The following is a 50,550-nucleotide window of genomic DNA, read 5'->3' as shown; positions in this document are numbered from 1 at the left end:
TCAGAATGTGAAAAGAATCCTGATCTTGCAGCCGGACAGAATCCTGGATGGTAATTGCATATAAAATAGAATATAAAGTTTACGATAAAATCGAATTCAATATCATCCATGATGAATTACGTAATCTTGTATTATCCAGACGTAATTAGAATAGAAGAAAAATAGGTATTAATATTTGTAGATATATATTAAGGGAGGTTTAATCCTCCCTTTTTTATTTTGTCAGGATTGGAAAGCTGCAATCATACAATAAAATATAGAATAATAAAACTCAGCATTTTTACCGTGAAAATAAAATAATTATATTTGTGGGACAGACCGAGGTTGATAAGACTTAGAAGTAGCTTAAACACTATTTATGTTTACAATCTTATAGCGTTGATATAAGGTTATATAAAAAGGCTATATTCCAATCCTTAACCATAGGATATGAATATAGCCTTTATTATTTATTTCTCTATTTATTATTTTGCGAAGCTAACTGCTCGTGTTTCTCTTATCACAGTAATTTTTACCTGACCCGGATAAGTCATTTCGTCCTGTATCTTCTTGGCGATTTCTGTTGACAGGCTTTCTGTCTGCTTGTCGTCAATCTTGTCTGCACCAACAATTACACGCAACTCGCGTCCTGCCTGGATAGCGTATGTCTTGGTTACACCAGGGTAAGACATTGCAAGCTGTTCGAGGTCGTTCAGACGTTTGATATATGCTTCAACAATTTCACGGCGGGCACCAGGACGTGCACCTGAAATAGCGTCGCACACCTGTACGATAGGAGCCAGCAAGCTGTTCATTTCCACTTCGTCGTGGTGAGCACCGATAGCATTGCAGATATCAGGTTTTTCCTTATATTTCTCTGCCAGTTTCATACCGAGCAGTGCGTGTGGCAATTCAGGCTCTTCATCAGGTACCTTACCTATATCGTGAAGCAATCCGGCACGTTTAGCTTTCTTAGGATTAAGACCAAGTTCAGATGCCATTACAGCACATAGATTTGCAGTTTCGCGTGCATGTTGCAGCAGGTTCTGTCCGTATGATGAACGGTATTTCATCTTACCGATGATACGGATAAGTTCAGGATGCAGACCGTGGATACCAAGGTCGATAGTAGTACGTTTACCTGTTTCGATGATTTCTTCTTCCACCTGCTTGCGTACCTTGGCAACAACTTCTTCGATACGTGCCGGGTGGATACGTCCGTCAGTAACAAGCTGATGAAGCGCAAGACGGGCGATTTCGCGGCGAACAGGGTCGAAAGCAGAAAGTACGATAGCCTCAGGAGTATCGTCAACTACTATTTCCACTCCTGTGGCAGCTTCAAGGGCACGTATGTTACGTCCTTCACGTCCGATAATACGTCCTTTGATTTCGTCTGATTCGATATGGAATACAGTTACAGAGTTTTCAATTGCGGTTTCAGTAGCCACTCTCTGGATAGATTGTATCACGATACGCTTAGCTTCGCGGTTGGCAGTAAGTTTAGCGTCGTCCATAATATCGTTGATGTACGACTGAGCTTGAGTCTTGGCTTCGTCCTTGAGCGATTCAATCAGTCTTTCTTTTGCGTCTTCTGCAGACAGGCCTGAGATAGCTTCAAGTTTTTCACGTTCTTGTGACTGCAGGTGGTCGAGTTCTTCTTTCTTTTTCTCGATGATTACCAGCTGTGCGTCGAGATTTTCCTTGATAGCTTCAGTTTCGTTACGTTTGCGCTGAAGTTCTTCATTCTTCTGGTTCAATACCATTTCGCGCTGTTTCAGTTTGTTTTCAGCCTGCTGGATTTTCTGGTTGCGGGCTGCCACTTCCTTTTCAAGGTCGGCTTTTTTGTTCAGAAACTTCTCCTTGACTTCCAGGAGTTTGTTTTTCTTGATTACTTCGGCCTCTGTTTCAGCCTCTTTAATGATATTATCATATTTCGATTTCAGACCATATCTGAAAAAGCTATATGAAAGAGCTCCTCCTACCAGGAAGGCTACAACTGTTAATATTACTGTTGTCAACATCTAAAATTTAAGTTTAAAATATAAATAAAAACGCACAAGCTTCAGGGTATTTCCTGTAAACTTGTGCGTGGATTTCCTTACTTGTTTCCTAAACAACTACTTTTGTTTGCTATTCTCTATGTAACCATCCAACAGGTCTTCCAGTTGTTTAATCTTTTCTGTATATGGTGATGTATCTACTGAATCTTTAATTTTGGCGTTTTCGTATGCCAGCTCCAGTGCCACCATAGTCCAGTGTTTCATGGTTCCGAGATTCGGAAATAGACTGCGGTATTTGTTCAGTTTATTGTCAATCATCTTGGCAGCGTCACGGTAGAAAATCTCTTCTTCACGATTAATCACCAGCGGATACCGTTCTCTGTCAATCTGTAAGTGTATTTTCAGTTTGTCGTCCATATATTATATGTTTCACTGCCTTTTCTTTCCTTTATTTGTTCAGCAAAGCAATACATTTATCGACTTCACGCACCAGCCTCGTAAGTCTTTGTTTCGTGTCTCTGATTTCATTGTCGTTGACACTTATCATACGGGCCATTTTCAGGTTTGCATATCTGGTTTCAAGTTCTTTTATTCTACTTTGCAGAGCCTGTATTTCAGAGTCTTTATCGGCTATGGATTGCTTTAAAATGACATTCTCTTTTTTTTCTTCATCATATAAAAAAAGAACATGTCTGAGCTTTCCTTCAAAACTGTTTAGTAGATTTTTATCCTCTTCTGTCATCTATACTACCTAATTTCTATGACAAATATAGCATATTACTTCGAATTATGAAAATTTTTTTTCTCATTTTTGTATATTTATTTTGTTATTAGGTTTGTTTGTGTAATGGAATATACCATAAATCTTAAAGTTTGAAAACCTTTTGCAAAAGCTTTTCAAACGATTTTAAATTTTGCATTAGATGTTCGCGATAAAATGAAAAAGTGTATTTTTGTATGTCTATTTAAAAATACGGTGAAAAATGAAAAGTAATCCAATGGAATGCTTGTATTGTCAGAATAACGATACATTGCACAGCTTAATGATTGAAATTGCGAAACTTAGTGTTTCCAGAGTCTTCCTTTTTAAGGAGCAGACTTACCGGGGACGATGCCTCGTGGCATATAACGGACATGTGGACGATCTTAACCTGTTGAGCGATGAAGAGAGAAACGCTTTCATTGCAGATGTGGCACGTGTGACCAGAGCAATGCAGAAAGTGTTCAATCCGGTTAAAATTAATTACGGTGCCTATTCTGATACTTTGGAACATTTACACTTTCATCTTGTTCCTAAGTATATTGATGGCCCTGATTTCGGTGGCGTGTTCCGCATGAATCCTAAGGAAGTGTATTTGTCGGATGAAGAGTATGCTTCAATGATTGAGCAGATAAAGAAAGAACTGTAATATAATATATTATTGAGTTTAACCCGGTTCCCATTTTGTAGTTCAGATGTGAAACCGGGTTATATTTTGGGGGTAAAGTCTTTTTTATTTTTGTGTTTGTTGTTTTGAAAGGTAAAAAAGTTTATGTCTTGTCAAAATGTTTGTTTTTGTTTCTGTTTTGTGACGTGCATGTTTGTGGATAGTCTTCTTTTATAATGCAATTGTTAATTGAGATCTCTTTTTGAGTTGTAATTTCTAAACTATATTTCCCTGATGTGTGAAATTAAATATCTGTATTAACATAAAGTCCCTTTGTAAAAATAATTTTTTATCAAGAAGAAATAAAAATTTCTCTTGTTGTTTACTAAAAAACACCAAAACGTTTTAGGTAAAATGTCAAATCATTTTTATTTTGGTCTTTTAGAGCTTGGTTTTTGAGCTAGATTTATGTTTTCTTATACTTGTTTTGCTTTGGCAAAATGAAATGTAAATGTTGTATTTCTTCTTTTTTTTGTTTGTATGAATGAGTAATGTTTGAGCGTATTCCTTGATTTGCCTTTTATAATGTGTTATTTTGTTTTATGTTTGATGTCTGTGGCTCCAATTTTTGTAAATGGATTATATCTTTACTTTGAATATTCAAAGCATGCAAGTCTTGAAAAACAAAATGTCAAAATGTAAATAGTACTTCTCTGAGATAAATCTTACTCTTTTAGTATATGATATATTTCTTTCTTATTTCTTTGTATTCGTTTAAATCCTGATTCCATGCCGAACGTATCTCATCTTCTGATTTACCTTTAAGCATGTCGAGTCTGACTTGATTTGTGCCCATTAGCAAATCAAACCATTTAGGGCGAGTCAGGAAGGATTCGGATTTATTCATTTTCTTGAATTCGTTATACATTTCGATGACGTATTTCAACGAAAATCCATTGAGTTGTCCTGTATCTGTTTTTCTTAGGTCAAGTCCATGACACGTAATGTTTTTGTGCAAAGGATTTTTGTCAAAACCTTCCAGTGCTACAGGAGTGAAAGAGAATTGGTATTTGTTCTTTGGTAATAGTGGTGAGCCTATTACCTGAAATGGGAAATATGTTCCGCGTCCTACACTGACGGATGTTGCTTCGAACAGGCAGAGTGATGCGTAGAGAGAGATAGACTTGTCGTTGGGTAGGTTAGGGGATGGCTTTACAGGTAGAGAATATGGGTCTCCATGTTTCCAGCCTTTTATCTTTATGACAGAATAATCACATTTCATGTTATTTCCAAGCCAACCTTCTCCGTTTATCATTCCGGCAAGCTCACCCATTGTGCAGCCATGAAGTACGGGAATGGGTAATATTCCTACAAAACTTTTGTATTCCTTTTTCAATACAGGGCCGTCAACGTAGTCGCATGGGTTGGGGCGGTCGAGTATAACAAGCTTCTTTCCGTTCTCGGCACAGGCCTGCATTACATAATATAATGTACTGATATATGTGTAAAATCTTGCTCCTACATCCTGAATGTCGAACACTATCATGTCAATACCGTCAAGGTCGGAGACGGAAGGCTTTTTGTTTTTGCCGTAAAGAGATATAATCGGTGTTCCTGTTTTTACGTCTTTGCCGTCTTTTACGGTTTCTCCTGCATCGGCTTTGCCCCTGAAACCATGTTCTGGCGCAAACAATGCTACAGGCTTTTTCCCTAATGAACATAATGTGTCAAGCAGATGTGTGCCTCCGGTGATAGATGTCTGGTTTGCCACTAATGCTATCTTTTTGTTGCCGATAAGTGACGTAAGTGTCTCTATCTGGTCTGCTCCGTTCAGGATATTTGTGGCTTTACACACACAGGAAAAAGAAATTAACAGTAAAAAAGCGAGATATTTCATGATAGGATGATATTATTTATTAGTTTTGCAATTCAATTATATGAACGCAAAGATAAAAAACAACAATGAATCCAATAGCATTAATCGATAAATATTATCCGGAGAACAATGAACTTAAGAAAATATTGCTGAAACATAGTCGTTCTGTGGCTGATAAGGCTATAGAGATGGCACGCAATCATCCGGAACTGAACCTTGATTTGCAGTTTATAGAAGAGGCGGCAATGCTGCATGATATAGGTATATTCTTGACGGATGCTGACGGTATTTATTGTTATGGTAAATATCCGTATATATGTCATGGCTATCTGGGGGCCGATCTGGTTCGAAAAGAAGGGTTTCCTCGCCACGCTTTGGTGTGCGAACGCCATACTGGAGCCGGTCTGTCTTTGGCTGCTATTGTAGAGCGTGACTTGCCTGTCCCGCACAGAGATATGCTTCCGGTAAGCCTGGAAGAGCAGATTATATGTTTTGCCGACAAATTCTTTTCTAAAACCAAACTTGATAAAGAAAAGTCGCTTGAAAAAGCGCGTAAGAGTATAGAAAAGCATGGTGAAGAGGGACTTGTGAGGTTTGACAGGTGGTGCGAGATGTTTTTGTAATATTTATATTGTCGTAAAAATACTTTAAAATCCGGTTGCCTATAGTGTTATTTAAGTGATAATGCTTACTTTTGTATCGCTTATCGCGAAAAAGATATATAATGACATCGTTTAAAAGAACTACATACATATTTATAATACTGTTTCTGCTCGGTCTGGTTTCCACTTTCTACGCTGAGGCGCAGCGGGTAAGAGGAAGACGTTCGGGTAGGAATATATCGTCCGAAGTTAAGACAGATTCGCTGAAAATCGATTCTCTTGCTGTTGATTCTTTATCATCGGACTCTTTGGCTTCTGATTCTGCAAAGAATAAAGATGCCCTTGATGCTCCTGTGATATATGAGGCAAGTGACTCTATCGTGTTTACGAAAGGAGGCTTTGCGCATCTTTACGGTTCGGGAAAGGTTAATTATCAGAAAATAGAACTTACATCTGCCGTTATCACCATGAATATGGACAGCAATACCGTATATGCCCGAGGAGTGAAGGATACGGCGGGGGTTGAATCTGGTCTACCTGTTTTCAAGGACGGTGAAACTCCGTACGAATCGAAGATTATGCGATATAACTTCAAGACCAAGAAGGGTTTTATCAACAGTATCGTTACGCAGCAGGGTGAAGGTTATGTGACCAGCCGTGATGCAAAAAAAGGTGCAGAGGATGAGATTTATATGCAGCATGGCAGGTATACTACATGTGACAATCATGAACATCCGCATTTTTATCTGCAGCTGTCCATGGCAAAAGTGCGTCCGAAGAAAAATGTAGTGTTCGGACCGGCGCATCTGGTGGTGGAAGATGTTCCATTGCCTATAGCTGTACCTTTCGGCTTTTTCCCGTTCAACAGCAGTTATTCTTCAGGATTCATCATGCCTAGTTATGGTGATGAGTTGAACCGTGGTTTCTATCTTCGTGATGGCGGATATTATTTTGCCTTAAGCGACAAGATGGACTTGAAGGTATTGGGTGAGATTTTTACCAAAGGTTCTTGGGGAGTTTCTGCTGCATCAAACTATAACAAGAGGTATAAGTTCAGTGGTTCGTTCAATGCCAGCTATATAGTGACAAAGACGGGAGAGAAGAATATGCCGGACTATTCTGTGTCGAAAGACTTCCGAATCCAATGGAGTCATCGCCAGGATGCCAAGGCTAGTCCTAACAGCTCTTTTTCTGCCAGTGTGAATTTTGCTACCAGCAGTTATGACCGTTCCAGCCTGAACAGTCTGTATAATCCGCAGCAGTATGCTCAGAACACAAAAGCTTCAAGTATCAGCTATTCACGTAGCTTTCCTGAGATAGGGCTTAATATTTCCGGTTCATTCAATATCACTCAGAACACGCGAGATTCATCTATAAATATGACATTGCCGGATCTGAATATCTCATTGAACCGTATTTATCCCTTCAAGCGCAAGAAAGCGGTAGGCGATGAACGCTGGTACGAAAAGATTTCTTTCCAGTATACCGGTGCTATGACCAATAGCGTAAATACAAAGGATAATCTTTTGTTCAAGACACCGCTTACGCAATGGAAAAACGGATTCCAGCACAAAATACCGGTATCAGCTACATTCAATCTGTTTAAGTATATAAATATTGTTCCGTCATTCAACTACACTGAAAGATGGTATCTGAACAAGATAAAAAGAAGTTATGACCCGACTCTGAATACGTCCGACCATATACGTAAGGACACTATTAGCGGTTTCAACCGTGTGTATGACTATAATATGTCCGTGCAGATGAATACCAAGCTTTATGGTATGTACAAGCCTCTGTTTATGAAGAGTAAGGAAATACAGGTACGCCATGTGTTCACTCCTACAGTGAGTTATACTTATACTCCGAATTTCGGTACGAAGCGATTCGGGTATTATGACACTTATACTTATACTGATGAAAAGGGAGAGGTACGCACTGTGGAATACTCACTTTATGACGGTATGACATACGGTACTCCAGGAAAGACTATGTCGCAGAATATTTCATTCTCTGTTGACAATAACATCGAAATGAAAATGAAATCAGACCGTGATACTACCGGATACAGGAAGATAAGTCTTGTTGACCAGTTGGGTGCATCGATGTCGTACGATGTGGCTAACAAGAGGTGGAGTGATTTGAGCATGAATGTGCGTCTGAAACTTACAAAAAGTTATACATTCAATATGAACGCGTCGTTCGCTACATACGCATACGAGTTCGATAAGAATGGTAATGTTGTGGTAGGCGACCGTACAGAATGGTCGTACGGACGTTTTGGACGATTCCAAGGATATAGCGGTTCGTTCTCTTATACACTGAATAATGATACATTCAAGAAACTGTTCGGAAAGAAGGACGAAAAAGACGACAAGAATGCCGACGAGAAAGACAATGAAGAAGAAAATACCGACGAAAATACTGAGGAACAGCAACAGAATAACTCAAATATGAGAAAAACTGAGGCTGCAACTGTAAGTTCGGACGGATACATGGCTTTCAAATTCCCATGGAGTTTAAGTTTGAGTTACAGCTACAGTATTCGTGAGGACAGAAGCAAGGATATAAACATAAAACGTATGCGTTATCCTTTTTCGCTTACTCACTCTCTGAATGTTTCGGGTAACTTTAAGATTGGTAGCCGCTGGAATATGAATTATTCTACCGGATATGATTTTACAACGAAACAGCTGTCTATGACTACGCTTAATATTACACGCGATCTTCACTGCTTCAATATGAGTTGCGGATTGGTGTTCGGACCTTATACATCGTATAACTTTACTATCCGTGCCAACTCCAGCATGCTTACTGATGCCCTTAAATGGGATCAGCGAAGCAATACCGGTAGTGCGGTTAATTGGTATTAATATATTGTCACCAGTCAATGGCTGTCTTGCCGTTTTTAATAAGATAGTCATTGGCAAGGCTGAAATGGTGGTTTCCGAAGAAACCGCTGTGTGCTGACAATGGCGATGGATGAACAGATGTGAGTACAAGGTGTTTGTTTCTGTCGATGAAAGCTCCTTTCTTTTGGGCGTATGCCCCCCACAGGATGAACACAAGATTGCTTTTCTCTTCAGCCAGTTTTCTGATGACAGCGTCTGTAAATTCTTCCCAACCTTTTCTTTGGTGCGAACCTGCCTGATGTGCACGTACTGTTAGTGTGGCATTGAGTAGTAGTACTCCTTGTTCTGCCCATCTTGTTAGATTGCCGCTTTGTGGAATAGGTTTGCCCAGGTCGCTGTTAATTTCCTTGAATATATTCACTAATGAAGGAGGAGGCTGAATACCGTCATTTACAGAAAAACATAGTCCGTGTGCCTGACCGGGCCCATGATAAGGGTCCTGTCCGATAATTACTACCTTGACTTTGTTAAAAGGACAAAGATTGAAAGCATTAAATATGAGTTTTCCCGGCGGATAGACAGTAGTTTCGTGATATTCTTTTCTCACGAAATCAGTCAGCCGTATAAAATAGTCTTTCGAGAATTCCGGCATTAATGCAGCCTTCCATGATTCTTCTATCTGTACGTTCATTGTTGTTTTTTTATGATTTGTTGTTTTTATTGTATTGGCAAAGGTAATATATTATAGACAAAAAAACAACGGAGTTCCGTATGTCATCCTTTTATGACCATGGACCTCCGTTGTGTATTTATGTTTATCTCGTTTAGTTCTTAGATAAGTGTCATACCGCATTCTTCGCATTCTTTCCTCATGCTTTCCGGCCATATACTGGCTTGTATTTCTCCTATATGTGCCTTTTTCAGATATAGCATACACAAGCGGGACTGTCCTATACCACCGCCGATACTTAATGGGAGAGAACCGTTCAACAGTCTTTTATGGAAGTATAATTCTTTCCTGTCTTCTTTTCCTGAAAGCTCTAACTGGCGCAACAGTGCTTCCCTGTCGACACGGATACCCATTGATGAGAGTTCTATTGCACGTCCCAATACTTCGTTCCAAACCAGAAGGTCACCGTTCAGTCCAGGTAGTCCGGTTGCAGGATCTATAGTGGAATAGTCGTCATAGTCTGGAGCACGAAGGTCGTGTGGCTCTCCATTGCTAAGTTTGCATCCTATACCTATAATGAATACGGCACCGTATTTTTTAGTAATCAGGTTTTCCCTTTCTTTTGGAGTATTATCAGGATACATTTGTAGGAGTTCCTCTGAATGAATGAAATGTATGTCGTGTGCAAGGAAAGATTTTATCTGTGGATACATTTCGCATATCATATATTCAGTACGTCGCATTGCAGAGTAGATTCTGGTTACTATGCTTTTCAGAAAATCAATACTTCTTTGTTCCGGTGTAATTGTTCTTTCCCAGTCCCATTGGTCAACATATAATGAATGCAGATTTCCCAGTTCCTCGTCGGCACGGATTGCGTTCATATCGGTGTATATACCGTAGCCGGGACCTATATTATAATCGGCCAGTGTCATTCTTTTCCATTTAGCAAGTGAATGTACTACTTCTGCCTGCTGGTCGCCCAAATCTTTGATAGGGAAGGAAACAGCACGCTCCACTCCATTAAGGTCATCATTAATACCCATACCTTTCAGTACGAACAATGGAGCTGTGACACGTCGTAGTCTGAGTTCAGACGAAAGATTCTGTTGGAAAAATTCTTTTATTTGTTTAATGCCAAGCTCTGTTTGTTTCATGTCAAGCAGGGCCTTATAGTTGTCTGGTTTTATTAAGTAACTCATGATTTATTGGTATTAGTTTTGTTGGCAAAGATAGATATATTTTGTAAATATGCAATTGATATTGTGAAAAACTTATCAAAAAGTTTGCTTTTTAAATGGAATGCTTGAATAATTGTTATTTAATAACGTCTGTGTCACGTCTTATTGAAAGTTTTTTACTCTAAAGTTTATTTTCTATTTCCGATAAACTTATTATTTTTGCAACCGATTTATTGATATAAATTACATAATGCGCCCATAGTTCAATGGATAGAATAATGGATTCCGGTTCCATCGATTGGGGTTCGACTCCCCATGGGCGTACATTTTGAGCGACTAAATTGTTGAATTTCAATGATTTAGTCGTTTCTTGCTATTCCATAGGTTCCCCCAATGATGTTTGTATTAGTTGAGAGAGATGTTGTTATTATGGAATTATATATTAGAGAATTAATTATAGAAAAAGAGTGAACAATATCAAATGTTTACGCAAGTACTTAATCGCATTGGAGATTTGATGTTCTACAGTCTTTTCAGATAGATTCATTATTTCTGCTATTTCCTTGTAACTTTTTTGTTCCTTTCTGCTAAGGTTGAAAATCTTTTGTCTTTGTGGTGGGAGTTCCGAAATCAACTTGTCAATAAACTCACTTAAGTCTTTATACTCTAAATTCTGTTCCACTTCATTTGAGCAGTTTTCTTCAGACATATTTTCTATTGCATCAATAATAGAAACAGTGTAATAATCATGATTGAAACTCTTTCTGGTTTCATTGAATACAAGATTACGCGTAATGATGAATAATAATCCTTTGAAATTGTCGTCCTCTCTTATGGTATACCGTGATTCCCACAAACGAACAAATACATCTTGTACAACTTCTTCTACTTCATCATTGTTTATAATGTATAGTTTGCAGAAATTGTATACTTGTTTTACGTATTTATTATATATGGTATTAAAAGCTTTTTCGTCACCAAGTTTTAAGGAAAACAGTAATTCTTGCTCTGTATCCATTGCATCCATGAGTTTTTACGGCATTCATAAATGTTATTGTTTGACAAATTTAGGTAAAAACAAATATGTCTCAAATAAATCAGGAAAAAAATGATTTTTTTTTATGTTGGGATGGGGGGAGTGGATGTTATTGTGTGTATTTATAAATAGAAGACAAAAATATAATATATGGATAACAAGAGGGATATATTGAAACATCTTTTGTCAGGTAATCTATCTGAAGAAGAAAAAGCTGGTTTGAATGAAAGTTTAGAATTCAAACAAATACTTTCAAAGCAGTGGAATAATACTGACTATGAACTAGATGATATTTCAAAACAAAGAATATGGAAAGGTATTAGTAAAAAGATAAATAGTTCCGTAAATACAACAATGATATTGTATTATAAATGGTATAGTATAGCTGTATCAGTATTGTTGTTGATAGCATTTGGTGGTTTGGCTATGTTATGGAATCAGAAGTCATCAGTTCAGATGTATGTTGTAGCTTCCGGAATTCAGAATCTTGAGAAGATAAAACTTCCCGATGGGACACAGGTTTGTTTAGGACCTGGAAGCCGTTTGGAATACCCTTCTGAATTCCGGACAGACAGCAGGGATATAAAACTGGAAGGACAGGCATATTTCGATGTTGCAAAAAATCCGGATAAACCTTTTATAGTACATACGGGAGGAATGCAGGTTGAAGCATTGGGTACAGCTTTTGAGTTGTTTAATTATGACGATTGTAATGAAATGGAAGCGGTACTTGTAAATGGAAGTATAAAGGTTGATTTTGGAAAAAAATATAAATCTGCTAGTAGAATAATGAAACCGGATGAAAAACTTACACTTAACAAGTTGACCGGTAAAGCTATAATAAATAAGATTAATGCTGATAAATATACTTCATGGCGGAGTGGAGTTCTATCATTTGAAAATGAAAATTTAGCAATGATAATTCCACGTCTTGAAAAATGGTATGGACGAAATATTGAATGTGATAGCAGGTTGCTTAATGATTATCGCTTTACTTTTAAAGTAAGGGATGAATCATTGGAAGTATTACTTTTTATAATGCGGCATTCCGCCCCAATTATGTATACTAAAGATTCAGATAATAATTATACATTAACCTTAAAAAATAAATAGCCTATGAGAAAGGATTTATAAGTAGAAAAGATAAATGGAAGATACCGGCAAGTATCCTCCATTAAAAAATTAAAGTCTTAATAATCTTAGTTTGCCTAAATAAGTCCAAGATACAGACAAACTATTAAGTATTAAAAAAACACTACAAAAATATGAAAAATAATTATGGAAAACACTATGTCCCATTGTTAAAAAGGACAAAACGTATTATGAAAATAGCATCGTTATGTAACTTGTTAGCGGTATGTTCCGTTTCTGCGGCTAGTTATGCCCAAGAATTGACTTATTCAATCAATAAGCAGAACAGTACCATGATAGAAGTGTTCAAGGAAATAGAAAAGAACAGTGATTTTACTTTTTTCTATAATGATAATAATATTAATGTAAATCAGGAAGTTAGTGTAAGTGCTACAAATGCTCCTATAGAGGAAATTTTATCAGAAGTACTGGAAAATACAAATTACAGTTATAGGATAATAGATAAGCAAATCCTTATTCAGGTTTCAGATAGTGAGAAAACATCTGTAACAGGTGTTACCCAAAACAAGAGGAAAATAACCGGAAAGGTTCTTGATGCTTCCGGTATGCCTATAATTGGGGCAAATGTAATAGAGAAGGGTACATCGTCAAACGGTACAATAACAGACCTCGACGGAAATTTCTCTTTAGAGGTAGGTGAAGGTGCAGTGCTGGATATAAGCTATATAGGTTATATCAGCCAAACAGTAAAAATTGGTAATAAAAAAAATCTTGCTATTACTTTGAAAGAAGATACAAAAACTTTAGATGAAGTTGTTGTTGTGGGATATGGTACGCAAAAGAAGGAAAGTCTGACAGGTGCTTTAGCTACTGTAAAAACAGATGATTTGGTCAAAGTTCCTACAGCTTCTGTATCACAAACTTTGGCTGGTAAGCTTCCAGGTCTCATTGTAAAAGATGCTACAGGTAAACCAGGTTCAACTCCAAGTATTAATATTAGAGGTTTTGGTTCTCCTTTGGTTATTGTTGATGGTATAGAGCAAGGTGGTTATCAGAATATAGATCCTAATGAGATTGCGTCATTTACTATTTTAAAGGATGCGGCAGCAGCTGTGTATGGATCTAGAGCAGGTAACGGAGTAATATTAATAACAACAAATAGAGGAAAAGAAGGTAAGACAAAAGTTTCATTTAATTCTTCTATATCAGCTCAGACACCTAATATATGGCCTGAATTCGTTGATTCTTGGGAATATGCAATAATCCAGAATGAGGCACGTGCATGGTCCGGACAACCTCCAATGTTTACTGAAGAGGAAATACAAAAATTTAAGGATGGTACAGATCCTAACTATCCTAATGTAGATCATTATTCTGAAATTATCAAGAAATGGTCTTTAATGGAAAATGTAAACTTGAATGTAAGTGGAGGTAGTGACAAAGTGAAATTCTTTATGTCATTAGGATTTATGAATCAGGACGGTATTTATAAATCAAATGATGTTACCTTTAAAAGATATAATTTGAGGTCTAATGTTGACGCAAAAGTAAGTGATAATTTATCTATTGGGTTGGATATTTCAGCCCGTATTACTGATAATAATGATGTTCCGTTCACGTCAAGAGATATTTTCGGTGTGATTGGCACGACTTGTAATAGATATCCTTCTCATTATCCAGATCCAACAAAAATACCATATGTAGGAAGAAATGCAATAAGTCCTATTTCTAGGACAAGTAGAGATTTATCAGGATATGATGATACAAACCAAGATTATTTGACAGCATCATTAAACTTAAAATATAATGTACCTTTTATAAAAGGATTAAGTTTACAGGCTAAAGGTTATTTTATTTCAAGTAAAGTTTCTCAAAAGACATGGACTAAACCATTCTCTACATATTATTATGACTCTGATTCAGGGAATTATACACTTGCTGCTACAGGAGGTAAATATAGCCTGACTAGAAAAAATACGCAAAGTCAAAATTTAACATTTCAAGGCTTGGTTGAATATGAAAACACTTTCAACGATCACTCCATAAAAGCATTATTTGTTTCAGAAGTAATAGATACTAAAAGTAATTGGTTTAATGGATATAGGGAAGGTTTTATGTCTGATGCTATTGATGAAATGTTTGCAGGTTCGAGTGTTAATATGAGTACTAATGGTAGTGCTTCTGTTGAATCGAGGGCAAGTTTTGTCGGTCGTTTGAATTATGCATATAAGTCAAAGTATTTGGCAGAGGTTACTGCCCGATATGATGCTTCATCAAGATTTGCAAAGGAATCAAGATGGGGATTCTTCCCAAGTGTTTCTGTAGGATGGCGTATTTCTGAAGAAAATTTTATTAAGGATAAGTTTTCAAATATTGATAATATGAAATTACGTTTGTCTTATACTCATACAGGATATGATAGTAATGCTTCTCCTTATCAATATCTGACGTCTTATGAGATTAAGTCACAATATGCCTTTGGCGATAATCTGTATAATACTCTTAGATCTAAGGGGTTGGCAAACTATAATATATCTTGGGAAGATATACATTTGTATAATTTAGGATATGATCTTGATATGTGGAGAGGATTATTAGGTGTTGAATTTGATGTATTTTATAGAATAAGAGATAATGTATTAGGAACCAGAAGCTCAAGTTTACCAACAACAATTGGAGTAACATTACCTCAAGAAAACTTGAATAAGATTGATAATAGAGGTTTTGAGTTTGTATTAAAACACCAGAATACTATTGGAGATTTTCATTATAATATAAGTTCTAATATCTCATGGAGTAGATCTAAATACGTTGAATTTGATGAACAGATATATACAGATCCTGATGAAGATCGTTTATATAGAAAGGAAGGAAAGTGGACTGATATAGTTTATGGTTATAAAACAGATGGAATGTTTCAGTCTGAAGAAGAAATTAAAAATAGTGATATAGATTATGATTTAAAAGGTAATTCCACAATAAAACCTGGCATGGTGAAATATGTAGATGTTAATGATGATAAAAAAATAGATTGGAGGGATCAGGTTGAGTTGGGTACCGGAGGTGTTCCTAAGATTATGTATGGATTAAATTTATCATGTGATTATAAGGCTTTTGATTTATCAATGCTTTTCCAGGGAGCGGCACAATTTAATATTCAATTCGATGATAATATGAGAAATTTAAGTATAAACTCTGTATGGAATTCTTATAAATATATGTATGATCAACGTTGGACACCAGAAAATCCAGATGCGATTTTTCCAGGAACAACAAATGGAATCAACCAATATAATACAAAGAATTCCGATATATGGTATAAATCAGCTGCATATTGTAGATTGAAGAATATTACTTTGGGGTATACTATGCCTTCAAAATTAATAAAGAAGATTGGTATTAGTAGATTAAGATTTTATTTATCTGGATATAATTTGTTAACATTTGATAAGTTAAGTAAATATCAACAAGATCCGGAAGCAGGTGCTAGTCTTGAGTATCCATTATATAAATCTGTATCTTTTGGTTTTAATGTAGAACTTTAATAATAGGATATTATATGAGATTTAAATATTTATTTGTTAATAGTGTTATTTCATTAATGCTATTATCCTCTTGTGAGAATTTCTTGGATAAAGATCCTTTGGACAGATTTTCTGAAAATGCTGTTTGGTCTAATAAGGATTTGGTAGAAGCTAATTTAGCTGATTTATATGCAATGACACCATTTTTTGATGGTGAAGATGGAAATAATGCTCATGCAGTTACATTTATGGGAGGGGAGGCTCTTAAAATAAATGCTTCAGGAACATGGATTAGTGGTACTTTAAATGAAAAGGGAGGTGTCGCTGAACATTGGGCTTATAGTGCCATTTATTTGATAAATACCTTTATTGAAAGAGTTGGAGAGAGTCCGTTAGAACCAAAACTGATAGAAATAAGAAAAGCTGAGGCTCGTTTTTTAAGGGCATATAGATATTTTGAAATGGTCAAAAGGTATGGAGGTATTCCATTAATCTTAAAGACTCAGTCTATAGATGATGATTACGAAGAATTATATGTTAAACGTAATTCAGAGAAAGAGGTTTATGATTTTATTGATAGCGAATGTGAAGAGATTGCTAAAATTCTTCCTGATGTATCTGATGAATATGGTAGAGTTACAAAATATACGGCATTAGCTTTAAAGTCTAGGGCTATGCTGTATGCAGCAAGTGTTGCTCAATTTGGAACTTTGCAGTTAGATGGCCTTTTGGGATTTTCAAAAGACGAAGCTGCTAAATATTGGCAGAAGTCCTATGATGCTTCAAAACAGATTATAGACTCTGGCTTATTTTCATTGTTTAATAAATACGAAGACAAGGCGCAGAATTTTCAGTATATATTTTTAGAAGAAAGAAATTCTGAGACGATTTTTTCTAAGGTCTATAATGGTAGAGGTAAAGTAGGACATAGTTATGACCACCGTTTTTATCCAGAATTTTTGGCTAAAGAATATGGTGGAGAATGTTGTCCTTATTGGGAAACTATTGAGGATTTTGGTTATGTAGATGGTAGAGATGGTAGAATAGATAAAGATTATTTATTAAATAATTTGATTGATTTTGATGAATTATTTTCAGGGAAAGACCCTAGATTTTATGCTTCAATAATATATCCTGGGGCAAAATTCAAGGAAAAAACATTTTATTCTCATAAAGGTACTATAGTAGATGGCGAAACGATACTGACAAATAAGGAGATAGGTTATTACAATGGAGAAATGTGGTATGCTGTAACACCATCTTTAAAGTCAATGTATACAGGTTTTACTATAAGAAAATATGTTGATGAATTGGCTGATTCTCAATATATTACTGGTGAATCGGATACGGATTTTATGATATATCGTTATGCTGAAATTCTCCTTAATATGGCAGAAGCTGCTTTTGAATTAGGTAAGGAGGATGAAGCATTAAATTATATCAATATGATTCGTGATAGAGCAGGAGTGAAAATGCGTGATAAGATTACAAGAGAAATGATTCACAATGAAAGAAATGTGGAACTTGCTTTTGAAGGACACAGATATTGGGATGTAAGGAGATGGAGAGTAGCAGTAGATGAACTGTCTACTCAAAGAAATGGAGTAGAACTTTTCTTTGATTGGGATTCTAAAAAATATAAGGTTTCATTGAAGAAAGCTGATCCAGTTGATAGAGGCTTTACAGAGAAAATGTATTATTTGCCTATTACTGTTACTAGAATTTCTAATAATCCTAACCTTGCTCCAGAAAATCCTGGTTATTAATTTTATATTTTATTGTATATTTATAAATGTGTCAGGATTCCCTGATAAAATATAGTAGATATATCTATTGAAGTGATATTGGGAAATCTTGACACATTATTCTAATTACTAAATGTTTTGATATGAAAGTTTTTTATAAATTTTTATTTGTATTGTTTTTGTGTCTTGTATCATCTGATTATATTTTTTCTAAAAAAATAGTTGATGTGTATATTATTGGTGGTCAATCTAATGCCGTAGGTATTGGTATTGTTGATAATATACCTAGAACATTTAATATAGATAAATCAGTAATGTTTTATTATTCTAAATATCATAACAATGGTAAAGGATCTGAGTTTTGGCATGAACTATCACCTGCGTCAGTTAAAGAAGAATGGTTTGGAGTTGAATTAAGTTTTGGAACTTCACTAAAAAGATACTTTCCGGACTCTAATATTGCTTTAATAAAACATGCGTCATCAGGTACTAATTTGTATGAACAATGGAATCCAGGCAATAGAAAAGGTGAAAAACAAGGTGAGGAATATATTAAGTTTATTAATACAATAAAAGCTTCTTTAAAACAATTAGAAGACAAAGGTTATTCGCCAATGATTAAAGCTATGGTTTGGCAGCAAGGTGAAGCTGATGCAAGAGAAATTGCAGGAATGGAAAATTCTAGAAAATATGGTGAGAATTTACGTAATTTTATTTATCAAATTCGTAAAGAACTTAATTCTCCTAATATGCTTTTTATTTATGGAGAGGTTATGCCAATGGAGGCAGAACGTTTTCCAGGTAGAAATCTTGTTCGTGCGGCTCAATATAACGTATCAGAAGGAGCATGTTCACCATTATCTGTTGAGAATGCAATTTTAGTTGAAGGTGATGATTTGCAAATGATTCGTAGTGATTATAAAACATCGTTACCAAACGATGACGTTCATTTGGGAACTTATGGATTATTAACACTAGGTGAACGTTTTGCTAAGGTTGTATTTGACAATATTGGAAATAAGTAGTTTATATTTAAGTATAAATATAGCTTAAATGTTCTATCGTAATTATAGTTAATAATATTGTCCTATTAATTAGATAATGGATATATATATTTAGGATAATCAAAATGTAACTTTCATGAAGAAAGAGATATTTTGTTTTTGTTTCTTTCCAGTGTAATGCCACTTTGGAATAAAAAGCTCTTATTGCAGGAAAAGTAGTTCAGACAGAAAGTCAGCTTGGAGGGTAAAATGGAGTTTGCATGTTTTACTTGTTATGCTATAAATACTTTTACTGATAGGGAATGCGGAACTGGAAAAGAAGATTTCTCTCTGTTTAATCCTACAGAACTTGATATTTATCAATGAGTAAAAACTGCAAAAGATTCAGGAATGAGGATGATTCTACTAACTTGCAATCATCATGATGGTTTTTGTCTCTAGCTTTTGAAATGTACAGATTTTTTTTGTTAAATAAACTCCATGTAAAGATAGAATACCTCGTTTTCCTGTTGTGAAATCTGATATAATAAGAATAATTATAAAACAATATAGAGGTGATGTAAATATCTCAGAATTTGGAGCTTATTTGTATTATGAAGAGGAATTATATAATCTTAAAAAATAATATATGATGAATTTAAATAAAATGTTTTTATTATCATGCTGTTTTTTAATAGGCATGAATACTTTATCTGCAGCTGATTTTGAAAAGAAGAATATACCAGTCCCAACTAATGCACAGATATTTTGGCAAGATTCAGAACTTGCTGCCTTGGTTTGTTATGATCTTCATGTGTTTGATGGGAAGAAATATAATCAAGCAGAAAATCGTATAACCCCTATTTATGATATAAACATGTTTAATCCAAAGCAATATGATACAGATCAGTGGGTTCGTTGTATTAAGGCGATGGGAGCAAAAGTGGCTATTTTTACGGCTACTCATGAAACTGGTTTTGCTCTTTATCAGTCTGATGTCAACCCTTATTGTATGAAGGCTTTGAAATGGAAAGACGGTAAAGGTGATATTGTACGTGATTTTATTGAATCATGCCGTAAATATGATGTCAAACCAGGTTTGTTTATAGGTATAAGATGGAACTCTTTTCTAGGTGTGTATGATTTTATGATGCCAAAAGATGGAACAAAATTTCAGCAGAATCGTCAGGCTTTCTATAATAAGATGTGTGAAGGTATGACTGAGGAACTTATGTCACGTTATGGCGATCTGGCTTTAGTATGGTATGATGGCGGAGGTCATGGACCTGAACTTGGTGGACCTGATATTTTACCTATTGTTGAGAAGTATCAGAAGAATATAATATTCTATCATAATAGTCAGAGGGCAGATATGCGTTGGGGAGGCTCCGAAAGTGGAACTGTTCCTTATCCTTGTTGGGGTACTTACCCTTTCCCTTATTCTCACTCTAAGAATTTAGAGGTTATTATAAAGAATGATTTTGAGTTATTGAAAAAAGGTGATCCTAATGGTAATTATTATATGCCGGCAATGTCTGACGCTCCTTTACGTGGTTATAAAGGTCGTCATGAATGGTTTTGGGAACCGGGTGATGAGGAGCACATTTTTCCATTAGAAAATTTGATGAATATGTATGAAAAATCTGTTGGTAGAAACACTACATTAATTCTTGGTCTGACTCCTGATGATAGAGGGCTTATACCTGCTTGCGACTCAATAAGACTTGCTGAATTTGGTAATGCAATAAAATCAGAATATGGTAATCCTTTAAGAAAGACTTCAGGTGAGGGCAATAAATATGAGATAAAGTTTAAATCTCCAACGGAAATCTCTCATCTGATAATTCAGGAAGATATAAAATATGGTGAACGCGTTCGTAGTTATGTGATAGAAGGTAAAGTCAATGGGAAATGGAAAGTTCTTTGCGAAGGTAGTTGTATTGGTCACAAACGCATTGAGAAGTTGATGAGTTCAGTTTCTGTAAGTGGTGTACGCCTTAAAATAAGTGATTCTCGTGATGTTCCATTTATAAAGGAATTTTCAGTTTTCTCAAAATGATTAGATCTATTAAAAAGTATTTGATTTGTTGTATTATGAAGGTTAATTTTTTTATTACATGTCTTGCTATCTTTTTAACTAGTTCCTGTTCTTCAGAATATTGCGTAGATAATTATAATACAAAACTATATTTTAATACACCAGCAAAAGTATGGGAAGAAGCTATACCTATTGGAAATGGTCGCCTTGGAGGAATGGTTTATGGGGGGGTACATGAAGAACTTATTCAGACTAATGATGATACTTTCTGGTCTGGCGAACCTCGTAATGTTCAGAATCCATCTGCTTCTGCGTATATACCAGAGATTCGGAAACTCATATTTGAAGGGAAAAATATTGAAGCTCAGAAACTTATTGACAGTAAAATACTAGGTCCAAATAATGAATGTTATATGCCTTTGGCTGATATAATATTGAAAATGCCTCAAGGTGATTATTCCGACTATAAGCGTGTTCTTGATATGAATAAAGGTATTGTCAGTATAAGTTATAAACAGAATGGGGTTTCATATCATCGTGATATCTTTTCATCTTATCCGGATCAGGCTATAGTGATGAAAATTTCTTCAGATAAAAAAGGGGCTCTTGATACTGATATTATGCTTGATAGTCAGATTAAACATAATATATTGTCTTTGGGGAATAATGGACTGTCTATAAGAGGTACAGCTCCAATTCATACGGAACCTCATTATCAAGGAAAACATGAACCAATATATAAAGAAGGTCATGGTATGCGTTTTGAGGGGCGTATTATGGTAAAAAAAACAGATGGTAAGATTATACAGAAGAATGATAAAATAGAGTTACGTGATGCAACTTATGCGGAACTTGTGTATGTCGCTGCTACCAGTTTTAATGGTTTTGAAAATAATCCTAATACAAACGGAATTGATGAAGTAAAAGCATGTGATAATTATATATCCAATATAAATGATTATGATTACATTGAACTTAAGAAACGCCATGTCAAAGATTTTGAGTCTCTATTTAGTCGTGTAAGTATTGATTTGGGGAGTTCTTCGTGTGATACATTGTCTCTTGATCGTAGAATAAAAAGTTATAAGCCTGGAACAGATCCTTCTCTTACTGCTTTATATTTTCAATTTGGAAGATATCTCCTTATATCATCTTCTCGTCCTGGGACTCAACCTGCAAATCTTCAAGGTATTTGGAATAAAGATATGCAACCGGCATGGAGTTCTAACTGGACGTTGAACTGTAATGCTCAGATAAATTATTGGCCTGCTGAAGTTACTAATCTTTCTGAATGTCACTTGCCTCTTTTTGATCTTATTCGTGAATCTTCTGTAGATGGAGCTAGAACGGCAAAGAATCTTTATAACAGTCGTGGATGGATACTACATCATAATGTTGATATTTGGAGAACTACATGGCCAGTTGGTGGATCAGGACTTTGGGCTATGTATCAAGTAGGTGGAGCTTGGCTTTGTCAACATATATGGGAACATTATTTGTTTACTCAGGATGTTGATTTTCTTCGTGAAAATTATCCTTTATTGAAGGGTGCTGTTCGGTTTTACCTGGATAATCTTCAAAAAGATAAGGATGGATATTGGGTGACAAATCCTTCTGAATCTTTTGAGAATACATATATAAAACCGAATGGTGAAATCGGTTGGGCTTGTATGGGAGCTGCTCAAGATATGCAAATAATACGTTCATTATTTCGCAATACTATGTCTGCTATTGATATATTATGTTCCGATAAAGAATTCAGATCAGAAATTAAATTGAAGTATGATAGCTTGGCTCCAATGAAAATTAGTCCAACTACAGGTCGTCTTCAGGAATGGAATGATGACTGGAAGGCTTCAAACCCTCGCTCAGGTCAGGTTGCTCAAGGCTGGGGATTTGTAGCAAGTGATCTTATAACCTTGAGAGGTACGCCAGAACTGGCTCATGCATTTAGAAAAACATTAGAACACAGAAAACCAGGTCTTTCATATAATAGTGGTAGTTGGACAGGGGCTTTTCCTGCTAGTTTTTGGGCTAGGATGGCTGAAGGAGACAGTGCACAGGTTGTTATTGACCGTCATTTTGAGAAAGCATTAAATCCTAATTTTACATGTTACTTTATGGGATTTTGGGAAATTGATGGTAATTTGGGAATAACTTCATCTATTTCTGAGATGTTATTACAAAGTCATTCAGGCGAGATAGATCTTCTTCCAGCTCTTCCTTCAAAATATCCAACAGGTTTTGTAAAAGGTTTACGTGCAAGAGGAGGTTATGAAGTTGATATTTATTGGAGTAATGGACTTTTGGATAAGGCTATAATAAGAGCTGATAGGGTTAATGGTTTACAAAAGGTTAATATCAGATATCGTAATATAGTCAAGAAAGTAGAAATTTCTAAGGGTGGAAAATATGTATTTAAATAAATAATTATGAAAACATTTACAAAAGGAATTATTGTTTTATTATTATCTTTTCTTTTTCAAACTATTGGAGCAAAAGTGAAACTTCCTTCTTTAGTAGGAGATAATATGGTTTTACAACAGTTATCTGAAATTAAGATATGGGGGGAGTCTTCTCCTATGAAGAATATATGTTTAGAAGTTAGTTGGAGTAATGAAAAGTATAAGGTACGATCTGATGATGCCGGTAAATGGGAATTATTCATTAGAACACCTTCTGCAGGTGGTCCTTATAATATAAGAATTAATGATGGAGAGGATGTTATAATTAATAATGTTTATATAGGTGAAGTATGGTTATGTTCAGGTCAGTCGAATATGGAAATGCCAATAAAAGGTTTTCCTTCGCAGCCTGTATTGTCTTCTAATCAGATTATAGCTGATGCAGATCCAACAATTCCTATACATATGTTTACTGTTCAACGAAATGCTTCAAAAGTACTTGAGTCAAATGTGATAGGTAAATGGAGTGTTAATGATGGTCAATCTGTCGCTGATTTTAGTGCTGCTGCATATTTTTTTGGTTTGCAGTTACACTCTGTGTTGAAAGTACCTATAGGTTTAATAAGTACTAGTTGGGGCGCTTCTAATATTGAATCTTGGATGCCTTCAACCATTCTAAAAAAAGAATTTCCTGATGTATCATTGGAACATTTTTATAAAGATATTGATATAAAAGTACCTCAACAGACCGCTTCTTTGCTATATAATGGTATGCTTTATCCATTACGTGATTACAGAATAAAGGGTACAATTTGGTATCAAGGTGAGGCTAATAGAATGAGATCCGCTGAATACGAAAAACTCTTTGTCTCTTTTGTCTCTTGTTTAAGAAATTTGTTCTCTAGCCCTGATATGCCATTTTATTATGCGCAAATCGCTCCTTTTGGATATAATGATAAATCATGTTCTCTTTCAGGAGCTTTGTTGAGAGAGGCACAACTAAAATGCGAGAATAAAATTAATCATTCAGGAATGGCAGTATTAATGGATGTTGGTGAGAATGACATAATACATCCTTCTAATAAAGAAATAGTTGGAAAACGTTTAGCTTACTGGGCTTTAAAAAATGATTATAATAAACCTGCAGTTGAAGCTCAATCTCCTACATATTCGTCTTGTGAAACCAAAGGCAATAGAATTATTCTGAATTTTGATAATGTAGGTTTAGGGCTAACTTCTTTTGGAAAGCCTTTGAATTGTTTTGAAATTGCTGGTGATGATAATCGTTTTTATAAGGCTGAAGCGAGAATTATCGGAAATAAGGTTGAGGTATGGTCTGATTCTGTAAAATCTCCTATATCTGTTAGATATGCTTTTCGGAATTACGTAAAAGGAGATTTGTATGGTGTTAATGGATTGCCTGTTTCATCTTTTAGAACAAATTTTTAATTAAATAGACATTATATATAAATAATAAGGTTTTAGGGTACTGATAACAAATAGCCCTATACCTTATTCTGTATAAACTCTAATATTAAGTTATAATGAGAATATTAATTTCCATATTATTATTGTTGATAAACGCTACAAGTTATTCAAGAATATTTCTTCCGTCAATAATAAGCGATGGAATGATTCTCCAGCAGGATTCCGAAGTAAGATTGTGGGGAAAATCCGATTCGAAAGATACTATTTTTATATCTCCTTCATGGACTAATCGTATTTATAAAGTTTTACCTGATACAAAAGGGGGTTGGAGTGTTATGGTTGGAACGAATAAGGCTGATTTCGTTTCTAAAAATATTCATTTTTCTCAAGGAAATCAGTCTTTATATTTGAACGATGTCTTGTTTGGCGAAATATGGCTGTGTTCGGGACAATCTAATATGCAAATGAAAATGAAAGGTTATTATGGAACTCCAATTAATGGTGGGCGTCAAGCAATAGCTGATAGTCACAATTATAATGTGCATGTATTTGAGGTCCCGAGAGTTGCATCCGTGGAACAGGAGTTTGACTGTAATGGAGAATGGAAATCATCATGTCCGGCAACTGTAGCAGAGACAAACGCGAATGCATATTTTTTTGGAAGGCAGCTGTATAAAACATTGGGGGTTCCTGTTGGACTTGTAGTTGCCCCATGGGGAGGTGCCTCTATTGTCGCATTTATGAGTGGTAGGTCATTAGGTTCTTTTTCTCAATTTAAATTACCCAAAAAAGGTGATAAAAATTTGGGAAATATGACTCCTTCCGCACTTTATAATGGTATGATAAATTCTATACTGGGATATGGTATTAAAGGTTGTATATGGTATCAGGGTGAAACAAACAGAAAGGAACCGGATTTATATAGAAAGCTTTTTAAGTCAATGTTGGCAGACTGGAGGGAGAAGTGGAATATAGGAAACTTTCCTTTTATATATGCCCAGATTGCTCCATTTGATTATAATGATGGAAATTCGGCCTACATCAGGGAAGCCCAGTTGATGTGTCAGAATGAAAATGCCAGAGCATATATGGTTTCTTTAATGGATGTAGGCGAGGAGCATAACATCCATCCGTCGGAAAAAGAGACTGTGGGAGTACGTATGGCTATGTCTGCACTTGATAAGGTTTATGATATTGAAGGTATATATTCAGATGAACCTATATATAAGTCTTGTAGGATAGAGGATGGTAAAATGATAATAAGTTTTGAAAATGCTTCTAATGGTCTTTCTACATACGGCAAACCGATAACCTCTTTTACAATAGCTGGGGAAGACAGGGTTTTCTATCCTGCACAAGTACGTATACATAAAAGTGAGATTGTTGTCTTCAGTGATAAAGTGTCTAGTCCAGTTGCAGTGAGATATGCTTTTACAGATTATGCCAAAGGATGTCTGTATAATGTTGAGGGGTGTTGTGCCTCATCGTTCAGAACGGACAACTGGACTGAGGAGACCTGTAAATTTGAAGAATAAGATGATATTGTAATAATTTAAATGAGGAATTATGTATAAAGATAAAACAAAGAATATAAAGAGATTAGGAAATTTATGTATTTCAAGTATGTTTCTTTCATCAGTACTGCTTTGCGGCAGTATTACACCTGGGTTTGCGCAGAAAAAGAAAATACCAATTCCCACACCGGCACAACTTGTATGGCAGGATGCTGAACTTACGGCTGTTTTCCATTATGACCTCCATGTGTTTGACGGCAAGAAATATAATCAGGCATACAACAGAACCACCCCTATACCTGATATCAACATATTCAATCCGGAACAGTATGATACCGACCAATGGATACGTAGTGCCAAGGGTATGGGTGCCAAGATAGCTATTATAACTGCCACTCATGAGACCGGTTTTGCTCTTTACCAGTCTGATGTGAATCCTTATTGCATGAAGGCACTGAAATGGAAGGAAGGAAAAGGGGATATAGTACGTGATTTTGTAAATTCCTGTCGTAAATATGGTGTAAAACCTGGTATCTATATAGGTATAAGATGGAATTCCTTTCTTGGGGTTTATGATTTTATGATGCCTAAGGATGGCACTAAATTTCAGCAGAACCGTCAAGCTTTCTATAATAAAATGTGCGAAGGTATGACTGAGGAACTTATGTCTCGTTATGGTGATCTTGCAATAGTATGGTACGACGGTGGAGGACATGGACCTGAATTGGGTGGCGCTGATATTCTTCCGATAGTGGAAAAGTATCAGAAGAATATAATTTTCTATCACAACAGCCAGAGAGCTGATATTCGTTGGGGTGGTTCTGAGAGCGGAACTGTTCCATATCCTTGTTGGGGAACTTACCCCTTCCCATATTCACATTCAAAGAATCAGGAGGTTGTGCTTAAAAATGATTTTCAGCTATTAAAAACAGGTGACCCTGAAGGTGATTATTATATGCCGGCAATGTCTGATGCCCCTCTTCGTGGCTATAATGGTCGTCATGAGTGGTTCTGGGAACCAGATGATGAGGCACATGTTTTCCCATTGGGTGATCTTATGAATATGTATGAGAAGTCTGTCGGAAGAAATTCGACATTAATTTTAGGACTTACTCCAGATGACCGTGGTCTTATACCTTCTGTGGACTCATTAAGGCTTTCTGAATTTGGTAATACAATAAAAGCAAAGTATGGAAATCCTTTAAAAAGTATTTCTGGCGAGGGTGATAAATATGAAATGAAGTTTAAATCACCTGTAGAGGTTTCATGTTTTGTTATTCAGGAGGATATAAGATATGGTGAACGTATTCGAAGTTATGTAATAGAGGGTAAAGTGAATGGACAATGGACGGTTCTTTGTGAGGGTAGTTGTATTGGGCACAAGCGTATTGAAAAACTTGCAAGTCCTGTTCGTTTGAGTGTTGTTCGTTTAAAAATTAAAGATTCTTTAGATAAACCTTTAGTGAAGAATTTCTCAATGTTTTAATCATAATATTTTATAAGTGATGAAAAAATTGTTTTTATTATCCTTGGTAGCTTCAGGTGTAACTTCTTTGTATGCTGGAAACAATAAAATGAATAAACCTAATGTATTGTTTATTCTTGTGGATGACATGGGATATACGGATTTGAGCTGTACCGGTAGTACTTTTTATGAAACTCCGAATATTGATAGACTTGCCAGCGAGAGTGTTGCTTTTAATTATGCTTATGCTGCTTGTCCGGTATCATCACCTTCACGTGCTGCTATTATGACCGGTAAATATCCGGCAAGAATAAATCTTACAGATTATATTCCAGGAAACCAGGCGTATGGTCCTCATAAAGATCAGATGTTATCTTCTCTTCCTTTCAACCAACACCTTGATATTGATGAGATAGGTCTGGCTGAAGCATTTCGTAGGAATGGATATTGTACTTTTTTTACAGGTAAATGGCATTTGTCTGAATCAGAAAAATATTATCCAACTTCGTTTGGTTTTGATGTAAATTTAGGAGGAAATAATACTGGGCATCCAGCTGGTGGTTATTTTTCACCTTATAAGAATCCGCAACTTCCAGATGGTCCCAAAGGAGAATACCTTACAGACCGTCTTACAGATGAAATGATAAAGTTTATAAGAACAGAAAAGGATAAACCTTTTTTTGCATTTCTGTCATATTATACTGTTCATTTACCAATGCAGGCAAAGGTGGATAAGATTGACAAGTATATTGAAAAACTGAAAAGCATTACATTTAGTGGTAATGAGTTTATTAAAAAAGAGAATACTTTTTATAAGATGTATCAGAATATGCCTGTTTATGCCGCAATGGTGGAACATCTTGATGATAATATAGGGCGTTTGATGGAATGTTTACTTGAGGAGGGACTTGATGAGAATACGATAGTTGTATTTACTTCAGACAATGGTGGTATGGCAACCAGCAATACAACAGGTAATATACCTACCAGTAATTATCCATTACGTGCAGGAAAGGGATATCTTTATGAAGGTGGAATAAAGGTTCCCCTTTTTGTGAGATGGAGTGGTAAGATAAAACCTTCAGTAGTGGATAAGACCCCTGTAGTGGGTACGGATTTTTATCCCACTCTTCTTGATTTGTGTGGACTAAATCTTTTGCCAAATCAACATATTGATGGCTTTTCTATAAAGACTTTATTGGAAGGTAAGAAGTTTGCTAGGGAGCCCATATTTTGGCACTATCCACATTATAGTGGTGGTTTGGGAGGTCGTCCTTCTGCAGCTGTAAGATATGGTAACTATAAATTGATAGAATTTTTCGAAGATAATCATGTGGAGTTATATAATGTTGTAGATGATGTCTCTGAGAAAAATGATTTATCTTCCATAAAGCCTGAACTTACAGAAAAGTTGAAAAATATGCTCAATCAATGGTACTTAGAAGTAGATGCTAAAATGCCTGTAAAAAATAGTTTTTATCATGGTATGTAATAGGATTGTTGTTTTTATAAGATTTATGTAAAATGAAAATTATCAATTTTGTTTATTGTATAGCATTTTTATTATTCCACTCATTAAATATAATAGCGCAAGAGGTAGATGTAGTGTTGATAGGTGGTCAGTCTAATGCTACAGGACAGGGATATATGCGAAATATACCTTCTTCTTTTAAGATTGATACCGATGTAATGTTTTACTATTCCAAATTTCTGAACCAAGGTAATGGAGGTGGAGTATGGAGAGAACTTTGTCAAGCTTCGGAAACTATGGATAAATTTGGAGTGGAATTGAGTCTTGGAACATCATTGCAGAAGTATTTTCCTGATAGAAAGATTGCCTTGATTAAGCATGCTCTTTCCGGCTCAAATCTTTATGAACAATGGAATCCTGGAAATAGGAACTGTGAAAAATCAGGTGAAGAGTATGTTAAATGGCTTAATACAGTAAAAGATGCTCTTGCAGAGCTTGAAAAGAAAGGTTATAAGCCTGTAATTCGTGCTATGGTATGGCAGCAGGGTGAAGCAGATGCTAGAGAGATTGCAGGAATGGAAAATTCGAGACGATATGGAATAAATCTTCGTAATTTTATATTGGAAGTAAGAAAGGAGTTAGAGGCTCCAGATATGTTGTTTGTATATGGTGAGGTAATGCCTATGGAAGCAGAACGTTTTCCTGGACGTAACTTGGTTAGAACTGCCCAGATTGAAGTTTCTGAAGCTTCATGTAGTAAGTTATCAGTAAAAAATGCTTTTCTTGTAGAAAGTGATGATTTACAAATGCGTCGTGATGATTATCGTACTCCGCTTCCTAATGATGATGTTCATCTAGGGACATATGGTATATTGACTCTAGGTGAACGTTTTGCTAAAGTTATTTATGATAATAGGAATACAAAATTATAGATTTCTTGTAGTTTTCCAAAATTATGGAAATTGGTTATTGTACTAAATAAATAATTATCTCAAATGATGTGGCATTACATTTATATGATTAAATAAATATGGTTGTGATGTTGGAAATATTCCCTTCTAATAATATTATAATTATGGGAAGAATAGGAACTCTTTGATATGTGTTTAATTTGTCATATTCGGCTGAAATATATGTAAAGACAATTAATTTTTAGAATGTACTTTACAATTCTGGGATTTTGTTTTATCAACTTATTTTGATGTTCTAGTAGGAAAATAAGAAGATATACATTTATAGGAGTGGTTAACTATAATCGACTAAATTACAAATCAAAAAATTATAAACATGAAAAACATTTTGTTTATTTTGCTTCTATTTATTTTAAATGTTAACGCAAAAGAATATCATGTATCTCCTAATGGCAGTGATATTAATAATGGTAGTGCACCAAATCCATTTAAAACTATAAATAGAGCAGCGCAAATTGCTATGCCTAATGATACAATAACTGTTCATGAAGGAGTATATCGGGAATGGATTAATCCGGCAAATGGAGGCCGGAGTGACGAAGAACGTATATTGTATAGAGTTGCAGAAGGAGAGAAAGCAGAAATAAAAGGTTCTGAATTAATAAAAGGATGGACCAAAGTAAGAAAAAGTAAAAATGTATGGATGGTTACAATACCAAATTCTTTATTCGGTTGTTTTAATCCGTTTCAAGAAAATATATATGGCGATTGGTTAAATGACAAGACATTTCATAGAGGTGATGTTTATCTTAATAATGTGTCCCTTTATGAGGCAAAAAGTTTAGAAGATGTATTTAATCCTAAAATTATTTATAGTATCCGTGATAAATATGGATATGATAAATTTTGGTTTGCTGAAGTAAAATCTGATCAAACGTTAATATATGCAAATTTTGGAAATTTGAATCCAAATAAAGAGATAGTAGAGATAACTGTTCGCCCCACATGTTTCTATCCTACAAGAGAAGGTCTTAATTATATTACATTTAGAGGATTTCATGTTAGTCAAGCTGCTACACAATGGGGAGCTCCAACGGATGAACAAATAGGAATTGTTTCCACTCATTGGAGTAAAGGATGGATTATAGAAAATAATATTATTAATAATTCTCGTTGTATAGGAATATGTTTAGGAAAAGAACGTTCTACAGGACATAATTTGGCTTGTAATGACAAACGTTTGGATGGTACATCGCATTATATGGAAGTTATATTTAATACTTTACGTAATGGATGGAATAAAAGTAGAATCGGTTCACATATCGTAAGAAACAATATTATATCTAATTGTGAACAAGGAGGAATAATAGGGAGTATGGGAGGAGCGTTCAGCGAAATATATGGTAATCATATATATAATATTAATGCAAAACAACAATTTTACGGAGCTGAAATTTCAGGAATAAAATTACATGGAGCAATTGATGTGTATATACATCACAATAGGATACATGATACCGGTCATTATGCAATTTGGCTTGATTGGATGGCCCAAGGAGCAAGAATTTCATCAAATCTAATGTATAGATGTAAAGATGAAGATGTGTTTATTGAGGTTAGTCACGGCCCCATAATTATTGATAATAATATAATGTTATCTAAGCAGTCTTTTAGAGAAAATTCTGATGGAATATCATTAATACATAATCTTTTTTCCAGTAATATAAACAGATTTGACGATAATCGTTACGTTCCTTATAATATAGAGCACTCCACTGAAATAAAGGGCATAAAAGACATAAAGAGTGGTGATCATAGATTTTATAATAATATTTTTTTAGGACATAAAGATAAAGACAAAAGATATGGTTTATCTCCTTATGATGTAAGTGTATGGCCTATATATGCTGAGAATAATGTTTTCGGTAAATATGCTTTTCCTATGAAAGACAAAATACAAGGAATTGTAGAAGAGAATTTTAATCCACAAATTATAATTGAAGAAACAGAAAATGAAGTCTATCTGATATTTGACAAAATCAACTTTAGCATTTTAAAAAACAAAAAGACAGAAATTGTTAATACTAAAAAATTAGGAAGGACAAAGTTGAGTAATTATTTATTTGAGGAGTCTGATGGTTCAAATATAGTAATAGATAAAGATTATTTTGGAAAGCTTCGTTCCCAAAATCCAACAATAGGACCTTTTGAATTTTTGTCGGATATACGTATAAAAGTTTGGTAATAGTATGATAAAAATATTTTTTAGCAGAAACTTACAGGATATTATTTTTATATATAATACTTCGATTAATTTTATAGAAAATTTGGATGTAAAATATAAAATAGGCTAAAGTCTGTTCGAAAATGTATATAATGAATAGTGAAAAATGTCAAATATAAAATGTTAAGTAATAAGAATCGTAAGCGAAAAAGAGAATAAAGCATAGATAAGATAGAAAGACGTAATTTTATAATTATTAATAGATTATGATTTTTTCTACTTTTAGGGTGTAACTAAAGAAAAACTCATTAAACAATACAAATGTGACTATTTGTTTGTTTTTAAATTAGTTAAAGATATACACAAACTTATTGAAAATAGTTTCATGAATGCAATGAATATATTTAGTGGTATAATGAATCTTATCAATACTCTTCAATATGAGTGTTATGGATGTTTCTAGAATAGATTTTTTCAACTAAATTTTACTGATTTGTATTCACAATTCAATCATTAGTGAAGTTTTCTTCAAATATATCCTCCTTATATCTCAAGTTGTGGCATCTTGGATAGGTTATTTATAGACAGGGTGTTATTTATTGCTTAAACTACTAAGGTCAGGCTAATTCTTAACGAATTTCTAAAATTTAGATAAAATAAGACAAATGAAGAAAGAAAAATTTTTGTTGCCTTTGATGGGAATTTTGGTAGCTTGTGGTAATACAAGTAATACAGATTTATCTGTAGTTTCTGATGTTTATGACCTTGAGTTTGATAATCTTGCCAATGTATGGGATGAGGCAATGCCTTTGGGAAATGCCACCTTAGGGTCTTTGGTATGGCAGAAGGGAAATTGTCTACGAATGTCAATAGACAGGGTTGATTTATGGGACTTGCGTCACTCAAAGGAACTAGAAGGTAATGACTTCTCGTTTAAGTGGTTGTATAATCAGGTACAGAAGAAGGATTATCAACCGGTTCAGAGACGTTTTGACTATCCTTATGATGCATATCCAGGACCGTCAAAAATACCTTGTGCTGCTTTAGAGTTTCCTTTAGATAGTACTGATAAGGTTAAAAATATACACCTCTATCAGAAACAAGGAGTTTGTGAGGTTGTATGGGAATCCGGAAAGACGATGAAATGCTTTATTCACGCGGAAGAACCGTTGGGTTGGTTTGTTTTTAATGGAGTACCAGATGATTTTTTCCCATTGCTTGTTCCTCCTTCATACAACAAGGAGGTTGTAAACAAAGCCAATGATCAGAGTTCACATGGTTTATGGAAGCTAGGTTATGAACAAGGAAATATAGAACATATAGGTAAAAACAAGATATTGTATCATCAGAAGGGATGGGAGAGTTTTTTCTATGATGTGGCACTGAAATGGGAACATATCGGTAATAGTCTTGTTGGTGTATGGAGTGTAACATCTTCTTTGTCAGGAGGAGATGCTTTATCTATTGTGGATAGCGCAATGACTAAAGGAATTTCTGCATATTATGATAGTCATCTGTCCTGGTGGAATGATTTCAATAACCGTTCTTCCATAAGTATACCGGATAAGGTAATAGAAAAGCAGTACTATAATGAGGTTTACAAAATGGGATGTATTGCCCGTGATAATTCTTATCCAATATCTCTTCAGTCTGTATGGACAGCCGACAATGGTCAGCTTCCACCATGGAAAGGTGACTATCACCACGACTTAAATACTCAATTGAGTTATTGGCCGTTTTATACTGGTAATTATCTTAAGGAAGGATATGGTTATCTTCATACATTATGGAATCAAGTTGAAGAAAATAAGTTATATACAAAACAGTATTTTGGTACAGAAGGTCTTAATGTCCCAGGAGTATGTACTCTTCTTGGACGTCCTATGGGGGGGTGGTGCCAGTATGCTCTAGGACCTACAGTATCAGCTTGGCTCTCTCAGCATTTCTATCTTCATTGGAAATACTCTCAAGACCGTGAGTTCTTGAAAAATCGTGCTTATCCTTATATGAAGGATGTTGCAACCTATCTTGAACAGTTTACTGTTATTAGGAACAGTGTTAGGACTTTACCTTTGAGTTCTTCTCCTGAGTTTAATGACAATAGGCTTGAGGCATGGTTTCATGAAATGACTAATTTCGATAGAGGACTTGTACGATTTGCTTTTCGTGCAGCATCAGAGATGGCTTCTGAACTTAATTTGAAAGAGGAGGCCGCTCATTGGTCTTCTCTAGAATCAGAGTTGCCTCCTTATTTAGTAGATGATGAAGGTTCCCTGAGTATAGCTAAAGGATTTGATTATAATGCTTCACATCGCCATTTTTCTCATCTTCTTGCGATTCATCCTCTTGGTTTGATAGATAAATCTAATGGAGATAAGGATGCTGCATTGATTGATGCAAGTATAGCAAAACTTGACAAGTATGGTCCTGACTGGTGGACAGGTTATTCATATAGTTGGCTTGCAAATCTCAAGGCACGTGCTTTTGATGGTGATGGTGCGGCAGAAGCCTTACATACATTTGCTGAGTGTTTTTGTCTTCGTAATGGTTTTCACGCAAACGGCGATCAGAGCCATTCTGGTAAATCAAAGTTTACTTATCGTCCTTTTACTCTTGAAGGTAATATGGCTTTTGCTGCTGGTGTTCAGGAGATGCTTTTACAGAGTCATACGGGGGTTGTTCGTATATTTCCTGCAATTCCTGATTGTTGGAAAGATGTTTCGTTTGAAAAACTGCGTGCAATGGGAGCCTTTGTGATTAGTGCAGTAATGAAAGAGGGGAAAGTAGAACGAGTACGTATCTTGTCTGAAAAGGGATGTAAGTTGCGTATGGCTCTTCCTTTTGATGGTGATTTTAAGATTAATGATAATAAGAATTACGTTATAAAAGACTGTATTATTGAAATGGAAACAGAAGTTGGTGATGTAATAGAGTTTATAAAGATATAATTCATATTTTTCCAGTCTATTATTTTATAATTAAAAGCTGTGGAATGTAAATATTTTAATGTTACTTTGCCTAAATAAAAATAATCAGTTTATGGAATATTCTTTTGAAATTTGTGCTAATTCGGTAGAAAGTTGTATTGCTGCTCAGGAAGGTGGAGCACATCGTGTTGAACTCTGTGCATCAATGCCTGAAGGAGGAACTACCCCTTCAATAGGTGAAGTTAAGCTGGCCAGACGTGTATTGGATATAAAATTGCATGTCATTATACGTCCGCGTGGAGGAGATTTTGTCTATTCTCCATTGGAATTGGATATTATGGAAGAGGATATACGTGCCGTGAAGGATGCAGGCGCAGATGGAGTGGTGTTCGGTTGTCTGACTCCTGAAGCAGAACTGGATATGCCTGCAATGGAACGTTTGGTCAAGGCTGCAGAAGGTATGAGTATTACATTCCATCGTGCATTCGATTATGTGCGTTGTCCTCAAGATGTTATGGAGAGTCTTATTGGTATGGGAGTATCAAGGATACTTACTTCCGGTCAGCAACCTACGGCAGCCGAGGGAGCCGAATTATTGGCTTCACTCGTGAAACAGGCAGCAGGTAGAATCATCATTATGCCCGGTTGTGGAGTTAATGAGAAAAATATTCGTAATCTGGCTGCGAATACTGGTGCTTCGGAATTCCATTTTTCTGCACGCGAAAATAAAGAAAGCCGGATGCTATATCGCAATCCGGCTCTGTCTATGGGAGGAACAGTGACGGTAGATGAGTATCTCACTCCGGTAACTACCGCAGCCCGTGTACGAAACACAATCAGTGAGCTTACAGACCGTTGATGGTCTTGATAAGCTGTTCACCTGTACCTATGGTGTAGCCGTCAATTTGGAAAACTACACGATTGAATGTATCACCTATAATGAATATCGGCAGCTGACCGCCGTTCGAAAGTTTCATGTTCTGTGAAATTTCGTTTCGTATAGCATTATGGGCGTCTATACCATAAACTATATTTGAAGGAAGATTTTGAAAATCGGTTGGAGAGAATTTCCTGTAAGACTTTTCGTCCGGGAATAAAAGTATCATTTTTCGTCCCCATTTTTCAAACTCTTCCTTTTTGATTTCTATGTCTTTCAGTGCGTGGTTTGTAGGTTCCTGTCCTGGACCAAGTATTCCGATAACGAAATAACCTCTTCCGGTTGTTGAAAGAATAGAGGTTTCAGTTTCTGTAGCGATATCAGTGTATTTAAGCTCAGAGTTGAAGTTTCCTATAACTCTTATTTCCTCGGCATTATCACGCATAGTAAGTTCTATTCTTGTTTCTTTATCTTTTTCTACAGTGAAGAATGAAACATTACTCATTACGCTTCCGTTTGCAACTCGGCTACCTGTTGTGAGCATATAAAATCCTTCTTCTATCTTAAGACCGTTCTTGAGTAATGAACTCCATGTCGCATCCTCAGGATAGTTCAACAGCTTGAAGCTGCCATCTTCATATTTTGATATAGTGAAGTGGGTATAGTATTTAGGATTATCGAGTCTTGGGATAGCTTTGTATGTAGCTTTCAGAGTACCTTCCGGAGTTTTTGATGTTTCTGATATTTCGAAGTTAACCTGATTGGTATTGCCACGGTCTATGTAATAGATGTTTCCAGTCACAGGATCTTTCCATGCCTGGATATTGAGACTTCTGGCTGCTGCTACAAAGAATATCTCTCGTGATTGGGAATCAACAACTCTGCATTTCCATGTGCCGATAGGGGATGTAGGAGCACCACCTTTGTTCAGGTCATTTCTTATGGTTATACTGTCTGAACACCATTTAACCAGTGTTTGAGGATCCGATGTGAACTTGGCTTTCAGACTTTCCGGTATCTCTTTCTGCAGGAAAGAACGATAGGAGGTGAGTAATTCATTTGCTACACGTGGACAAAGTACATATTCCGAACTGGCATCTTCTGAAGTATTGTATAGATGATCTTCAAGAACGCTGCATGGTGTATCTCTCAAATCTTTGTCGGTTATGCTCTTCAATAATTCGATTGCTCTTCTAGACATTTTGTTTTGTGAGGAGTTACTCAGGAATCTCATAATTTCTGCATAATTTCCCCTAGACTTAACGATGAATCCCTGTATGTCTTCGTATTGCAGGCTGTTGTCTTCAGCAAATTTATCAATAACGTCTTTATTAGGGAATGTTGCTAAATATGCGTTCCTGATAGAATCTTCCTGATGCATTCTGAAGTCATTTTCTTTGCGCTGTTCCTCTGTTACTGAAGGAATTTTTGCGTTTTCTGCAGGAGGAACTATAACCATATTCTCGGAATAGGTATCGTTCACATTGTGTTCTAATATGATGTCAACCGCTTTGTCTTTTCCGAACGAAACTTTTCTTAAACCAAACTTGTCGCCATGCGAAACATAGACCATCATGTCTCCAAGACCGGCTGAAAGTGAAACCTGTCCTTGTGTATTGCTTTTTTGCTTGTATACAGTGAAGAATTCTGCATAGTTGTATAGCTTGAATTCTACGTTTGCCCCTTCTACAGTATTTCCTTTATCGTCTTTTACAGTAACTGTGACAGACGATTTGTCCGCATAATTTTCTATGATATTTATTTCTGTATAGTTAGCGGTCTGAAGCATTTTCTCTTCTTTCCCGTTATATGAACCGAAAACCTTTGTGTGCATCAGCATTCCTCTGCTGGCTGGCGAGTTGAACCAACCCAAATTAAGAACAGGTTCAGGTTCGCATGCTCCGAGGAAATACCATTTGCCGTCCACCCATGCTTCTACCCATGCATGGTTGTCGTCTGTGTGTGCCCAGCGTGGAGTGTATACCTGACGTGCCGGAATGCCTATGGCACGGAGTGCAGCAACAAGGAGCGTAGATTCCTCTCCACATCTTCCGTAAGCTGTCTTTATTGTTGCCATAGGTGAACTTGTACGGCTGTCTGAAGGTGTATAAATGGCTTTCTCGTGACACCAGTGGTTTGCTTCAAGCACTGCGTCGTACATTGACAGGTTCTTGACTCTTGGCCACAATTCGTTTTGTATATATTCTCTGGAATTATCCAGGTTCTCGTTATTTACTCTTATTGGGAGGACAAAGTGTCTGAAAATATCTTCAGGAATATTCTTCCCCCATGATGATGCCTCTCTTATCTTGAACGAAAGACGGATATTATCAAGATAGTATTCTCCTGAGTGGTCGGCAATATCACTTAGAGTCATATAGGCATAAAGGAACTGAAGTGCTTCTTTTTCTTCTGTAGCAATATTCTCATTGAAAATATCGAACAGTTTTCCGTTTTTCAGAATTGTCTTTTTTTCTGCAAAGTCATTTTCAACTTTTGCTCTATAATCCGAATCGTTTATGAAATGTTTTTCATTATTGCAACTTGTCGACAGCATGCATACTGAGACCATGCTTATCGAAAATATTAGATGTCTGAACATAATTGTGTCTTAAAAAAAATCCTGCAAACCATTTAAGCCTTGCAGGATTTTATTATTGTATTAAAAATAATATTTATAGAGGCTTGTATTCAACGAATGCTTCCATTGCTTCGTAACATGCAAGTCCCAATCCGTCGTAAAGAGATGCAGTTCCGCGGTTACGGTCTTCACTTCTTTGCCAGAACAGACGTTCGTCGTTGCCAAGGAATGGTGCGCTTTCCATCTGCGACTGATGCTTGAGGATTGAGTTGCGTTTAGCGCGTAGCTCTTCTGGACTCAGAGGAACAGCCATTTCGATGTTCTCTATTTCCCATTCTGCCCATGCTCCACGATACATCCATATTCTACAGTCATTAAGCCATTCTGCACCGGCGTTCTTCTCTTCGTCGATAGCTGCAAATACGGCATCGGTACATACTCTGTGAGTTCCGTGCGGATCGGCCAAATCGCCTGCCACATAAATCTGATGAGGTTTCACTTCTCTCAGAAGGTTGAGTACTATTTCAATATCAGGCAGGCTGATAGGGTTCTTTTCTATCTTACCGGTTTCGTAGAAAGGAAGGTCGAGGAAGTGACATCTTGACAAAGGAATATTGTTGTATGTACATGCTGTACGTGCTTCACCTCTACGGATGAGTCCCTTGATAGTAAGAATGTCTCTCGAGTCCATATCACCTTCTTTCTTTTCGGCAAAGAACTTCTTTATTTCGGCGTACTTGTCGCTGATGGTCTGGTTCTGGTTGTCGTCGAACAACTGATTGAAACCATTGATGAAGTGCATGAATCTTACAACTTCTTCATCGCCTACGGCAATATTTCCTGAAGTCTGGTATGCTACGTGTACTTCATGTCCCTGCTGAACAAGTCGTCTCAGTGTTCCACCCATTGAAATGACATCGTCGTCAGGGTGTGGAGAGAATACGATAACTCTTTTAGGGAATGGTTTTGCTCTTTCTGGGCGGTAAGTGTCGTCAGCGTTAGGTTTTCCGCCCGGCCATCCTGTGATAGTGTGCTGAAGGTCGTTGAATACTTTGATGTTTACGTTATATGCAGAACCGTAAAGAGCTAGAAGTTCGCTCAGACCGTTGTCGTTGTAATCCTTGTTGGTCAGTTTCAGGATAGGTTTGCCTAATGTCTGACACAACCAAACAATAGCGCTTCTGATAAGCTTGTTGTTCCATTCGCAGTTTGTAACCAGCCAAGGGCGTTGTATTCTTGTCAGATAAGCTGCGGCAGCAAGGTCTGTGCATACCACTGCATTTGTGTGCATCTGAAGGTATGAAGCAGGCAGTGTGTCTGTAATTTTTTCTTCTACAGTCTTGCGTATGATTTCTGCTTTGTCCTCACCCCATGCTAGCAGGAATACTTTTCTTGCACCAAGAATGGTTTTGATACCCATTGTAATGGAGCAAGGAGGAAGATTGTCAACACCAAGGTTGTGAGCTGCTTCCGAACGTGAAGTACTGTCAAGCAATATCAGGCGTGTAGATGAGCTGGCCTGCGAACCTGGTTCGTTCATACCTATGATTCCTTTTCTTCCTATTCCCAGAATAGCAATATCTATACCTCCGAATGTCTGTATTCTTTGTTCGTATAGTCTGCAATGGTCGATTATTGCATCCTGTGGAATGCTGCCTTCCATTGTGAAGATATTCTGTCTGTCAATGTCAACCTGCGAGATGAACTGTTTCATCAGATGGCTGAAAGTACTTCCGGCACCTTCGTTTATAGGATAGAATTCATACAGATTGAACAAGATGACATTTCTGAAGCTTACGCCTTCGTCTTTATGACGGCGAATCAGTTCTGTGAACAATGGGCGTAGTGATGATCCTGTACCTAATGCTATTGTACAGAATTTTCCTTCACGCTGTCTGTCCTGTATCTTTGCTATTATTTCATCTGCAATATGCTGTGTCCCTTCGTCCATTGATTCGAAAATGTTTGTTGTAATCTTTTCGAATCTTGTGATTACCGAACGTTCAACAGCATTTTCAGGCTTGTAATAACGTGTTGATACATTGTTCAATGAGATTTGCGATGTTAGGTTTGTACGCATAAACTCTCGTTTTTTAAGTTATTAAAGATTGTTTTTCTCTATATCCTTAAAGTATTTGTATGTACCTACTTTAAGTTCGTCTGTAGCAGCTTCGTCGCATACGATGATACCGTGTTGGTGCATCTGCAAAGCACTGATAGTCCACATCTGTGTGATACCACCTTCTACTGCATGCTGTAATGCGCGTGCCTTGTTGTGACCGTTACAGATAATCAATACTTCTTTTGCAGAAAGAACAGTACCTACACCTACTGTAAGAGCTGTCTTAGGAACTTTGTTTACATCATTGTCGAAGAAACGTGAGTTTGCGATGATTGTATCTGTTGTAAGAGTCTTTACACGTGTACGTGATGTAAGTGATGAACCCGGTTCGTTGAATGCAATGTGTCCGTCAGGACCGATACCACCAAGGAACAAATCTATACCACCGAATTTTTCGATTTCTTTTTCGTAGTTGGCGCATTCAGCTTCAAGATCAGCTGCGTTACCGTTCAGTATATGTATATTCTCTTTACAGATGTCTATATGATTGAAGAAGTTATTGAACATGAAAGAGTGATAACTTTCAGGGTGTGATTCAGGAAGACCTACGTATTCGTCCATATTGAATGTAACGACGTTCTTGAATGATACCTTACCCTGTTTGTTCAGTTCAATCAGGGCTTTGTACATTCCAAGTGGAGATGAACCTGTAGGGAGACCCAAAACGAAAGGCTTTTCTTTTGTAGGATTAGCAGCATTGATTTTATTAGCAACATAATTAGCAGCCCAATTTGAAATAGACTGATAGTCTGGTTCGATAATTACTCTCATGATTTTTTGGTTTTATTAGTTTATTAATTTAGTTAACTATATGCTTGTATATGAAATATTTTGATAACTATGCAAAGATACCTATCATAAATTAGAAAGGCAAATAAAAAAAAAGATTTTTTAATGGTAGGATATTAAAAAAAACTATTATTTTTGTGGCATATACTATAAAAACTATAAATATGGGACAGAGGCTATTGGATGAAATTAAGAAAGGCACAAAAAGTGCAACGATGAAACGTCGTATAATTACACATTTTATATATAATGGTGATGCTACGATTACTGACCTATCTAAAGATATGGATTTAAGTATTCCAACCATAACCAAACTGGTGGATGAAATGTGTGAAGATGGATATGTTGATGATAATGGAAAACTAGAAACTAATGGTGGAAGACATCCTAATTTATATGGTTTAAACCCTGATGCTTGTTATTTCTTAGGTGTTGAGGCTGCTCAGAAGTATCTTAGTTTCTGTGTAGTAAATTTTAGAGGGGAAATAGTTGATTATAAGACACGTATACCTTTCAAACGTGAAAATACAGTTGAGTGTCTGGATAAAATGTGTGATGAGATTTTGTCGTACATAAATTCATTACCATACAAGAAAGAAAAATATCTTAATGTTTGTGTTGCATTGCATGGTCGTGTGAATCCTGTTACAGGATGTAGTTATGGAACATTTAATTTTGCCCAGACTCCAATCAGTGAAATGATTACAGATAGAATAGGAATAAATGCTTGTGTTGATAATGACAGCAGAACAACAGCATACGGTGAATATATGATGCACTCAGTGAAATGCCCTAAGAATGTTATATTTATAAATCTGAGTTGGGGATTGGGTATGGGTATAATTATAGATGGAAAGTTGTATAATGGTATGTCTGGGTTTGCAGGTGAGTTCGGTCACAATTTCGGATACGATAATCAGCAAATATGTCATTGTGGAAAGAAAGGCTGTATAGAAACGGAGGTATCTTGTTCGGCTCTGTATAGAAAATTCATAGAAAGGCTTAAGAATGGTGAAAGTTCTGTTATACTTAAGGAAAAATCTATAGAGGATATAGAACTTGATGATATATTCAATGCTGTAGACAGAGAGGATGTGTTGGCAATAGAATTGGTTGAGGAAATAGGTCAGAAGCTTGGACGTCATATTGGTGGTTTGATTAATATATTTAATCCTGAACAAGTTATTATTGGTGGAGACCTCTCAAGAGTTGGTGATTATCTTTTGCATCCTGTAATATCAGCTATAAGAAAGCATACTCTGAATATGATGTATCGTGATTCTGATATTGTATTGTCTGAATTGAAGGATAAGGCTAATGCTGTTGGAGCTGCATTATTGTCAAGAAGTAATCTTTTTGTTATATGAAATAATTGTTTTATGAGATAAGTTTTGCCTGTACAGAAAATCTGTATGGGCAATTTTTTTTATATAGAATTTTATAGTATGTTTTTGGTTTTCAGATATATCGTGTGGTTGTATGAATTACTTAGTTTTTTTACGTTGATCAGAAAATTTGCGTCCCGATTTCGTCCCGGGTATAAAACAACAAAAGCCGCAACTCGTTGAGTTACAGCTTTTTACTTTCGCACGGGAAGAGAGGCTCGAACTCCCGACACTCGGTTTTGGAGACCGATGCTCTACCAACTGAGCTATTCCCGTGTTTGCGTGTGCAAAGGTAGTACTTTTTTTTAAATTGACAAGTTTTTCTTGTAAGAAAAATCAATTTTATTTTATGCTAAATGTGTAACTCATTGAAAACCTTGGCGTATAGATCTGATTTTTTTTCAAGCTTTAATGGATATGCTCTGCTTGATGATGGCATTCTGTATAGTGAAATAGTCCTGTCATGAAATAATATTTCCGTTTTTTCACCAATTGCAGGCTGATCGACTGAGAAATAATTGCATATTATGTCGGTAGCTTTCTGTCCTGTAGTTATTATAGCTTTACAGTTTGGCAACTGTATTAATAAAGTTTCTATATCTGTAGGCTCTACAACTTCAAGAAATTTGTCCGAAGCATTGTCCTGCAGTCTTATTACAGCTGTTGCAGTATCGTATAATGCTACTCCTTTCTGTTTAAGAAATGTTTCCAATTTTGGTTTGTCAAATGCTTTTTTGTTTTCAGTAAGGAAATGTTCTTTGTCGTTGAAGAAAATATAACCGAATATTCTCCACATATCGTTTTGTAGGTTAGGGTAGAAGAAGTCCATACTCCATCTTTTTCGCTGCGGAGGAAAACTACCAAGCATAAGTAGTGATGCATTTGGAGGGAGGAACGGCTCAAGTGGATGCCGTTCTATTTCTATATGGTTGTTCATGTCGGAATATAAATAAAAAGCGGGGTTGATATTATGAAATACCTACTCCGCCTTAATTTGTTTTTATATAAGTTTATGCTTTTGGTTTAGGCTCTTTTTTTGCCAAAAGAACGATGTTATATACATAATCGTTCATCCATTCCTGTGAATACCCCAATGCATGTTTGTATTGGCGGATGTTGTGACAAGTTTTTCGTACACCATCGTCTTTCCAATCTGTTTTAGTAAGGATGTCGTCAATGGTTTTTTCTGTCATATTACGAAGCATTTTTTTCAGTAAGGTTGGCATGCGGAATTTCCACTGCATAAGATTTCCTATGACCATCATTAAGTCCTGGCTGAATCCTTGGAACATAAACAGGTAAGACTTGATGTCGTTAACGTTCTTACAGTTTTTCTTTACTGATGCATCTATTTCTTTAAAGAAATTGTCGTTAAGACCATAAATCTCTATCAGCATTTTTTTACAGCGAGATTTCTCAGCTATTCCCAGTTTGTTATTCTGAGTGGGAACTTTCAACGTACGTTTGAATACTGCTAGATCTGGAAGAAAGTTAATATTGCTTATACCCATTTGTGCGGCCATAACAGCTTGGTAATAAACTCTGATAAGAGTCATAAAATCTTCCATTCCACCTACTCTTACAGGGCCTTCGGCATTTTCGTTGTTTTTCTTTCCGAATAGTTTTGAAAATATACTCATATATTTAAATGTTATTTGTTTTTCCAGTTGCAAATATAGTGAAATAAATTGATTTAGAGTATTAATGTTTTCAATGTATTGTATATAACATGCAGTTCACAATAATCTGATAGTTGTTCTATTTTGATGTGTATTTATGTTTTTTTTGCCGACTGGTGTCAGCGATATTACCAACAACTAATGTCTTCTTCGATGTCTTTCATTTTTTCTTTAGAGAAGACAGGACTCTTAATACCTTTCTTTTTTTGATCCATATAGTCATCTAGTAGTCTGAATGCGTATTTGCCAAGCATTATAATTGCTATTAGATTACATATTGCCATAAGCGCCATTGTGATGTCGGCAAGGCTCCATACCAAATTTAGGCTTGCGATAGAACCAAAAAAAACCATTCCTCCTACAAGTATACGGTAGATTTGTACTACACTCTGATTCTTGGTAATGAATCTTATGTTAGCCTCACCGTAATAATAATTTCCTAGAATACTGCTATATGCGAAAAATAATATAGCAATTGCTATATATGTACTTCCGATGTTTCCAATTTGGCTATTTAGTGCAGCTTGTGTGAGTTGTATTCCGTCAAGTCCAGCATTTAGATTCTTACCACTGAATATTATAATAAAAGCTGTACAGGTACATATTAGCAATGTGTCGGTGAATACTCCAAGTGCTTGTATAAATCCTTGTTTTGCAGGGTGGGTTACGTGTGCTGTAGCTGCTGCGTTTGGAGCAGAACCCATACCGGCCTCATTGCTAAACAGTCCTCTTTTTATTCCCTGCATCAAAGCTGCGCCTATACCTCCACCGATAGCCTGTTCCATACCGAAGGCGTTTTTTATTATAAGGTTTATTATGTATGGCAAGTGAATGATGTTACTTATTACTATATAAAGTGCAAGAAAAATGTACCCCAATGCCATTATTGGAACAAGTATACTGCTTACATTGGCAATCCAGTGTACACCGCCGAATATTATGATTATAGTGAGTGTGGTAATTCCAATTCCCATATAAATGGGAGGTATATTGAACGCGCTATCAAAAGCCGCACAAATAGTATTACTTTGAACAGAATTAAATGCAAACCCGAATGTAATTGTTATTAGTACGGCAAATATAATTCCCATCCAGCGTTTTTTCAGTCCTTTCTCCATATAATATGCCGGACCTCCGATGTATGAATGTTTGCTTTTAATTTTAAAGAGTTGTGCCAGTGTTGATTCTACGAAAGCACTGCTAGCCCCAAGAAGAGCGATAATCCACATCCAGAATATGGCTCCCGGGCCACCTACAGTTATTGCTGTAGCTACACCTGCGAGATTGCCTGTCCCTACACGGCTGGCCAGGGAAATAGTAAATGCCTGAAATGATGATATGTGTTTTTCGTGTCCATCTATTTTTGCTGTAGAATCGCCGAGCAGTCTTATCATCTCGCCAATCATTCTGAATTGTACAAATCTGGTCTTGAAGCTGAACCACAGTGCACAACCCAGTAGCATTGCTATAAGTATGTATGTCCAAAGAATGTCGTTTGCCTGATTAATAAAATCTGTTACAATGTTCATTATCAATTGAATGTTCTTTATTATTAAATGTTATAATGTGATATCCTCTTTTAATCTGAAATAGAATGTATGTTCTCTGAAAATTTGTTCTACAAGTTCAAATCTGATAAAATCAGCCAGTAGTCTGCTTGTTGTTATCCTTGGAATGTTTGATAATTTACTGCATTTGTTTAATGTCAGTTCTCCATTTTTTTCCAATACATTCAGAAGATGTTTTTCTCTCTCTGAGTATGTTACAATAACTCTCTCATTTTCCTTGTTATATTTCCACCTGTTTAAGAAAACAGTATCAGCCAGAATATTCTCATCTTTTATTCTGACGTATGCCCATGCCTTGTTTTCAGTATCGATAGCGCAGACTGGTTTGTTTTTACTCTCTTCTATAGTAACTTCAAGAATATCTTTGCCCTGAACTCGATATATTTTGTTCGATATATTTACTTCAGGTTTGCAATACATTTTTGCGGCGGCCTCAATCATGTATATTTCTTCTTCAGAGCGTACGCCTGCTATTTTTCCGTTATCTTTTACTCCAATCAAAAGTCTTCCACCTTCAGTATTTGAGAAGGCGGATATACTTTTGGCTATTTTTCTTGCATCCGAAATCGCGAATTTAAAGTCCTGATGGACATGTTCTCCTTCGTCAATCAGTTTAAGTATATAAGATTCGTCAGTAGGGTGCATAGTGTGTTTAGTTTTGTGTTGTGTATTGATTGTATAAATTTAGTATTCGCAAGACTTGTGAGTCATTATGTCCAAAACGACCTTGTCTGTTTCGTTCATTCCCACAGAACCTATTCTAGTCAGGTTTCTGATACTCAAGTCTACGTTGTCTTCTATTATACCTTCTACTGATGTTACACACTTCTGTTCCATTGCCATAATTGCTGATAGCACTGCAGTTGATACGCCACTAGTTAATTTCAATGCACAACTAGGTTTTGCTCCGTCGCAAATCATACCTGTAAGATTGGCTATCATATTTTGAACGGCATAAACTATTTGCTGATATTCTCCACCCATGAGATAAGTTATACCACAACTGCTACCTGTAGCCGCAACTACACATCCACATAATGCAGAGAGACGTCCCAAACTCTGCTTGATATAAATTACAGTAAGGTGACTCAACGTAAGGGCACGTATGAGTTCTTCTTCTGTCTTATTATTGTCTTCGGCATAAACTACTACAGGCATTGTTGCAGCGATCCCCTGATTACCACTTCCGGAATTGCTCATTACGGGAATCATAGCACCTGCCATACGTGCGTCGCATGCGGCTGATGTATAAGAAAGTATATGGGTAAAAGTATTATTCCCCATAATATCTCTTTCATTTTTACATTCCATCAGTGTCTTACCTAACTCATGTCCGTAATGACCTTTAAGAGAACGTTCTGCAGCTTGTTTATTAAGGCGTTTTGATTCAAGAATAAATCTTATCTCATCAAGTGGAGCTGTAGTGGCAAACTCATAAACTTTATGTAAACTGAGATTAAGTTCATCATCATTCAACTCACTTTCACCTGCAATTTTTTCATTCAGAATTACATTGTTATTCTTGCTTACATATACGAAGTTAGTATGTCCACCGCTTATTATCGCTGTTGCTTCATCTTTTTCGGACGAACATTTTACTTCAATATACAATTTTTCTTCGATACCATATTTTAGTCCTATTTCTATGGCTTGTGAGTCAATCATTTTTTTGCCTTCTTCCACCGCTTCAGGTGTACAATCTTTTAATACTTCAAGCTGATAATCGGATTTTCCGATAATTGCTCCCAATGCTATAGCTATAGGAAGTCCTATCATTCCAGTGCCTGGAATTCCAACTCCCATTGCATTCTTCAGAATATTAGCACTAAGTAGTACTGAAATTTTTTCAGGCCTTTTTCCTAATGTTTCTGTAGCTTTAGCTACACAAAGAGCTACTGCGATAGGTTCTGTACAACCTATCGCAGGAACAACTTCTTTCTTTATCAGGGCAATTATTTGCTCTCTTTCTGATTTTGAAATCATCTTTCTGATTGTTTATTTTTGGTAATTCTTTAAACCGGTTTTAAGGAAATCTATATATAGATTGATGTCTTCATCGTATGAATATGATTTGTTCAGAGGCATACCTTCATTGTCCACAAGTACATAGAATGGTTGTGCGTTGGCTCCAAATTTTGAACGTTGCAGGTAGCTCCATTTATCGCCTACGGTACGCAATGTTCTTTCTTTACCATTTTCTGTAACGGTTATAGGCTCTTCAAGTTTAGTTTTATCGTCAACATACAAAGTAATCAGGACATAGTCTTCTGTCAGTAATTTACTTACGTTCTGGTCTGTCCATACGGCAAGTTCCATTTTTCGACAGTTTACGCATCCATATCCTGTAAAGTCAATCATAACAGGTTTCTTATTCATTCTAGCATATTCCATACCAGCTTCGTAGTCTGTAAATTTGGCGTGAACTTCATTCTTGTAAAGGTTGAAATCCTGTGTCTGCATAGGAGGAGCGAATGCACTGACTGCTTTTAGTGGGGCTCCCCAAAGACCTGGTATCATATAAATAGCGAATGCTAGAGATATAAGAGCCATGAAAAATCTAGGTACACTTACTTTCTGCTCGTCATCATCATGAGGGAATTTGATTTTTCCTAACAGGTACATTCCCAAAAGTCCGAAGATTACTATCCACAAAGCGAGGAATGTTTCACGGTCGAGTATTCTCCATCCGTAAGCGAGGTCTGCCACTGAAAGGAATTTCAATGCAAATGCTAACTCTAGGAATCCTAATGTAACTTTAATAACATTCATCCAACCTCCTGATTTTGGCATTGATTTAAGCCATGACGGGAACAGGGCAAAAAGCGTGAAAGGCAATGCTAGTGCAATGGCAAATCCAAGCATACCGATAGCTGGAGCTACAACACTACCTGTAGTAGAAACCTCTACTAGTAAAAAACCGATAATAGGACCTGTACATGAAAATGACACGAGAGATAATGTGAATGCCATAAGGAATATACTCAAAAGTCCTGTAGTCTGTTCAGCCTTGCTGTCAACAGCATTGCTCCATTTTGAAGGTAGAGTAATCTCGAATGCTCCAAAGAATGATGCAGCAAATACCAAAAGCATCAGGCAGAACAGAATGTTGAATACTGCATTAGTAGATAATGCATTAAGTGCGCTTGCGCCGAAAATAAGTGTTATGGCAAGTCCAAGAGTAAGATAGATGACTACAATTGAAGCACCGTAGGTCCATGCGTCACGAATGCCTTTCTTTTTGTCCTTGGTACGCTTGAGGAAGAAACTTACAGTCATAGGAATGATTGGCCATACGCATGGAGTAAATAATGCAAGTAGTCCCCCAGCCAATCCTGTAAGGAATATGTATATCCATGACATAGACTCTTCTCCTGTATGTTCGCCGAAACTGTTCAATTCATTAATAACAGGCTTCCAGTAATCTACCTTTTCAGAGTTTCCTATTTTTAGAGGTGACAATTCCAGTTCCTGATTTGTATTAATTGTAGTCTCATTATTCTCATCTTTATTGTCATTTGAGGCTATGACACCTGTTCCATTGAAGTTGAAATCAACACTGGTAGGAGGGAGGCAATTCTCATCGTTACAAGCTCCATACTCCAAATATCCTTTAATACTATAGTTCTTGTCGGTGATTTTAATTTTCTGAATGAAAGCCGCATTATCCTTGAAATATCTTACTTTCATTCCAAATATAGGATCCATTTCATTTATTTCATTACCTACCGGAGTTAGCTTCCCAATGGTTTCTGCTCCTTCAATTTTATCTATATTGAAAGTAGCCGAGATTGGCCCTCCGTCTCCCAATTCTGTTGAATACACATGCCATCCCTTTTCTATTTTGGCATTAAATACTATTTCAGCTTCAGTGTCTGAATTTTGTTTCCATTCAGTTTTGAATTTTATAGGCTCTTGTATTTGTGCTAGAGCCGGTAAGGTTAAGATAACTGACAATAGCCAGCAAAACAATAATTTTTTTGTCATTTGTTACAATAAAATTAAGAGTTGATAATGTTTTTGCAAAGATACGCATTTTTATAATATTTATTATTCATAGCTGTTTCCTTATATGATTTTTTATGTGTTGTCAGTCCTTTGAATACTTTTTTTGATAAAAAACAAATTTTTTTTGTGCAAATGTTTGTATATTCAAAAAAAAACGATACCTTTGCAACGCTTTTAAGAAATAAAGCACTTCGGAAGGAGTTTTGGAGAGGTGGCAGAGTGGTCGATTGCGGCGGTCTTGAAAACCGTTGTAC

General features: G+C 36.1%; 34 protein-coding genes and 2 tRNA genes. 19 read left to right on the top strand and 17 right to left on the bottom strand.

Annotated elements, in window-relative coordinates; genetic code table 11:
• Positions 1–464: 464 nt before the first annotated feature.
• The 3 genes from rny to Q0486_RS04645 form a co-directional block, all read right to left on the bottom strand.
• Positions 465–2,000 carry a ribonuclease Y gene (rny, locus tag Q0486_RS04655; RefSeq protein WP_299230680.1) on the bottom strand — a complete coding sequence of 512 codons (1,536 nt, stop codon included), beginning with the start codon at positions 1,998–2,000 and terminating at the stop codon, positions 465–467.
• Between the two features lie 96 nt (positions 2,001–2,096).
• On the bottom strand, positions 2,097–2,396 hold the full coding sequence (locus Q0486_RS04650) for a cell division protein ZapA (protein ID WP_299230678.1): 300 nt from the start codon (positions 2,394–2,396) through the stop codon (positions 2,097–2,099).
• A gap of 31 nt (positions 2,397–2,427) precedes the next feature.
• Complete coding sequence (locus tag Q0486_RS04645; RefSeq protein WP_299230677.1) at positions 2,428–2,721, bottom strand: hypothetical protein; 294 nt, start codon at positions 2,719–2,721, stop codon at positions 2,428–2,430.
• Positions 2,722–2,962: 241 nt separating this feature from the next.
• Between Q0486_RS04645 and Q0486_RS04640 the strand changes: the two genes are divergently transcribed.
• Positions 2,963–3,388, top strand: a complete 426-nt coding sequence (locus Q0486_RS04640; RefSeq protein ID WP_299230676.1) for an HIT family protein — start codon at positions 2,963–2,965, stop codon at positions 3,386–3,388.
• Between the two features lie 691 nt (positions 3,389–4,079).
• Here the strand turns inward: Q0486_RS04640 and Q0486_RS04635 are convergent.
• The gene (locus Q0486_RS04635; RefSeq protein WP_299230675.1) at positions 4,080–5,243 is read right to left on the bottom strand and encodes a DUF1343 domain-containing protein; all 1,164 of its coding nucleotides are present in this window, start codon (positions 5,241–5,243) and stop codon (positions 4,080–4,082) included.
• Positions 5,244–5,308: 65 nt separating this feature from the next.
• Between Q0486_RS04635 and Q0486_RS04630 the strand changes: the two genes are divergently transcribed.
• The gene (locus Q0486_RS04630; protein ID WP_299230674.1) at positions 5,309–5,845 is read left to right on the top strand and encodes an HDIG domain-containing metalloprotein; all 537 of its coding nucleotides are present in this window, start codon (positions 5,309–5,311) and stop codon (positions 5,843–5,845) included.
• 101 nt (positions 5,846–5,946) lie between these two features.
• The gene (locus tag Q0486_RS04625) at positions 5,947–8,697 is read left to right on the top strand and encodes a putative LPS assembly protein LptD (RefSeq protein WP_299230673.1); all 2,751 of its coding nucleotides are present in this window, start codon (positions 5,947–5,949) and stop codon (positions 8,695–8,697) included.
• A gap of 7 nt (positions 8,698–8,704) precedes the next feature.
• Here Q0486_RS04625 and ung read toward each other — a convergent pair whose 3' ends face one another.
• Positions 8,705–9,367 carry a uracil-DNA glycosylase gene (gene ung / locus Q0486_RS04620; RefSeq protein WP_299230672.1) on the bottom strand — a complete coding sequence of 221 codons (663 nt, stop codon included), beginning with the start codon at positions 9,365–9,367 and terminating at the stop codon, positions 8,705–8,707.
• Between the two features lie 140 nt (positions 9,368–9,507).
• Complete coding sequence (gene asnA, locus Q0486_RS04615) at positions 9,508–10,548, bottom strand: aspartate--ammonia ligase (RefSeq protein WP_299230671.1); 1,041 nt, start codon at positions 10,546–10,548, stop codon at positions 9,508–9,510.
• A gap of 231 nt (positions 10,549–10,779) precedes the next feature.
• Between asnA and Q0486_RS04610 the strand changes: the two genes are divergently transcribed.
• A tRNA-Arg gene (locus Q0486_RS04610) sits at positions 10,780–10,851 on the top strand.
• 130 nt (positions 10,852–10,981) lie between these two features.
• On the opposite strand, the gene Q0486_RS04605 is transcribed toward Q0486_RS04610, so the two are convergent.
• Positions 10,982–11,545, bottom strand: coding sequence for an RNA polymerase sigma-70 factor (locus tag Q0486_RS04605; RefSeq protein ID WP_299230670.1), 564 nt, complete (start codon positions 11,543–11,545; stop codon positions 10,982–10,984).
• A gap of 168 nt (positions 11,546–11,713) precedes the next feature.
• On the opposite strand from Q0486_RS04605, the gene Q0486_RS04600 reads away from it, so the two are divergent.
• From Q0486_RS04600 to Q0486_RS04535, 14 genes are all read left to right on the top strand, one after another.
• Positions 11,714–12,676, top strand: a complete 963-nt coding sequence (locus Q0486_RS04600) for a FecR family protein (protein ID WP_299230669.1) — start codon at positions 11,714–11,716, stop codon at positions 12,674–12,676.
• A gap of 152 nt (positions 12,677–12,828) precedes the next feature.
• Positions 12,829–16,200 (top strand): TonB-dependent receptor, encoded by a 3,372-nt coding sequence (locus tag Q0486_RS04595; protein WP_299230667.1) that lies wholly within the window; start codon positions 12,829–12,831, stop codon positions 16,198–16,200.
• 14 nt (positions 16,201–16,214) lie between these two features.
• Positions 16,215–17,945, top strand: coding sequence for a RagB/SusD family nutrient uptake outer membrane protein (locus tag Q0486_RS04590; protein WP_299230665.1), 1,731 nt, complete (start codon positions 16,215–16,217; stop codon positions 17,943–17,945).
• Positions 17,946–18,067: 122 nt separating this feature from the next.
• Entirely contained in the window at positions 18,068–18,949 is an 882-nt protein-coding gene (locus Q0486_RS04585; protein ID WP_299230664.1) for a sialate O-acetylesterase, read from the top strand.
• Between the two features lie 658 nt (positions 18,950–19,607).
• A complete protein-coding gene (locus tag Q0486_RS04580; protein ID WP_299230663.1) occupies positions 19,608–20,966 on the top strand; it encodes an alpha-L-fucosidase in 1,359 nt (452 codons plus the stop codon).
• 35 nt (positions 20,967–21,001) lie between these two features.
• Positions 21,002–23,371 carry a glycoside hydrolase family 95 protein gene (locus Q0486_RS04575; protein WP_299230662.1) on the top strand — a complete coding sequence of 790 codons (2,370 nt, stop codon included), beginning with the start codon at positions 21,002–21,004 and terminating at the stop codon, positions 23,369–23,371.
• A 6-nt stretch (positions 23,372–23,377) separates the two neighbouring features.
• Positions 23,378–24,799: a sialate O-acetylesterase gene (locus Q0486_RS04570; RefSeq protein WP_299230661.1), complete on the top strand. Its 1,422-nt coding sequence runs from the start codon at positions 23,378–23,380 to the stop codon at positions 24,797–24,799.
• A gap of 95 nt (positions 24,800–24,894) precedes the next feature.
• On the top strand, positions 24,895–26,313 hold the full coding sequence (locus Q0486_RS04565) for a sialate O-acetylesterase (protein ID WP_299230660.1): 1,419 nt from the start codon (positions 24,895–24,897) through the stop codon (positions 26,311–26,313).
• An 88-nt stretch (positions 26,314–26,401) separates the two neighbouring features.
• Positions 26,402–27,778: an alpha-L-fucosidase gene (locus tag Q0486_RS04560; RefSeq protein WP_299230682.1), complete on the top strand. Its 1,377-nt coding sequence runs from the start codon at positions 26,402–26,404 to the stop codon at positions 27,776–27,778.
• 19 nt (positions 27,779–27,797) lie between these two features.
• On the top strand, positions 27,798–29,249 hold the full coding sequence (locus Q0486_RS04555; RefSeq protein ID WP_299230659.1) for a sulfatase: 1,452 nt from the start codon (positions 27,798–27,800) through the stop codon (positions 29,247–29,249).
• Positions 29,250–29,281: 32 nt separating this feature from the next.
• Entirely contained in the window at positions 29,282–30,160 is an 879-nt protein-coding gene (locus tag Q0486_RS04550) for a sialate O-acetylesterase (RefSeq protein WP_299230658.1), read from the top strand.
• Between the two features lie 355 nt (positions 30,161–30,515).
• Entirely contained in the window at positions 30,516–32,384 is a 1,869-nt protein-coding gene (locus Q0486_RS04545; protein WP_299230656.1) for a right-handed parallel beta-helix repeat-containing protein, read from the top strand.
• 644 nt (positions 32,385–33,028) lie between these two features.
• Complete coding sequence (locus tag Q0486_RS04540; protein ID WP_299230654.1) at positions 33,029–35,311, top strand: glycoside hydrolase family 95-like protein; 2,283 nt, start codon at positions 33,029–33,031, stop codon at positions 35,309–35,311.
• 91 nt (positions 35,312–35,402) lie between these two features.
• Entirely contained in the window at positions 35,403–36,149 is a 747-nt protein-coding gene (locus Q0486_RS04535) for a copper homeostasis protein CutC (RefSeq protein ID WP_299230652.1), read from the top strand.
• On the opposite strand, the gene Q0486_RS04530 is transcribed toward Q0486_RS04535, so the two are convergent.
• From Q0486_RS04530 to nagB, 3 genes are all read right to left on the bottom strand, one after another.
• On the bottom strand, positions 36,136–38,739 hold the full coding sequence (locus Q0486_RS04530) for a transglutaminase domain-containing protein (RefSeq protein WP_299230650.1): 2,604 nt from the start codon (positions 38,737–38,739) through the stop codon (positions 36,136–36,138). The genes Q0486_RS04535 and Q0486_RS04530 overlap by 14 nt on opposite strands.
• Before the next feature lie 103 nt (positions 38,740–38,842).
• The gene (locus Q0486_RS04525; protein WP_299230648.1) at positions 38,843–40,828 is read right to left on the bottom strand and encodes a glucosamine-6-phosphate deaminase; all 1,986 of its coding nucleotides are present in this window, start codon (positions 40,826–40,828) and stop codon (positions 38,843–38,845) included.
• Between the two features lie 21 nt (positions 40,829–40,849).
• The gene (gene nagB / locus Q0486_RS04520; RefSeq protein WP_299230646.1) at positions 40,850–41,641 is read right to left on the bottom strand and encodes a glucosamine-6-phosphate deaminase; all 792 of its coding nucleotides are present in this window, start codon (positions 41,639–41,641) and stop codon (positions 40,850–40,852) included.
• A gap of 182 nt (positions 41,642–41,823) precedes the next feature.
• Here nagB and Q0486_RS04515 point away from each other — a divergent pair, with 182 nt between their 5' ends.
• Positions 41,824–43,026 carry an ROK family transcriptional regulator gene (locus Q0486_RS04515; RefSeq protein WP_299230644.1) on the top strand — a complete coding sequence of 401 codons (1,203 nt, stop codon included), beginning with the start codon at positions 41,824–41,826 and terminating at the stop codon, positions 43,024–43,026.
• A gap of 221 nt (positions 43,027–43,247) precedes the next feature.
• On the opposite strand, the gene Q0486_RS04510 is transcribed toward Q0486_RS04515, so the two are convergent.
• The 7 genes from Q0486_RS04510 to Q0486_RS04480 all read right to left on the bottom strand — a co-directional run bounded on the left by Q0486_RS04510 (position 43,248) and on the right by Q0486_RS04480 (position 50,275).
• Positions 43,248–43,320: transfer RNA gene (locus Q0486_RS04510), tRNA-Trp, on the bottom strand.
• Between the two features lie 76 nt (positions 43,321–43,396).
• Positions 43,397–43,981 carry a uracil-DNA glycosylase family protein gene (locus Q0486_RS04505; RefSeq protein ID WP_299230642.1) on the bottom strand — a complete coding sequence of 195 codons (585 nt, stop codon included), beginning with the start codon at positions 43,979–43,981 and terminating at the stop codon, positions 43,397–43,399.
• Between the two features lie 73 nt (positions 43,982–44,054).
• Positions 44,055–44,684, bottom strand: a complete 630-nt coding sequence (locus Q0486_RS04500; RefSeq protein WP_299230640.1) for a hypothetical protein — start codon at positions 44,682–44,684, stop codon at positions 44,055–44,057.
• A gap of 167 nt (positions 44,685–44,851) precedes the next feature.
• Positions 44,852–46,252 (bottom strand): alanine/glycine:cation symporter family protein, encoded by a 1,401-nt coding sequence (locus Q0486_RS04495; RefSeq protein ID WP_299230638.1) that lies wholly within the window; start codon positions 46,250–46,252, stop codon positions 44,852–44,854.
• Positions 46,253–46,282: 30 nt separating this feature from the next.
• Positions 46,283–46,936 (bottom strand): RNA-binding domain-containing protein, encoded by a 654-nt coding sequence (locus Q0486_RS04490; RefSeq protein ID WP_299230636.1) that lies wholly within the window; start codon positions 46,934–46,936, stop codon positions 46,283–46,285.
• A gap of 39 nt (positions 46,937–46,975) precedes the next feature.
• The gene (locus Q0486_RS04485; protein WP_299230634.1) at positions 46,976–48,274 is read right to left on the bottom strand and encodes an L-serine ammonia-lyase, iron-sulfur-dependent, subunit alpha; all 1,299 of its coding nucleotides are present in this window, start codon (positions 48,272–48,274) and stop codon (positions 46,976–46,978) included.
• A 12-nt stretch (positions 48,275–48,286) separates the two neighbouring features.
• Complete coding sequence (locus Q0486_RS04480) at positions 48,287–50,275, bottom strand: cytochrome c biogenesis protein CcdA (RefSeq protein WP_299230632.1); 1,989 nt, start codon at positions 50,273–50,275, stop codon at positions 48,287–48,289.
• Positions 50,276–50,550 lie beyond the last annotated feature (275 nt).

The organism is uncultured Bacteroides sp., assembly GCF_937912035.1.
Lineage (GTDB): Bacteria > Bacteroidota > Bacteroidia > Bacteroidales > Bacteroidaceae > Phocaeicola.
Note: the sequence above shows the minus strand (reverse complement) of the source record. Positions and strands in the feature narration are given on the sequence as shown.

Excerpts from the sequence above, each read along its gene's own strand:
- rny (WP_299230680.1), bottom strand. The coding sequence starts at position 2,000 with ATGTTGACAACAGTAATATTAACAGTTGTAGCCTTCCTGGTAGGAGGA.
- Q0486_RS04650 (WP_299230678.1), bottom strand. The coding sequence starts at position 2,396 with ATGGACGACAAACTGAAAATACACTTACAGATTGACAGAGAACGGTAT.
- Q0486_RS04645 (WP_299230677.1), bottom strand. The coding sequence starts at position 2,721 with ATGACAGAAGAGGATAAAAATCTACTAAACAGTTTTGAAGGAAAGCTC.
- Q0486_RS04640 (WP_299230676.1), top strand. The coding sequence starts at position 2,963 with ATGAAAAGTAATCCAATGGAATGCTTGTATTGTCAGAATAACGATACA.
- Q0486_RS04635 (WP_299230675.1), bottom strand. The coding sequence starts at position 5,243 with ATGAAATATCTCGCTTTTTTACTGTTAATTTCTTTTTCCTGTGTGTGT.
- Q0486_RS04630 (WP_299230674.1), top strand. The coding sequence starts at position 5,309 with ATGAATCCAATAGCATTAATCGATAAATATTATCCGGAGAACAATGAA.
- Q0486_RS04625 (WP_299230673.1), top strand. The coding sequence starts at position 5,947 with ATGACATCGTTTAAAAGAACTACATACATATTTATAATACTGTTTCTG.
- ung (WP_299230672.1), bottom strand. The coding sequence starts at position 9,367 with ATGAACGTACAGATAGAAGAATCATGGAAGGCTGCATTAATGCCGGAA.
- asnA (WP_299230671.1), bottom strand. The coding sequence starts at position 10,548 with ATGAGTTACTTAATAAAACCAGACAACTATAAGGCCCTGCTTGACATG.
- Q0486_RS04605 (WP_299230670.1), bottom strand. The coding sequence starts at position 11,545 with ATGGATACAGAGCAAGAATTACTGTTTTCCTTAAAACTTGGTGACGAA.
- Q0486_RS04600 (WP_299230669.1), top strand. The coding sequence starts at position 11,714 with ATGGATAACAAGAGGGATATATTGAAACATCTTTTGTCAGGTAATCTA.
- Q0486_RS04595 (WP_299230667.1), top strand. The coding sequence starts at position 12,829 with ATGAAAAATAATTATGGAAAACACTATGTCCCATTGTTAAAAAGGACA.
- Q0486_RS04590 (WP_299230665.1), top strand. The coding sequence starts at position 16,215 with ATGAGATTTAAATATTTATTTGTTAATAGTGTTATTTCATTAATGCTA.
- Q0486_RS04585 (WP_299230664.1), top strand. The coding sequence starts at position 18,068 with ATGAAAGTTTTTTATAAATTTTTATTTGTATTGTTTTTGTGTCTTGTA.
- Q0486_RS04580 (WP_299230663.1), top strand. The coding sequence starts at position 19,608 with ATGAATACTTTATCTGCAGCTGATTTTGAAAAGAAGAATATACCAGTC.
- Q0486_RS04575 (WP_299230662.1), top strand. The coding sequence starts at position 21,002 with ATGAAGGTTAATTTTTTTATTACATGTCTTGCTATCTTTTTAACTAGT.
- Q0486_RS04570 (WP_299230661.1), top strand. The coding sequence starts at position 23,378 with ATGAAAACATTTACAAAAGGAATTATTGTTTTATTATTATCTTTTCTT.
- Q0486_RS04565 (WP_299230660.1), top strand. The coding sequence starts at position 24,895 with ATGAGAATATTAATTTCCATATTATTATTGTTGATAAACGCTACAAGT.
- Q0486_RS04560 (WP_299230682.1), top strand. The coding sequence starts at position 26,402 with ATGTTTCTTTCATCAGTACTGCTTTGCGGCAGTATTACACCTGGGTTT.
- Q0486_RS04555 (WP_299230659.1), top strand. The coding sequence starts at position 27,798 with ATGAAAAAATTGTTTTTATTATCCTTGGTAGCTTCAGGTGTAACTTCT.
- Q0486_RS04550 (WP_299230658.1), top strand. The coding sequence starts at position 29,282 with ATGAAAATTATCAATTTTGTTTATTGTATAGCATTTTTATTATTCCAC.
- Q0486_RS04545 (WP_299230656.1), top strand. The coding sequence starts at position 30,516 with ATGAAAAACATTTTGTTTATTTTGCTTCTATTTATTTTAAATGTTAAC.
- Q0486_RS04540 (WP_299230654.1), top strand. The coding sequence starts at position 33,029 with ATGAAGAAAGAAAAATTTTTGTTGCCTTTGATGGGAATTTTGGTAGCT.
- Q0486_RS04535 (WP_299230652.1), top strand. The coding sequence starts at position 35,403 with ATGGAATATTCTTTTGAAATTTGTGCTAATTCGGTAGAAAGTTGTATT.
- Q0486_RS04530 (WP_299230650.1), bottom strand. The coding sequence starts at position 38,739 with ATGGTCTCAGTATGCATGCTGTCGACAAGTTGCAATAATGAAAAACAT.
- Q0486_RS04525 (WP_299230648.1), bottom strand. The coding sequence starts at position 40,828 with ATGCGTACAAACCTAACATCGCAAATCTCATTGAACAATGTATCAACA.
- nagB (WP_299230646.1), bottom strand. The coding sequence starts at position 41,641 with ATGAGAGTAATTATCGAACCAGACTATCAGTCTATTTCAAATTGGGCT.
- Q0486_RS04515 (WP_299230644.1), top strand. The coding sequence starts at position 41,824 with ATGGGACAGAGGCTATTGGATGAAATTAAGAAAGGCACAAAAAGTGCA.
- Q0486_RS04505 (WP_299230642.1), bottom strand. The coding sequence starts at position 43,981 with ATGAACAACCATATAGAAATAGAACGGCATCCACTTGAGCCGTTCCTC.
- Q0486_RS04500 (WP_299230640.1), bottom strand. The coding sequence starts at position 44,684 with ATGAGTATATTTTCAAAACTATTCGGAAAGAAAAACAACGAAAATGCC.
- Q0486_RS04495 (WP_299230638.1), bottom strand. The coding sequence starts at position 46,252 with ATGAACATTGTAACAGATTTTATTAATCAGGCAAACGACATTCTTTGG.
- Q0486_RS04490 (WP_299230636.1), bottom strand. The coding sequence starts at position 46,936 with ATGCACCCTACTGACGAATCTTATATACTTAAACTGATTGACGAAGGA.
- Q0486_RS04485 (WP_299230634.1), bottom strand. The coding sequence starts at position 48,274 with ATGATTTCAAAATCAGAAAGAGAGCAAATAATTGCCCTGATAAAGAAA.
- Q0486_RS04480 (WP_299230632.1), bottom strand. The coding sequence starts at position 50,275 with ATGACAAAAAAATTATTGTTTTGCTGGCTATTGTCAGTTATCTTAACC.